This window comes from Exiguobacterium sp. s56 (assembly GCF_018618255.1).
GTDB lineage: Bacteria > Bacillota > Bacilli > Exiguobacteriales > Exiguobacteriaceae > Exiguobacterium > Exiguobacterium chiriqhucha.
Map to the genome: position 1 here is coordinate 115344 of NZ_JACSLR010000005.1, position 56110 is coordinate 171453.

Below are 56110 nucleotides of genomic sequence, written 5' to 3' on the forward strand. Positions count from 1 at the left end.
GCGATCGAAGTGAGCCCGCGCTTCCGTGGCCAACGGATTGGCAAGCAACTGCTCGAAGTGTCAATGATGGACTCGCATATGGATGACTTCTTGATTTTGACGACCGAATATTATTGGCACTGGGACTTGAAAGGGAGCGGGCTCTCTATCTGGGACTATCGGAAAGTGATGGAAAAGATGATGAACCACGGCGGACTCGTCTTCTTCCCGACCGATGACCCGGAGATTGCCTCGCATCCGGCCAACTGTCTCATGGCACGGATTGGCAAGAACGTCCGGCAAGAAACGATCGACCATTTCGATTCGCTCCGGCTGCGGCGCCGGTTCATGTATGACTAAGGAGGGACCTGGATGTTGATTGAACAAATGATGAACCGTCATGTCGTGACGATTCAACCGACCAACACGATCGCCCATGCGGCCAAGCTCATGCGTGATCATAAAGTGCGCCATCTCATCGTCACCAACCCGGCCCGACAAGTCGTCGGAATCGTCGGCCAGTTCGAGATGAGCGGAGCGACGAGCGTGTTCCATCCGGAGAGCGAGAGCGCCGACTTCAAAAACCCCGTTTCGAGCATCATGCGTCAAGATGTGACGACGGCACATCCGTACGACTTCTTCGAAGATGCGGCCGCTCTGTTTTATGAGTATCGCCTGACCTGCCTGCCGATTGTCGAACAAGGCAAACTCGTCGGCGTCTTGACCGAGACAGACTTATTGCGTTACTTCGTCCAATTGACGGGCGCGCTCGAGCCGAGCTCTCAGATTGAGCTCTTGGTCGAGAACACGACGGGGACGCTCGAGAAAGTGACCCGGCTCCTCGCCAAGACGAACGTCAACATCATCAACGTGTTCGTTCACCCGACGCCCGACCCGTATAAACGCATCATCTCGTTCCGCGTCCAGACGATGAATCCGCTCCGCATCATCGAACGGTTGAAACGCGAAGGTTATGACGTGCTCGGTCCGGAGATGTCCCAATGAGACCGGCCTACATATTCGGGGAGAACGAGAACTCGTACCGCTTCCATGCGGATCATCCGTTCAATCCGGTCCGCCTGGAGCTGACGACGTCCCTGCTCATCGCCTCAGGTAAACTTCAGGCCTCCGAGTGCATCGCCCCGTCCCTCGCCTCGGTCGAGTCGCTCGCGCTCGTCCATGACCTTGATTATATCGAAGCGGTTCAAGCGGCGGCGGCCGGTGAGCTGTCGACATTGAAAGCGAACAAGTTCGGCCTCGGCACTGAAGACACGCCGATTTTCCCAACCATCCATGAAGGGGCGGCCCGGCTCGTCGGGGGCACCGTTCACGCACTCGATTTGGTCGCGAGCGGTAAACTGGAGCGCGCCTTTCACGTCGGGGGCGGCCTCCATCACGGGATGAGGCGGAAAGCGTCCGGATTTTGCGTGTATAACGACGCAGCGGTTGCCATCGCCCACGTCCGTAAAGCGTACGGCAGCCGGGTCCTCTATGTCGATACTGACGCCCACCACGGAGACGGCGTACAATGGCTGTTTTATGACGATGACGATGTGATGACGTTATCCATCCACGAGACCGGCCGCTACCTGTTCCCGGGGACAGGAGCCGTCACAGAGCGCGGCAACGGGAATGGGTACGGCTATAGCTGGAACGTCCCGGTCGATGCGTTCACCCAAGACGAGTCGTTCTTGCGCTGTTACGAGACAGTGTTCCGGGAAGCGTGCGAATGGTTCAAGCCGGATATCATCGTGACGCAGAACGGGGCCGACGCTCATGCCTTTGATCCGTTGACGCACCTTGCCTCGACGATTCGGACGTTCGAACAGATTCCTCAAATCGCCTCTCGACTTGCCGACGAGTATACGGAAGGAAGACTCGTCGCCCTCGGCGGCGGCGGCTATGATTGGTATCGAACCGTACCCCGGGCTTGGGCGCAAGTGTGGGCCGGACTGACGCGCGAGGCGCCGTACAGCGGCGACATTCCGTCCGAATGGATCGAGCAGTGGCAGGACAAAGCGGATTTAGCCTTGCCGACACGCTGGGATGACCATCCGTACACGTTCCAACATATTCCCCGACGCCAACAAATTGAGGAGAAAAATTGGGAAGTGACGAAACGGGCGTTCTGGCCGTTCATTTCGAACGATCGCAAATCAATATATGTCTAAAAAAATCCCCTCGTCCGCGGAGTGACTCCGACAGGCGAGGGGATTTTTATTCAGTCTTGACGTACCGAATCGCGACGTTCGATGCGGTGCGGCAAGACAACGTTCTTCTCTTCGACTTCTTCCGCATTCAAGATTTTCGTCAAGAGACGCATGGCAACGGCACCGATGTCATACATCGGTTGGACGACCGTCGTCAATTTCGGACGAATCATCGTAGCGAGACGCGTGTTATCATGGCCGACGACTTCAAAATCGTTCGGGACCGAGAAACCGGCGTCTTGAATCGCGTGAATGACACCGAGTGCCATCTCATCCGTACCGGCGAAAATCGCTTTCGGGCAATCGTCACGTTCGAGCATCTTCTGCATCGCCTCAAGGCCTGATGCGTACGTGTAATTCCCAAGGACGACGTCACTCTCACGGAACGGGAGTCCGGCGTCGTCAAGGGCACGGCGGTAGCCAGAGAATTTCTTCTCGCCATTGATTTGTTGCTCGAGTGGACCTGTGATGAAGCCGACTTGTTTATGACCGTGGCCAATCAACATTTCGGTCGCGTCGTATGCCGCTTGCTCATAATCGATGTTGACCGCAGGGAGGTCATACCCTTGGTTGAGTGTCGCCGCGAGGACGATTGGGACCGGTGACTTCTTAAACTCGTTGACGAGGTCTTCATGCAGACGACCGCCCATGAAAATGATGCCGTCGACTTGTTTCCCGAGCAATGTGTTCAACAAATGGATCTCTTTGTCACGGTTCGAGTCCGAGTTCCCGAGGATGATGTTGTACTTGTACATCGTCGCGACGTCCTCGATTCCGCGGGCAAGGTCTGCGAAGAAGATGTTCGAGATATCTGGGACGATGACGCCGACCGTCGTCGTCTTCTTACTGGCCAGTCCACGTGCGACAGCGTTCGGACGATAGCCGAGACGGTCAATCGCATCCTGGACTTTCTTGCGGGTCGTCGGTTTGACGTTCGGGTTTCCGTTGACGACGCGTGAGACGGTTGCCATCGACACCCCGGCTTCTCGTGCGACATCATAGATGGTTACATTGTTACTATTCATTAAAACTCCTCCTACAAGCAATGATTTTCAAACGATTTTCAAAAAACGTGTCAAAAAAGGAAGACAGGTATCTGTCATCATTTTACCCTGTCTTCACGCTATATAAAACGTTTCCAATTGGAAAGCTTACTTTTTCACCAAATCAAGTTGAGGGAACTGGGCCGTTAGCCCGTCCACGAATTGATCGAACTGATCGAAATCGAGTTGTTGCTGGGCATCCGATAAGGCGATGGCCGGGTTCGGGTGTACTTCCACCATGACCCCGTCCGCTCCGACTGCAAGCGCCGCTTTGGCCGCTGGCAGTAACAAGTCGCGTCGTCCTGTCGAGTGCGTCACGTCGACCATGACCGGCAAATGCGTCTCTTGTTTCAAAATCGGGACCGCGGTGATGTCGAGCGTGTTGCGTGTCGCCCGTTCATATGTCCGGATACCGCGTTCGCACAAGATGACTTGGCTGTTGCCGCTCGCCATGATGTACTCGGCCGCATAGATGAACTCTTCAATCGTAGCCGATAAGCCACGCTTCAAGAGCACCGGTTTATCCGTCTTCCCGACTTCTTTCAGCAAGTCGAAGTTTTGCATATTGCGCGCACCGACTTGGATGATGTCCACGTATGGAAGTGCCGATTCGACCGCACCAGGCGTCATGATTTCAGAGATGACCCGTAAGTCATGACGATCTGCCGCTTGCTTCAGCAGTTTCAATCCCTCGAAGCCGAGACCTTGGAAGTCGTATGGTGAAGTACGTGGCTTGTACGCCCCGCCCCGCAAGATTTTCACTCCGGACAGCGCCAATTTCTCAGCGACGGCGTTCACTTGCTCAAACGATTCGACCGCACATGGTCCCGCAATCAGTTGCGGACGTCCATTGCCGATTTTGACATCATCGAGCGTGACGATCGTGTCTTCGGCTTGGCGTTTCCGTGAAACGAGTAGCGTCTTGTCACGGTCTTCGCCTTGCAGTTCGGCCGAAGCTTTAAACATCTCTTTGAACAGATGTTGCAAGCGAGCCGTCTCGAACGGACCCGGATTCTCTGCCGCGATGAAGTCGAGCATCTCACGTTCACGTACCGGATCGTATCGCTCCACACCTTGCAGACGTTTTACTTTTCCAATCTCAACAGCGAGTGTGCCACGGCGGCTGAACAAGTCGAGCATCTCACGATTCAACTCATCCATCTCGCGACGTAATCGATTCAACTGATCTTGTGGACTCATAATTACCCTCTCATTTCTAAGCCGTTCTTTCCAGATTCCTAATTATAACGAACTTTAATCGCTTTGTCATAGGGAAATGGGCTGACGACACAAAATCAACAAAAAAAAGCGCCCGGCTAGTCCCGGACGCGTCATCACTTATTTGTTGCCGTTTTTAAGGTCTTGCTTCAAGTTGTTCAATTCTTGTTTCGACTCATCGTCGAGCAAGTCTTTCACAGGTGCCTCGAAGTCTGACTCATAGTCTTCCGATTGGTCACGGCTGCTCGTTGTTTTTTGTTTGTTTGCAGCCGATTTCGTCGCGTTCGATTTGTTCGCGTTCGGCTTATTGTCTGATTGTTTCGGTTTGTCTGTCGACGCTTCTGACTTCGACGACTCGTTTGACTCATTTGAGGCTTTCGCTTCGTTCGAATCTTTTGCTTCGTTCGACTGCTCTTCTGAAGCCTTATCGAGTTGCTCTTTCACTTCGGCTTCCGCCTCCGCTACGAGTTGATCAGCTTTCTCCATCGCTTCTTCGATTGACAATTCGTCTTCATCGACTTGTTGTTTCAATTCAGCCGCTTCACGGGCCTTGTCTTTGACGAGGTTTAAGACCGGAGCCGCTTTATCGCTCGCTACTTTAATCCATTCGCCGACGACCGGTTCTGCTTTTTCACGAACTTCTTTCGACTTGACGGTCAATCGCTCACGCGACGTCGCCGTTTTCTCGTCGAGGTATGTCCGTACTTCACGTCCGCTCTTCGGTGATGTGAGGAGTGCTACTGCTGCACCAATCACGCCGCCGAGGACGACACCTGCTAAAAACCCACCGCTTGATTGCTGTTCATTCGTATATGTCTTGTTCTTGTCGTATGTCATCGTTACTTCCTCCTTGTGATAGTTATGATTTGATTGTATCGTCTGTCGCAATCAACCCTGGTGAAACCGTAGTCGGTTCTTGTTTACGGTCCCGACGGCCGCGACGACGTGATGGTCGTTCGTCTGAAGACGTTTCTGTTTTGTTTTTCTTAAATAATTCTACAGCGACCGATCCCCAACGTACCGCTTGGGCAATCTGCTCTTTATTCTCGTCTGCTGCTACGTGAACGGAAGAAGAAACCGTCCGTACCGACTCTGTCACTTCGTTGAGTGACGTGCCGAGCTCATCAAGGGCGTGTGCCACCGGTGCGAGCAATTCTGTTTTCTCTTCGACGTTATCCACGAGACGGTTCGTCTTATGTAAGAGCGCCGTCACTTCCATTGTGATTCCGTCTAATTGACGTTCTAAGTTTTCAGTTGTGTTGGCGACGCTGCCGAGTGTCCGATTGACGTTCGACAAGACACGTGCCAAGAAAAATACGAGTACGACAAATGCGAGTGCTGCGACGAGCCCTGCAATGCCTCCTAATGTGATTTCCATGCATCCATTCCTCCTATTCAATAATGTGGTGGTTTCATTATAGCACCATTATGACTCAAAAGATTTGTCACAACCGTTTTCGCCATCCGGTCTGATTATTCCTTTACCCGTTTTTATGTTTTCGATTACACTAAAATAGAAATAAATTTAAAAAAGTTAAAAGGGGTGTTCGTATGAGAGATCCAAGAATCACGCAACTCGCTGATGGATTAATCAATTATTCAGTCGAATTGAAACCGGGGGAACGCGTTCTTATTGAAAATTTCGGCGTCGAGGAATCGCTTGTCGAAGCGCTCGTCGAAAAGGCGTATGAGGCTGGGGGGCATCCGTTCGTCTTATTGAAAGAGAGCCGCATCTTGCGCAAACTTTATACGGGAGCGAGCCGGGAACAGCTCGAACTCATGGCCGATATCGAACGCAAACAGATGCAAGCGATGGACGCTTACATCGGCCTTCGTGCCGGTGACAACATCAACGAACTGTCAGACGTGCCGGCCGAGCAACAAAAACTCGTCGGGGCCACTCTCGGTAAAATGCATACCGAGGACCGCGTCAAAGGAACGAGATGGGTCGTGCTCCGTTATCCATCGCCGTCGATGGCACAACTCGCTGGTAAATCGACTGAGGCGTTTGAAGACTTCTACTTCAACGTCTGCACACTCGACTACGGTAAGATGGACCGGGCCATGGACGCGCTCGTCAGCCTCATGAATGAGACCGACCGTGTCACAATCAAAGGACCAGGGACGGACCTCACGTTCTCAATTAAAGACATTCCGGCCATCAAGTGTTCTGGCCAAATGAACATTCCGGACGGTGAAGTGTTCACAGCTCCGGTCAAAGATTCGATCAACGGTGTCATCACGTACAACACGCCGTCACCGTATCACGGCTTCACGTTCGAGAACGTGTCGTTGACGTTCAAAGATGGAAAGATTGTCGATGCGACAGCGAACGACACAGACCGAATCAATGAAGTGTTCAATACGGACGAAGGGGCACGTTTCGTCGGCGAGTTCGCCATCGGCGTCAACCCGTACATTCAACATCCGATGAAGGATATCTTGTTCGATGAGAAAATCGACGGCAGTTTCCACTTTACACCGGGTCAGGCGTATGATGACGCTTATAACGGCAACAACTCGTCAATCCATTGGGACCTCGTCAATATCCAACGCCCTGATTACGGCGGCGGCGAGATTTGGTTCGATGATGTCTTGATTCGTAAGGACGGGCGTTTCGTCGTCGACTCGCTCTTGCCACTCAACCCAGAGAACTTGAAATAACAAAAACAAGCGTGCCGATGACGGCACGCTTGTTTTTTCGTTACAGCTTCGTCTTTTTACCGAGCGCAGCCGACATCATCCAAATCTCTTTTTCGAGTCGTTCGATATGAGACACGAATGTGTCCTCGATGGCTTCGTCCCCGTCTTCGAAGTTCTCCATCGCGTCTTGCATCTCTTGGCGAATCTGTTTGAAGTCACTGATGACATCTTTAATCATCTGCTCGGTATCCGCGTGGCGGTCCCCTTCTTGCAACGTCGAATGTTCGAGATACTCCTTCATCGTCGCATACGGTTCGCCATCGTTCATCAATAGACGTTCCGCCACGTCATCGTACAGTTCGGCGACGAGATTATACAGTTCCTCTAATTTTTCATGATACGTGAAGAAGTGAGGCCCGCTAATGTACCAATGGTAGTTGTGCAGTTTGACGAATAAGAGGCCATAGTTGGCTACCTCTTTGTTCAATGTGTTTAATGCGCCTTGGCTTGCCATCCTTAACATCTCCTTTTCCAAATTCAGTCGCTAGTATTATTACCGTCTTAGCTCGATGTTAAACACAAAAAAAACGAACGGCATCAGCCGTTCGCTCTCGATTCACGCTTCAAGTTGGACGTGTTTCTCATATTCGCGTTGATAAGTCTGGATGTCCCCAGCCCCCATGAACAGGAGGACGGCATTGTCATGTGCCTGGAGCACTTGCGTTCCGCCGCGCTTCAACACGTTCGCGCCTTCGATGCGCGATTGCAGGTCTTCAATCGTAACTGTACCTTCTTGTTCGCGAGCCGAACCGAAGATGTCACACAAGTAAACGGCATCCGCTTCGGCTAATGCCGCAGCGAAATCATCCATGAATGATTTAAGACGCGTGTACGTGTGCGGTTGGAAGATAGCTACAACTTCACGGCCGACGTATTTTTTACGCGCCGCTTCCACTGTCGCACTGATTTCCCGTGGATGGTGGGCATAATCATCCACTAACACTTGGCTTCCGAGCGTCGATTCGCTGAAACGACGTTTCACGCCGTTGAACGTCTCGAGGCGGTCTTTGACCAACTCTTTCGGTAAGTTCTCGTAGTCACATGTCGCGATGACGGCAAGTGCGTTCAAGACGCTATGGTTCCCGTATCCTGGAATCCGGAACGTCCCATAGAAGTCGTCACGCAAATACACGTCAAACGTCGTCCCGTTATCCGTCGAGTTCACGTTCTCGGCGCGGAAGTCGTTATGAGCGCCAAAACCGTAATAGACGATTGGCACGTTCGCTTGAATGTGTTGAAGATTTTCATCATCCCCGCAAGCGATGATGCCTTTCTTCACTTGCTTGGCCATCTCTTGGAATGCGTCGATGACGTCATCGAGTCCTGAGAAGTAATCAGAATGATCAAAGTCGATGTTCGTCATGATGGCATAGTCCGGACGATAGTATAAGAAGTGACGCTTATACTCACAAGCCTCGAAGACGAAGTTTTTCGAGTCTTCGACACCTTCACCCGTACCATCGCCAATCAAGAATGATGTCGGCTCGATGCCACGCATGACGTGGGCCAACAGACCTGTCGTCGATGTTTTCCCGTGAGATCCAGTGATGGCGACACTCGTGTAGTGGTCAGCCAACTCGCCTAGAAACTCATAGTACTTGTATATCGTCAATCCGAGTTCGCGTGCCCGAACAACTTCAGGGTGATCGTCTGTGAAGGCGTTACCTTGGACGACGATTTGCCCTTCAGTAATGTTTTCAGGGTCAAACGGAAGGATTTCAATTCCTTTACGGTTCAATGCTTCTTCAGTAAAAAATGCTTTGTCAACGTCCGAACCTCGGACCTCATTATTCATGTCATTTAAAATTTGAGCTAAAGGACTCATGCCCGTTCCTTTAATTCCGACGAAGTGATAACGGTTCATCTGTAAATAGCCCCCCTAATTCATTGCGGTCTGTTTCAAAAATGCGACAAACCTTTGTCATTATAGCAAAACTACCGGAGTCATGCTATTACAGATTATTGTTTTTTTTAGCCAATCGGCGACTCTTGTACATCGCCATCCGGTCTTGCGGCGTCATCATGACGTTGAGCGGAGGGCCATCCGCTTTGTATGACACGCCCATGGCGGGCGTCAATGTTTCTTCATCAGGCACATCGACCGGTTCGTCCGACTGTAATGTTTTCGCAACATCCTCAACAATCGGTGCCACCGTCTCGACCGATGCTTCAGTCGGCAACGATGGTTCGGTCACATCTTGTTTTTCTTCACGAACGGCAATCTTTGACGATTTCAAATCGGTCGACCCCATGAAGACCGAGGCAAATCCGCTCTCTACAATCGAGACTTCCCCGAGGAGCGGTTTTGTATCTGATTCATCCGGCTCATCTTCCAAGACGGTCGGACTCTCGTCAATTGGTTGCGATGTTTCCGCGGAAATAATTGACGCTTCGATTGGTGAATCTGTTTGCTCGGCCACCATTTCCTCAAGCGTCTCCGCTACTGGCGCTTCGTCCGCTGTGACATCAAAGTCAGACTGTGGTGTCATCGCTTCGTCCGTGTCCGGCGCCGATTCATCAACCGACTCCATCACCGGTTCATCTACTGATTCGATCACCGATTCGTCTACTGATTCAACAACGGATTCGTCTACTGACTCCATCACCGATTCATCTACAGAATCAATTACCGGTTCGTTCTCAGGCTCAGGCGTTACGCTTGGTGGCACCGCCTCTGACATTTCCTCAACTGGGACGGCCACTCGCTTCGCTTGGCGCATCGCTGAATCGTCTCGCGTCTCCGGAGAATGTTCAGTCGGCAAGATGATTTTCGGTTTCGGTCGGGCGTATCCATAAATCGGAGACGGTACATCCGACGGCACAAATTCATCCTTCGGCTCGGGCTTCGGTGCAGGCGCACCTTTCTTCCCTTCTTGGGATAGTTCGCGTCGAATTCGGTCTGCTTGCTGTTTTAATGAACGTTCATATGCATCCATACTTGATTCCTCGCTTTTTCACTCAATCCTATTTAGCAAAAAATCGGTCGAGTTTAGCGACCGATTTCAAATGCTTTACCTACTTCATATTCGTCATCTAATACGAGAATTCCTTTTTCTTGCGGTGCATCAGGCAAGTTCAATTCACGCGCCGAACAAATCATCCCGTGTGAGCTCTCACCACGTAATTTAGACGGGCGAATGATCAAACCTGATGGCATGACTGCACCCGGTTTCGCGACGACGACTTTTTGGCCGGCCGCAACGTTCGGTGCGCCACAGACGATTTGGACCATACCTTGGTCAGTCTCGACCTGACAAATCGACAATTTATCGGCATCCGGGTGTTTCTCAGCTTCTTTGACATAGCCGACGACGAATTTCGGGGTAAAGTCCACGCCCGACAACTCGGCTTCGATATTTTGTTTGCGCAAGATGACACCGAGCGTCTCAATCAATTCGGCCGTCAATTCGACCGGTCCATGCCAATCGCTGACATCAAAATAGTTGCTCGCGTTGAACACGTTGTAGCCATTGACTTTCCCTGTCGTCGACTTAACGATGGCGACATCGTCTTTCCGTTCAACAACTTGATGATGGCGATCGCCTTCTCTTAACAGGACCATGAGGACATCGCCGATTCCTTCACGGTTATAAAAAGCATTGATTTGCATACGTAAAAACGCCCCTTCTTTCAAACTAGACACAAATAGTTTAGCAGATTATGCGTCGGTTGGTGGGTTCTTTTTTCCGACAATGAAAATTGGCTCGAGTACGCCAGCCTCATAATGGAAAGAAAGAGCCGTCACCGGAATCCGACCGTTCGTGAAAAAGTCGAACATGAGCTGCTGCATCGCATCATAACCCTGATCGTTGCGGATGTCCGCGATGATCATCACGTCCTGGTGCGGTACCCCGACGAGCATATCGCCTTCGATACGGCGCTCCATGACCCGCAAGAACTCATCATTTAAAATCCGTGACGCTTCATACCCGTCCCGAGCAGCCAGAAAATAGAACGTATTCCCGGCCACGGTATCTTCTTTTAAATCGGTCGGCAACTTCTTGACGTTGTCTCGTGCCAATTCGTCAAGACGCGTCAAAGGCATCCCGTCCAAATGCCGCTCTTCGATCAAGCGATAGCCGTTGCCCAAATCGAGTGCATAAAAGACAGCCGTCTCAGCTGTATGTGGCGTCATCGCGAGTGCTTCCCCACGCTTCGTCTCCGTCGAGAACGAGGCCGAACGGATGACGGGATAAATGTTCGCTTCATTGCCAGCGAGTGTGACCGCATCGTCGGCCGAGAGCGCTGTCTCGATGTAGTCGACGACCTCTTCAATGGCGACTTCTCCCCGGACTTTCGCTTTCGCTACGAGCGGGGCGAGACGGATGTTGACGCCGAACCGGTCCGTGGACCGCTCGATGCGCAACACCTCGTTCTCACGGTCATACGAGGTCCGGTACCCTTCCGTAAACCGGCGTTCGAGATGGCGACGTAATTCATTCCGTTCCATCTAGCTCACCCTAACCCATGAAGGAAGGCTTCGACTTGCTCAGGCGTCTTCCGTTCGCGTCCGACATAGCGGTCGACTTCTTGTCCGCCGTTGAAAGCGACGAAGCTTGGAATCCCGAAAATGTCGAGTTCTTGAGCAAGCTCCATCCATTCATCACGATCGACGTAATAAAATGACCAGTCTGAGAACTTCGCTTCAATGTCCGGCATGAATGGGTCGAGGAAACGGCAATCGCCGCACCACGTTGCTGAAAACATGAGGACGCTCTTCCCTTGTTTCGCTGCTGTATATTCGTTCATCGTTGTCAGTTGTTTCATCTTCACCACTCCTGTTCTTTTTTCCTCATTCATGATAGCATAAGTCCGTTGTCACATTCCGCTCTCGTGTTTTATGATAGTCGGGAGTGAAGACTACGTGAAAAAGGTGAAGTCATGACAAAATGGACACGCGAACAGTTGAATCCAGAAATGAAGCATCCACTTGAACAACTCGTCGGCGTCATCGGCATGTTGGCGATTCTGCGCTACGGTTATTTGTTTATCGATACGGACAAATCACGAGGCGAGATTTTCATTTGGCTCGTCGTCGGATTCGCCGTGATTTACATACTTGAACGCGTCGTCAAGCGTCTTGTGCGCAGGCTGCCCATCATTCGAAAACGTTTTTTACTCCCCGTTTATGCCGTCCTGCTCGTACTATTCCTCGCGAGCTTCCGCGTCCCGCGGGAAACGGTCGAAATCGTCCGGAATTTTTTCGGGTGGTGAACGAAAGAGAGCGTCCCGCTTATTTGCCGGGACGCTCTCTTTCGTATGTTCAATATTCGATTTTCATGTCGTTCGGTCGAATCCGGTTCATCCGGACCAACACTTGATAGACGGCGTAGCTGAGCACCGCTGGCCCGACGATTAAAAAGCCGAAGACGACGATGAACGTATACCAACTGAAGCCCATCGTTTCGAGCATGACGATCGGTCCGACGAGTCCACTTGTTCCCATGCCAGCGCCTGCCGCGACGCTATCGAGTTCAAACAACAGAATCGCAATCGGCGCGAGCACGGCGCCGGCCACGGTCGGCGGCAACAGAATCCATGGGTTTTTGACAATATTGCCGACTTGGAGCATAGATGTACCGATGCCTTGGGCGATGGCGCCTCCGATGCCATTGTCCCGATAGCTCGTGATGGCAAACCCGACCATTTGGGCAGCACACCCGACCGTCGCCGCGCCGGCGGCAATCCCGCTCAAACCGAGCATGAGGGCGATGGCCGCGCTCGAGATCGGAGCCGTGAGGGCGAGCCCCATCAACGTCGCGACGACGACTCCCATGAACAGTGGTTGTTGTTCCGTTCCCCATTCGATCCATGTGCCGAGCTGTGTCATGAACAACCCGACGTATTTACCGATATAGGTCGCACTCAAATAACCGATGCCGATCGTCGTGAACGGCGTGACCAAAATATCGAGTTTCGTCGACTTCGAGACGAGCTTGGCGACTTCGACGGCGAGCAACGTCGCCACATAACTGCCGGCTGGTCCGAACTCATAGCCGAACGCCCCGACGACGAGTGCCGAGAACAAGATGAGTGGTGGTGCCTGGAGCGCATAGGCGATGGCGATTCCGATGGCAGGCCCGGTCAAGCCGATGGCCACGTCACCAATTTCGATGAGCGTCGAACCAAATCCAGACAGGTTCGTCTCGAGCAACTGTCCTCCGGCCGTCTTCATAATCAAGCCGATAATGAGCGTACTGAATAATCCGAGTGCCATATAACTGAGAGCCGTCACGAAATAGAGCGACGGACTGAGCGTAATCCCTTTTTTCTTAAGCATGGAAATTCCTCATTTCTGTCTTGTCAGTCGTAAAGTTCCTGTCTTCACACTTTTATCAGTATAAACGTTTCTCGTGAAATTTCAATATGAAAAAAACGCCACTCCACGAGTGACGTTCTTCGTTCAATTAGCGTGAAGCCCGGAGCGTCTCCATCGTCGAGCGATCGAGTCGTTTGACGAGTGCCTTCAGGAGCGCTTTCGCCGCGTCGTAGTCGTCCGTATGCAAAATCGAGGCATGCGTGTGGATATAACGCGCCGCGACACCGATGACGGCCGTCGGCACCCCTTCCCCGCTCATGTGGATGCGACCCGCATCCGTGCCACCTGGCGAGACGAAATACTGGGTCTTAATGTTTTCATCAGATGCCGTATCGAGCAGGAAGTCACGCATCTCAGGAGACATGACCATGACTCGATCGAGGATACGAATGAGTGCCCCTTCCCCGAGCTGTCCGAACTCTGTCTTATTGCCTGATGCATCGTTGGCTGGTGATGCGTCGAGGACGAGCGCGACATCCGGACGAATCATTTCGGCTGCTGTTTGGGCACCACGGAGACCGACTTCTTCTTGTACGGTCGCCCCGGCGAACAAGATGTTCGGGTGATCGGCTTTTGTCGTCTCTTCGAGCAACTCGACGGCGAGCCCGACGCCGTAGCGGTTGTCCCATGCCTTGGCCATAATTTTTTTCGGATGTTTGAGCGGCGTGAACTCGCTCGTCGGCACAGCCGGTAGACCCGGACGTACGCCCCACGATTCGGCCTCTTCTTTCGTATCGGCCCCGATATCGATAAACATTTGCTTCATGTCCATCGGCTTGTTCATCGCCTCCGGTCCAAGCAAGTGCGGCGGCGTCGATGCGACGACCCCTGGAATCAATCCATCGGCCGTAACGATGTCAAATCGTTGTGCCATGAGCACTTGGCTCCACCATCCGCCGAGCGGTTGTATGTACAGCATCCCGTTTTCTGTGATCCGGGTGACCATGAACGCGACTTCGTCCATATGTCCAGCGACCATGATGCGTGGGCCCGCCTCGTCCCCGACCCGTTTCCCAAAGATTGAGCCGATGCCATCCGTCATGACTTCATCGACGTGCGGTGTGATTCGGTCACGAACAAACCGGCGGACCTCTGATTCAAACCCGGGCGCGCCCGGAAGCTCTGTCAACGTCTTGAATAAGTCTCTCGTTTTTTGTTCCATTTCCATCCATCCCTTCAACCGTTCTTGTATCATTATATACAGAACTTTTCGACAGATGCGAATGGTTTTCGTTCCAATGGGGTACAGGTTTTGGTACGATGTACATGATAGCCATAGTTCAAGGGGAGGTAGTCATATGAAGAAAAGATATTGGTTAGTTGGAATCGGGGTTGCCATCGCAGCCGCACTTATGACGAAAAAAGTGTTAGATGAACGAAGCTTATCGGCCGAGGATGCGCTTGAGTACACGAAGCGTGCATTTTCAGCCAAAGGTCACGTCCAAGGGGCATGGATCTCGGCATCACCTGAGATTTATACGTATGACGGACGCGAGTACGACGTCTTCAAAGGCGGCATCTCGGTTCTCGAGAACGACGAAGAGAAGACGTACCAATTCACAGTCGATTCAGAGACTGGCGCTCTACTTGAATATGCATGAGATGAGGTCGGCGAATATTTTCGCCGACTTTTTTTGTTTAATTCACCCAAAAGAGTGGAAAATTGAATATGGTACTTTTCAAACTCAAAAAGGAGTGATCCCACGTGAAGAAACTGATCGGTGAAGCAAACGAGCTCGTGTCACAAATGGTCGAAGGTATGGTCCACGCCCACCCTGAACTGTACGGTCGTGTGGAAGGATTCAATGTCATCTGTCGTGCCGACGGGGCCAAGTCCGGGAAAGTCGGACTCGTCTCAGGTGGAGGGAGCGGTCACGAACCAGCGCACGCCGGTTATGTAGGCGATGGGATGCTCGATGCCGCCGTATGCGGTGAAGTGTTCACGTCCCCGACGCCGGACATGGTGCTCGAAGGCATCAAAGCGGCCGATGGCGGCAATGGCGTATTGCTCGTCGTCAAAAATTACGCAGGTGACGTCATGAACTTCGAACTCGCCGCCGAGCTCGCGGACGCCGAAGGGATTAAAGTCGATCACGTCGTCGTCGCCGACGATGTCGCTATCACGAACAAAGAAGACCGTCGCGGTGTCGCCGGTACCGTGTTCGTCCACAAGATTGCCGGTGCAGCCGCAGCGAGCGGGAAATCACTCGACGAAGTGAAAGCGCTTGCAGAGAAAGTCGCGGCCAATGTCCGCTCAATGGGGATGGCCGTCGAACCTTGCTATATGCCGGTGAGCGGTAAACCTGGATTCGATTTGAACGAAGAAGAAATGGAAATTGGAATCGGGATTCACGGCGAACGCGGCGTCGAACGGAAACCGACGACGAACGTCGATGCGATCGTCGACGATTTACTCGATCATTTGAAAAAAGAAGTCAGCCCCGGCGAAGTCGCCGTCATGGTCAACGGTATGGGCGGAACGCCTCTATCTGAACTGTACGTGACGTATCACTTCGTCGCGAAAAAATTGGAAGATGCCGGCTATTCATTGAAACGAAAATACGTCGGCAACTATATGACGTCACTCGAGATGCACGGCTTCTCGATCACTCTCTTGCCGCTCGATGAAGAGTTGACGGGCTATCTCGATGCACCATCGGCGGCACTCGGTTTCAAACTCTAATCTACGAATGAGGTGTTCATGCAATGTTGACGATTGAAGGATTCAAGCAAGCATTACGGCACGCCCAATCAGAGATTGAGGCGAACAAGGATACATTGACCGATCTCGACCGCGCCATCGGCGACGGAGATCACGGCATCAATATGTCGCGTGGCTTTGAAGCGGTCGTCGCTGTCCTCGATGATGACTACGCAACTCTCGGCGACTTGAGTAAAAAAGTCGGGATGACGCTCATGTCGAAAGTCGGTGGCGCAGCCGGTCCACTTTACGGTTCCGCCTTCGTCAAGGCAGCGCCTAAGTTTGGTGACGCGACCGAAGCCGATTTCAATCTCGTCAAAGAAGCGCTCGTCGAAGCAGCGACAGCGATCAAGGCGCGCGGGAAATCGGAAGTTGGCCAAAAGACGATGGTCGATGTGTGGGACCCGTTCTTGAGTGACTTGAACGAGTCCGACGACTTTGACGCGAAACTTGATCAACTCGTCGGTGCGACCGAGGATATGGTCGCCACGAAAGGACGGGCGTCTTATTTCGGTGAGAACTCTCGCGGCACCGTCGACCCGGGGGCACTCTCGAGTTCAATCGTCTTAAAAGCGATTATGAAGGAGGTTGAGTGATATCGTAGAGCTCATCATCGTATCCCATAGCGCCAAAATCGCTGAAGGGATTCAAGACTTGATGAAAGAGATGGCCCCATCCGTTCCGATTCATTTAGCGAGCGGGCTTGAAGACGGTAGCATCGGGACTGATGTGACCCGAATCCTTGAGGCCATCGAAGCCGTCGACAAAGAGGCACTCATCTTATCGGATATCGGTTCGGCCACGATGAACGCCGAACTGGCCGTCGATATGTATGAAGGCGAGAAGACCATCCAGTTTTATGACGGTCCAATCGTCGAGAGCGCCTTCGTCGCTTCCGTTTCAGCCGGTAACGGCATGGACGTTGCTCAAATCGTCGAACAGTTAAAAATGGCATAAAAAAAGAGCCTCGCGGCTCTTTTTTTTAACGTGGGTTATCGTTTTTCTCGTAAATCGGGTTCATGTATTCAGTCGTCGAGTAGAAACGTGGCACGACAACGAACAAGATGACAGCCGGGATTGCGATCAAGAGTAACAAGATCAACACAGGCAACCAATAGACGATTTGTTGTCCGAGCATGTCGATGTTTGCGTCTGCAAATTCAGTCGCGCCTTCGACTTCTGCAAGGTCAGCTGTTGCGAGGATTTTGTTGTCCGTCGCATCATAGTAATGGAACTCCGTCTTACGTGTGATGAAGATGCCGTCACGGACCGTATCAATTTCAACGACCGCCGCGATGACTTCGTTGCCATTCGAGTGACGGAGCGTCTCTTCTTTTACGATTTCAGCCGTTCCTTCTTTGTAATCATAGTGCGTGGCCTTCAAATCCTCTTCAAGGGCGTCCAAAAACGCCTCATTTGCCGAGGTATTAAGTGGTGCGATTGTTAGAATGAAGATTAGTGCAAGCAGGCTTGCCCATGCTTTTTTCAACATCCCCATGTTCCCCCTTCTCTAATTCCAGTTTAGCGTCATTCCTATTGTACCAAGAAGAAAGAAAAAAGTGTGAAGAAAATGCTATTAAAATAAGAAAAAAGCGTGTCAAATTTTCGGGCGGAACGCGGCCTCCATCCGATAAATCGGTTGTCCCATGGCGCTGAAGCGCTCTTCGTACTCGGTACGGACGTTATCTGCCGGTTCGTTCGCGTGAAGATCAAGTGAAATATCTGTGAAGTACATGCCGTATTGACTCATGCTTTCGAGTGAATATTCGAACAGTGCGCGGTTATCCGTCTTGAAGTGAATCTCGCCTCCGCGTGGCAACACAGCCTCGTACGTGGCGAGGAATGTCTTATACGTCAAACGACGTTTCGCATGTCGGGTCTTCGGCCATGGATCTGAGAAGTTCAAATAGACGCGGTCGACTTCGCCGGCTTCGAAATAGTCGACGAGTTGCTTGGCATCCACAGTCAAGACGCGGACGTTCGGCATCGGCGTTTCGACGAGCTTTTGCACGATCGACACGGCGACGCTCTCGAACAACTCGATAGCGATGAAGTTGACGTCCGGGAACTGCTGGGCCATCCCTAAAATGAATTGCCCTTTCCCCGACCCGACTTCGATGAAGAGCGGATTGTCGTTCTTAAATTCTGATTTCCAGTTCCCTTTTAACGTTTCGGGATGAGTGATAAAGACGTGTTCTTGAGCTTCCATGTATTCTTTAGCCCAAGGCTTGTGACGTAAACGCATGTTTTTCCAACCTTTCGTTCAAGAAATGTTCAAGTTTCAGCTGACTAGCCGCTTCGCGCGAGCAGTCCCCTTGCGATTATACACGAAATCATTGTTTAATGAACATGAATCATCCTTCACAAGGAGGTTATATCGATGAGCACGTTAGATCAATTTCTTATTTTTTACGCGGCTCCGTTGACGTTCTTCGGCGCCGTCATCGCGACGTTCGTATGGGCGTATTTTATGAAACCTGATGATGTCTGATGCATATGGAAAGGGATGGCTCACACTCGTGATCCATCCCTTTTTTCATTGTGTCCGTTCCTCTGCTTCATCGAGCAATTCCCGGAGCACGGTCAATCCTTCTGCGCGGGCGATGCCGTTCTGTTCACCATATAAGGTCAGAACCGTCTGGGCAATCGCATACCAGTGCATTCGATAGTGTAACTCGGAGGTGAAACGGATGCCGTAATGACTGAACCACGTCTCCCAGTCCACCTCGTCGACGTAGCTGTAGACGACCATGGCCAAATCAAAAGCACGGTCGGCGATGATAGCGTCATCCCAGTCGGTCAAATATAACAGACCGGTCTCATCCTCAATCCAATTGTTATGGTTCAAGTCTGAATGGCAGACGACGAGTTCACGTTCGTCATCAATCGGCTGATGGACCGACAACCAACGAATTGCCTCATCAATCGTCACGTCTGCCTCGTCTTGCTCGTAAGCGGCACATTGCCGGAGCAACAGTGAGGACGTGACCGGTGTATGATTCAACTGCTGCAACATGAATAATAGTTCTTTCGAATGATGAATCTTCCCAAGCTGTGCCGCCACATCAGCCCGTTTCATATCGGCTGGCGAGAGCTCACGACCTTCGATGAACTGTTGGGCACTGAGGACGTCACCGTTAAACATCCGTTTCGTCCACAGCAATTTGGGGACGATGCCTTCGGCGGAAAGAATGGCTAAAAACGGGGACGAATTTCGTTTGACAAAGATTTTTTGTTGGCGCGTCGTCGCTACGTACGCTTCGCCTGTAATCCCGCCTGCGGAAGCCACCGTCCACTCTTCACCGAGCGCACCGATTATATCTGAATACATATTCATCACGCTCAAATCTCATTAAGAATTACAAAGATACAATCACCATATTAACACGCGATAATCGTCATTGACAACGACTCGACTTGAATCTGACTCGGATTTCGTTCAATCGGGACGAGGCTAGCCGTTTCCCCTTGAACATACACGTTCCAGTCCCCTTCCGCTTGGAACGTCACATCGTGGAATGTCCCGTTCAAATAGACGCGAACGCGTTGCCAGGCGTCATAAGAATGGCTCGCCGTCAGCTCGTAGGCAATCACGCCCGGGGGCGACGGAAGGAACTTGAACTGCTCGATGACTTTCTGCCGGGTGTCGTAGCGGAAACATGTGTGACGGCGCCGCAGTTTAAGGAGCGTCTTCACGAACTCGACCTCGCTTTGGCGTTCGTCACGCAAGTCCCAATCGAAATGATTGATGCGGTCCGGCGCATTATAGCTGTTCTCGACCCCTTGTTTCGTCCGGCCGAACTCTTGACCGGCGTGGAGGAATGGGACGCCTTGCGATGTGATGACGATGGCCGTGGCGAACCGTTGCATCCGCAACCGCATCGTCTCGTCCATATCCTCACACGATAACAGCAATTTATCGTACGTCGTATAATTGTCATGCGCTTCTACGTAGTTAATCGTGTATTGCGGGCTCGGGAAGCGCCCGACGGTGACATTCGGGATTTGAACTGCCCCAGTGATACATTCGCGCAGCTCCCACTCCCGCCATTCGTTCCCGGAGACGAATCCACGCTCCCGGTCGTTGAACGTCGACCCTTTCAAAGCGTCTCGCATCATGTCATTGAAATGACCGATTCGGGGCATGAAGGCCGCGTTATGTGACGAGGCTTTCAATGACGGGCTGAGAGGCGTTGCTAAGTCCCACCCTTCCCCGTAAATCAAAATCGAGCGGTCGATTTTATCGAGTGAGGCCCGAATTTGATTCATCGTCTCGACGTCATGAATGCCCATTAAGTCGAATCGGAAGCCGTCAACGTGATACGTCTCGGCAAAATACGTCACACAATCGACGATCATCCGCCGCATCATATATCGCTCCGACGCCGTGTCGTTTCCGACCCCAGTCCCGTTCGCGACCGTCCCGTCATGTTCGTAACGGAAATAGTAGTACGGCACGAGTGCTTCGAGCGATGATTGTTCTCGAATGAAGATATGGTTCATGACGACGTCTACGACGACGCGCATGTCATGGCGGTGCAAGGTATCGACCATCTCGGCATACTCGAGGATACGCGATAGCGGCTCGTCCGGTTGCGAGGCATAGCTACCCTCCAAACCGAACCAGTGAATCGGGTCGTAGCCCCAGTTGTATGGCATCCGGGTCGCCTCGTCGACGCTGCCAAAATCATGGACCGGCAATAACTGCAGGTGGGTGATCCCGAACTCTTTCAAATAATCGAAGCCGGCACTGTTCCCTGCGCGCGTTTTCAGCCCGGTCTCGATGATACTGGCATATAGCCCTTGCCATCGACTCGTCGAGGCTGGGTGGCTCGTGAAATCACGAATATGCAGTTCATAGATGACGGCATCTGTCGCTTTGCGGAGAGGCGGGCGTTCTGCCGGCTCCACGTGCTCAGCGACGGCTGTCTCAACATCGATCAATACGCCAAATTCGCCATTTAGGCTGACGGCTTTGGCGTAAGGATCGACGACCTCGTTCGTTTCGACAGGTGTCTTGACGTACAGTCGATAAAAATAGCCTTCGTACAGTCTAGGAACATCGGCATGCCAGACGCCTCGACCGCTCCGAGACATGCGAAACCGTTCAATCTCACGATGCGTTTCGGGATCATGGATGACGAACCAAATCGAAAACGCGACGGGCGACCAGACATATGCCTCAATCGATTGCCCGGAAAATGAAAGGCCGAGCGGTCCGTCATAGGCATAGCGACGTTCAAACTCGTCCGTATGCACAATTTCGCGGGGCACGACGACAATCGTCTTATGTCCAGGGTGAAACACGGTATAGACCGCTTCGAGCGTAACCGGGCGCGTCAATTGGATATCTCGTTCAATCGTACCCGCCTCTGTCGTCCATTCATTGAGCACCACATAATCGACCGGTCGACCGTTTTGTTCGATTTGTACCGGTACGGATTCATATTTGGCAATGACCTCGAGTCGAATCGTCTCGAATGAGAGCAAGGAAGCCCGTTCAATCGTCACATGAGACGTCGTTTGCTGATTTGGTGTGTGATGCATACACGTTCCATCCTCTCCTACCTACTGGTCCAAAAATTGTCGAAACGGCATCTGGGCTGTCGCATCTAGTAGTTTCGCCACATCTCGAATTTGTTGGGCTTTGACGATCGGCGCCCTCGTGTTCACTTGTTTCATCCACGGTTCATAATCCGCGCGTGAGATGAACTGAGTCGACCGAATTTCAGGCACATGATCGAAATAGCCTTGTGGGGCCACCGTCACTTTTTGGATGACCCCGTCATAGGACGGAAGAAACTGTCGAACGATTTCTTCGGTGCGCGTCAACGCGATGAGCGGGTTGACTACACGTTTATTTTCCCCTTTGAGCGGTTGATGAATCCACGTCTTCTGCTTCGATATGTGATAGATGCTGCGGTCGCCGTCGAGCCATTCGACCAGGTAAATATGCGATGGTCCGATGATGAGGTGGCTCAGTTCGACCGTCGCCCCGTTCCATTCGACGACCGGACGATACATGAAGAAATGTTGATCGTTCCATTCGGATACCATCTTGCGATATCCGTATTCTCGCAAAAACGGCAATAACGGGACGTCCGCCTCGGTCGCCCCTTCACAGGCGTACTGCAATTTTTGGATATGACGGCGGTTTGTGAGCAGTGTCTGGAACTGTGACTCCGAGAGCGGCGTCGGTTCGAGCTCGATGCGTTCCGTACGGCGCCAAAATTTCCACCACGGGTTCACAAACTCCATGATTTCGGGCGGATTCAACCGATTGGAATCGTGGAGACGACGCATGCGCGCGACGTCGGATTCGACATACTCTTGAAAGCGATTGAATTGGTCGAGCATGTTTCGTTCATATTTAGATGTTACGTCAAAAATTTTAATCGGGATCGCCATGTGTCCTCCTCTGACCGCTTTAACGGAAATGCTTCGACTGCCTCATAGGCAGGGGTGTGACTCGGGTTGATTTGATAAAGGACGACCGCTTCAACCGATTCCTCGATGGTGAACGTCGGGGCGATGTACGGGATGCGTGTGCCCGTGTCCCACTTTTTTGCGAGTGTGACATGTGGGACGAACGGTTTACGGTCGAGTGCCGGAATCTCTTCGGCTAACTTGCGTCGAAGCGTCCCGGTGAGTGTCGTCAACTCCACGGACGGTTCCGGGACGATCGTCAAGACACGCGGACGATCCGGTCTCCCGAAGTGGTCGATTTGCTGGAACGTCAGCGCGAACGGGGCCGTCGGCGTTGTCACTTCACGTGTGAGTTCTTTCACTGCCTCGACTTCATCATCGTCCAATGAACCGAGAAACTGAAGTGTCAAATGAAATTCCTCCGGACGATACGTCCGACGATACGAATAAAACGGCAAGATGTCCTGCTGTACGTGTTCGAACGTGTCGTCCTCGATCGGTAGCGCCAAAAAGTAATGTGTCGACATGACCATCATCCTTTCACTCGAAAACGTCTCAGTCCAAAGAAAAGGACCGCGCCAATGATGCTGACCACCGTGTACATCCAAAATACACCGATGATGCTGTTATATTCAATGATAAATCCACTGAGGAGGTTGAATCCGGCCGTCGCTAGTCCTGACGTGATGGCCATATAGACGCCAATCGCCGTCGAGACGACGTTGCGGCTGACAAGGCTGCGGACAAATTGAAGTGCGACCGGAATCAATAATCCGACGACCAGTCCTTGAACGATGGCAAGAATCCAAACGACCCAAATCGGGGGCTCAAGTGCTAACCAGCCGTTGCGAAGCGCAGAAATCAAGGCGGCTCCCGCCAGCACGTTGACCGTACCTAGACGTGAGACGATTTGGTACGCCACTTTCATGAATGGAATTTCGCATAATACCGCGACAAGGAACAGTGTCCCGACGAGCGTCGTCGAGCCTCCGATGCTCGTCACATAAATTCCGAAGTAATAGTTATTCGCGTAAATCGGGCCGAAGACGAGCATGCCCCCAATCAAAAAGGCGATGAACGGCCCATTCCAGACGGCCGACCATTGGAACGGTGCCGTCGTGTGCACTTGCTTCGGTTCCTGTTCAGATACGCTCCGCACGAACAGCGTACCGATTGCCAGCATGACCGCGCTGAGTAAAAACGTACTCGCGAGGCCCCATGTCGTGTCCGAGATGCGACCCATGACGAACACCGCAATCGCAAATCCGGCCGATCCGAACAGCCGGATGGCCCCGTAGTCGATTTTGGCGCGTGACGTATACTCGAGTGTCATCATATCGACGAGCGGGATGTGTGCACATTGGAAGATGGACCAGGCGATCATCAATATAATAATCCATACGTAAGACGTCGCGAACAAGAACGTGAGCGATAAGGCAGCCGCCCCGAGCATCGCAATAATCAACCAAGCCCGAACCCGCCCCGTTCGGTCGGCGAGCATGCCCCATAGCGGTTGGACACCGATTGAGAGGATCGGCATGATGGCGACGATTGTTCCGACCTGACCTGGAGACAAATCAAAACGTGACTGCGAGAAGAAAAGCGTCATGTAAGGAATGAGGGCTCCTTGGGCAAAGAAAATGGCGACGTAAATCGATTGAAACGATATTTTTTGTTGGTTCACAGTAAACTTCCTTCCTAACAGACAGAGAGCCGACCGAATCAGTCAGCTCTCACGGGTCATTATTTAGCGAGCTCATAAATCGCTTCCGCATAGATGGCGGCGGCGCGAAGTAAATCTTCAATTTCCATGTATTCATCGACTTGGTGGGCGACGTCTTTCGCTCCAGGGAACAGCGCCCCAAAAGCGACACCAGCCTCGAGCGAGCGCGCATACGTCCCTCCGCCAATGGCCATCAAGTGCGCTGACTCGCCGGTCTGACGCTCATAGACGCCTGCCAACGTTTTCACGAGCGGATGGTCTTCGGCCACATGGTGCGGCGGCATATGATGACGCGTCGACAGTTCGAACCCGAACGACAAGGCGATTTCTTTCAAGTTTTGCAACCGTTCCTCGAATTTCGCGGTGTATGGATAACGGATATTCACCGTCGCCGTCCGTTCGTCCCCTTGATAGCGGAACACACCACCGTTAATCGTCAAATCGCCCGTCTCATCACTCGCTTCGATACCGAGTGAAATCCCGCGTGAATCGGCGAACACGTGACGAATGAACTCGATGTAGCGCTCTCCTTGAATGTCGAGCGGGAGCGTCAACAAGAAGCCGGCGAGGACGTAGGCCGCGTTGACTCCGTTATCTGGTTCCATGGCGTGGGCGGCCACACCTTTCATCGTGAACGTATACGTCCCTTGGTCCCATGTGCACGTGCCGTCCGCTTCATATTTTTCGAGATACGCTTCAAACTTTTCTTCGAGAACGTCTTCTGTCTCGAGTACCGCTGTCGCAAAGTCCGGGACCATGTTCGGCCGTTCTCCGCTCACGAACGAGACCAAGTGATGTTTCGAGCCTGGCACCCGTTGAATTGGGAGCTGCTTCAAGACGCCATCGTATAGCCCCTTTTCAGCATTGATAATTGGAAAGTCAGCGTCCGGTGCGAAGCCATATGTCGGCATCGCCTCTTGTTTGAAGTATTCGCGGACACAACGCCATTCGCTCTCCTCGTCGCAACCTGCAATCAGGCGGACGCGTTTCGATAGCGGCAATCCAAGTTCCTTCACGATGCGCAGTCCGTAATAAGCAGCCATCGTCGGTCCTTTATCGTCATTGCTGCCACGGGCGAATATTTTCCCGTCGGCGATGGTAGGATTGAACGCCCCATACGTCCATCCCTCCCCAGCCGGCACCACGTCTAAGTGACAGAGGATGCCAACGATTTCTTCCCCTGACCCGTATTCTAAATGCCCCGCGTATCCGGCGACGTCTTTCGTAGCGAACCCGTCTCGCTCTCCGAGTGCAAACATGTAATCGAGAGCTCGGCGGACTTCAGGTCCAAACGGTTCGTTCGGGCCGGTCTTCGTCTCATCAAGCACGCTTGGGATTTGCAATAACCCTGTTAAATCTTCTAAAAATGCGTCTTTTCGTGCGTCGACTTCTTGTCTCCAATTCATATGGATCTCCCCTTTGCGAATGTTCTCTCCCTTATTAGTATATCCAAATGTTAGAAAGACGAACATTCATTTCGAAAATATTTTTTCGTTCGTCTTTTAGCCTTTTGTCTACGTCTTTACATATCCTTCATTCGATATTTACGTTCATAATCGTTTCTTTACATTTCGATTGTTCGTTCTTTTCTCTTGCAATTCTATGCAGGAGCGGTATACTAAAGGTGTAATTTTAGAAAATAACAATTTCATATTTCATTTGTCGTCCGTAGGTTTTGTCTTTCATCATTCTACGCATTGGGAGGTTATCCAATGAAAGGTTCAACAGATCGTATGCTAACCCGCATCAAGTCCATTTATTTGTTCATTAACGAAAGGGAATGCGTCACCACTTCTGAACTAGTAGAGGAGTTCGGGATCACATCACGCACCGTACAGCGTGATTTGAACGTGCTTGAATACAACAATCTGGTTGAAAGTCCGAGTCGCGGAACGTGGACATCATCAAAACGTTCGCTCAAGACGGCAAATTAAATAACAAGTTACGAGGGATTCCGGCAACGGGTCCCTTTTTTTGCGCCCAAAAAGGCACGTGTCGGCTGACACGTGCCTTCATTTCATGTGAAGAACAAGTCGACTTCCTCTTCGCTCAACTCCCGATACGCCCCGGGTTCGAGCGTCGGGTCGAGCTCGAGTGCGCCGATTTGGACCCGTTCGAGCTGCTCGACGTGTTTCCCGACCGCGGCAATCATCCGTTTTACTTGATGATACTTCCCTTCCGAGAGCGTCAGACGGACCGTCGAACGACGTCCGGATTTGCTGATGAGCTCAAGTCGGGCCGGTTTCGTCGTATAGCCGTCCTCAAGCTCGACACCCTCGGCGAAGTGACGGACATCGTCTGTCGTCATCTCCCCGTCAACTTCGGCGACATACACTTTGTCGACATGCTTACGCGGTGACATGAGCGCATGATTGAACGCCCCATCGTTTGTGAGAAGCAACAGACCGGTCGTGTCCTTGTCGAGACGTCCGACCGGGAACAACTCGTAATGGGCGTAGGACGGGTCGATCAAATCGACGACCGTCGATTCGACCTTGTCCTCGGTCGCACTGATGACACCTGCCGGCTTGTTCATCATCAAGTAGACGAACGGTTTGTACTCGACGACCTCGCCTTGCACGGTCACCCGTTCCGTTTCAAGGTTGACTTGACGTTTCGCGTCTTTGACAGGTTGGTCATCGACACGGACGACCCCTTGTTTCAGTAAAATCTTGACGTCTTTGCGCGAACCGTATCCCATGTTCGCCAATAATTTATCAATTCGCATTAAGCTTTCCTCCGATACTGGAATCGTTTCCCTAATAGTTTTCCGGCCAAGTGGCTTCTCCAACCGAGATAGCCGTATACGACGAGACCGATTCCGAAACCGACGATCGTGGCAACGATATCATTGCCCCAACTCGGTTCATTCCGGAGCGTGACGAACAGCGAGCCATACACGGCGATAAACATCGCGCCACCCATGGCAAACATGAGCATCGTCCGACGCAACAGTTGCTTATACGGAAACTGGAGCGCCCGTTGGATTTTCCAAACCATGAGGATAATCGCGACGATATAACCGGCGATCGTCGCATAACCAGCGCCGATCCCGCCGATTGCATACACGAACGGTACGTTGAGCACAGCTTTCGTGATGAGACCCATCGCCGTCGCGAAAATCGTGAAATATTGACGGTTGATCCCTTGCAGGATGGCCGCCGCCACCGAGTAATAAGCGAGGAAGAACGCACTCGGTGCGTAGTGGAGCAGGTAGACCCACCCTTCGCGGTCACCTGGGAACAACGTCCCGAACAACGGCTCCGCGAGCGCGACCAATCCGATGACGGCCGGGATGGTGACAAAGAACGATACTTGGAAAATATGGTTCACTTGATTGCGAACTTTGTTCATATCGCCGTGCGTGAACGATTTTGTCACGAGCGGGATGGTCGCCATCGACACACTCGCCGCAATCGATACCGGAATCAACACGATTTTATGGGCGTTCCCCGTCAAGAATCCGAACGCGGACGTCGCTTCGGCGACCGACTTCCCAGAGTTGAGCAACGTATTGACCATCGTCAACTGGTCGACGAACTGATAGAGCGGCGTCGACAGACCGACCATGACGATTGGAATCGAATAGCTGAGCAACTCGAGCAATAGTGATTTCATCGAACGGACCGGTGTGCCGGCCGGATTATCGGTTTGACGATGGATGTCTTTCCGTTTGCGCCAGTACATGGCGAGCACGACGATACTCCCAATCGCACCGATAAAGGCGCTGAACGTCGCAATCGTGACGGCGAGCACTTTCAAACCGTTCAACTCGGTCGTCGCCACAGCAGCGGTGCCACCGAGCGAGTCAGCGAGCGGACGAATGAGTGCCGAGTCCGAGAAGACGAACAAGACGAGCATCGTCCCACTGAGGAGGAACATGATGCGGACGATCTGTTCGATGACTTGGGAGATGGCCGTCGGGGCCATGTCCTGATGTCCTTGGAAATAGCCGCGCACCATACTCATCGCTGGGATGAGCAGGAGGGCGAAACTGACGCTACGCGTGACGAGCGTCAACGAGTCGATATATTGCTGATTGTTCTCCGAGTTGCGGACCATGAGTTCCGATAACCACGGTGCTGAGAAGAACAGTAATAAAAAAGCGACGACTCCGGTCACGAGCATCAGCTTCATCCCTTGACGGAACAAGCGCTGACTCGTGCCATATTCGCCGAGCGCATTATACTTGGCGATGAATTTCGATACGGCCACGGGAATCCCCGCCGTCGAAATGGCGATCATGAGCGCATAATAGGTGTACGCCGCCTGATAGAGCGTGACACCGGCAATCCCGACCATCGCTTGGAACGGGAACGTATAGAGCAGTCCGAGTGCACGTGAAATCAAATTTCCGGCTGACAGCAGCAGCGTGCCTTTGACGAAGGACTCTCGTCCTGAATCTTGTTTGACGCTTGATGACATGAGATACCTCCATCTATTGTTTCACAACTAATGTACCTAATTTTACAAAACGACCGTTTCTCATTATACTCTTACTGTTGCAGATAATAAAGTTACGAATTTGATTTGAAAGAGAAACGAGGGATACCATGATGAAAGATGTAATCGTCATCGGAGGAGGCCCAAGCGGTCTGATGGCGACCTATGCCGCCGCCAAAGCCGGAGCGAACACGCTCCTAATTGATAAAGGTTCGAAGCTCGGACGCAAGCTCGCCATTTCTGGCGGAGGACGCTGTAACGTGACGAACCGCAAGCCCGTCGACGAGTTGATTCAATTCATCCCGGGGAACGGACGCTTCTTATATAGCGCCCTCGCCCAGTTCGACAACCAGTCGATTATCGACTTGTTCACCGGGTTCGGCATCCCGTTAAAAGAGGAAGATAACGGCCGGATGTTCCCGGTGACGGATAAAGCGCAAGACGTCGTCAACACGCTCCTCGGGGCCATCGACCAACTCGGTGTCGAGATTCGCAAAAATGCGAAAGTGAAGACGCTCCATTTTAATGAAGCAAATGAGTTCGAAGCGGTCGAACTCGAGGACGGAGAGCGGATCGAGGCCGGCGCTTGCGTCATCGCCGTCGGTGGACAATCCGTCCCTCACACCGGCTCGACCGGGGACGGCTATCCATGGGCCGAGAAAGCCGGCCATACGATCACCGAGCTGTTCCCGACTGAAGTACCGATTTTGTTGAACGATGCGTTCATCGGCACGAAACAGCTGCAAGGGCTGTCGCTCCGTGACGTCGCCCTCACCGTTCACGGCAAGAAAGGCAAGCCGATTAAGACACACCGCGGCGACATGATTTTCACGCATTTCGGCATCTCGGGTCCGATTGCCCTCCGGTGCAGTCAATATACGATTAAAGAACGCAAACGTAGCAAAGAGCGCGTCGTCGCCCTCTCGCTCGACTTGTTCCCGGACATGGCACGTGACGAGCTGTATCAAGAGCTTTGGAACCAAGTGCAAGACCAACCGAAGCGGGCCGTCAAGAACGTCTGGAAAGGATTCATCCCGGAACGGATGCTCGACTTGTTGTTGGCCGACCTCGCGTTCGGCGAAGAGGACGCGAGCCAGCTGAAGAAACAATCGGTTATCGATTTCGCGACCCGATTGAAGACGTTCGAGTTGCACGCCACCGGAACGCTCGATTTCGATAAAGCGTTCGTCACGGGCGGCGGCGTTTCCGTCAAAGAAATCGCCCCACAAACGATGATGTCGAAGAAAGCAGACGGCTTGTTCTTCGCCGGCGAAGTGCTCGATATTCACGGCTATACGGGTGGTTATAACATCACGGCCGCCTTCACGACCGGACACTGTGCCGGTTCACACGCGGCACAGTTCGCGGAACAGACGACCGTATAAACAAAGAGAGTCGATCGCACGTGCGATCGGCTCTCTTTTTAGTGTCACTGTTTTGCTTCAAGTTGACGTCTTACTTCCGCCTCGAGCTCTGGCTCGGGTGGCAACCAGCCTTCCGGCTTCATGACTTTATTGTCTGACGCACGGAGGATCGGCTTGCCGTCTGGTCCGAGCTTCGCCATATTGGCACGCTGCACGATTTCAAACAACGGAACCGGGTCGAGCCCGAGTTCGACGAAACTGCCCATCACGAAATAGAGGGCGTCCGTGAGCGCATCACCTTGTCCGACGAGGCGAGCGACGTCGTCCGTCGGCGGTGCGTCTTGGAGCGATTTTTGAACCGCCTGTTCGAATCCTTGTTGGAACGTGGCGACGGCAGCAAGGAACTCGTCTTCATTCCGTGCCGATTGATGTAAAAATTCGACGACAGCTTCTTCTGCCGTCCAGACCGAACGTTTGACAGCACGGTCTAAGCTAAGCGGTTGCGGTGCACTCGCCTCCGGGTGTCCGAACGTCTCGTGGAACTGGCGAACCTCTTCATAAAAGTAACGTTTGCTCATCTCATTCTCTCCTATCAGTCGACCGAGACGAAATCGTCAAGGTCGAACACATCTGGTCGCACGATGGCGAATATCTCATTGTCTTGCAGGAACATGCCGGTCGAGCCGTAGACGCGAGGTGTCACCATCTGCCCGTTCATCGTCCCTTCGTCCGGGTTGACCGTATAGAGGACGAGTTCTTCCGAATCGAGGACGTAAATGCGCCCTTGGCGTTCGACGAGGCCGACACCGCGGAAGTTCTCGAACTTCTGTTGAATCGAGGCGCTCATCCCTTCGGTCGTGAGCGGTTTTCTCGACTCGACAGCCCATTCCGTCTTCGGTTCCGCTACTGCTTCAGAGTCCGCTTCATCTGTCGTCGATGTCGAATCGTCGTCTGAATCGGTTTCCGTCGCTGTACCCGTTTCCGCCTCACTGTCGTTGGCCGTCTCTTCCTCGAGCGTCCGCTCTTGGACGTACAACAGTTCTACATCCGGCGTGTCCTCCAAACGGCTCATGATAATCAATCGTTTCGTCTCTTCATCGTAACCGAGGCCGAACAACCGGTCTGTCGAGGCGATTCCTTTAATCAATTTACGTCGTTGTTCCGTCCAACGGCCTTCTACCCGCTCGATTGTCACGAGAACCCCGTTCGCCGTGACGGCATATATTTTGTCTTCGGAAATCATGCGCATGCCGATGAACTCGCCGAACCGATAGGGTTGCCCTTCGTTCTCCAATATGAGCGACGAATTCACGCGATTGGCGTTCCCGCTCACTTCGAAGAACTCTTTATTTTTCGTCAAGACGAGATACGATCCGATCGTGTCACTATAGTACACTTCATCAATCTCTTGAATCTGTTCGAGGGCATCGGTCGTATCGATGTCCTCCTCGTCCGGCGAGGCTTCGACGGGAGGTACCGAAGTCGATTGATGGCTCGTTTGAATATCGATTTTCTCAAACGTCGAGGCGATTTGGCTTTGGATGTCCTTGTCCGAAAAGACGAACACATAGCATAAAATCACACCGACGACGACGGCAAATAGCGTCGTATATAGTACGTATGAACGTTTCATGGACGTTTCGTCCCCTTTATATGCAGTATCGCCCTTTAGTGTAACAAACCCGACCCGAAAAGAAAACGACATGACGAAAAAGAAAGGAACGTGTGACAATGTCACACATTCCTTTGCTTATCCTACGACGATATTGACGAGTTTCCCTGGAACGACAATCACTTTGCGGACCGTCTTTCCTTCCGTGAACTCTTGAACGCGTTCGTTCGCAAGCGCATCGGCCTCGAGCGCTTCTTTCGAAGCGTCGCGGGCCACGTGCATCTTCGCACGAAGCTTCCCGTTCACTTGGATGACGACTTCAATCGTGTCGCTGACGAGTTTCGACTCATCGAACGTCGGCCATGCCGCGTACGTCAAGTCTTCTGTCATGCCGAGACGTTCCCATAACTCTTCGGCCAAGTGTGGCGCGACTGGGGAGAGCATCTTGATGAAGTTGACCATCTCTTGTTTTGGAAGCGTGTCTTGTTTGTACGCCTCGTTGATGAAGACCATGAGTTGCGAGATCGCCGTGTTGAAACGGAGCGCCTCGTAGTCTTCTGTCACTTTCTTCACCGTCTGATGGTACGTCCGTTCGAAGTCGGCCGTCGGAGCGCCGTCCGTGAGCTCCGTCTGGTCGAACAAGCGCCAGACGCGGTCAAGGAAGCGACGAGCGCCGTCAAGGCCGTTCGTCGACCAAGCGATGGCTGCGTCGAGCGGTCCCATGAACATCTCGTAAAGGCGAAGCGTGTCAGCACCGTGCGATTTGATGATATCGTCCGGGTTGACGACGTTCCCTTTTGACTTCGACATCTTCTCGTTGTTCTCACCGAGAATCATCCCTTGGTTATAGAGCTTTTGGAATGGCTCGTTCGTTGGAACGATGCCGATATCATAGAGCACTTTATGCCAGAAGCGAGCGTAGAGCAAGTGTAGGACCGCGTGCTCCGTACCACCAATATATAAGTCGACCGGAAGCCAACGCTTCAACTTCTCTGGATCCGCGATCATGTCTTCATTGTGCGGATCGATGAAGCGAATGTAGTACCAGCAGCTACCGGCCCATTGTGGCATCGTGTTCGTCTCGCGCCGCCCCTTCTCACCTGTCACAGGATCCGTGTACGTCAACCACTCGTCGGCGTTCGCAAGCGGTGATTCTCCCGTACCCGACGGCTTGATTTCATCGATAATCGGGAGTTCGAGCGGAAGCTCTTCAATCGCAACGGTCTTGAGCGTACCGTCTTCCATATGAATGATTGGAATCGGCTCGCCCCAATAGCGTTGACGGCTGAACAACCAATCGCGGAGACGATACGTCGTCTTCGCACGGCCAGTGCCGGCGAGTTCGAGTTCTTCGATGATTTTGGCGATCGCGTCGGCTTTATTGAGGCCGTCCAAGCTGCCTGAGTTGACGTGGACGCCGTCCTCGACGTAAGCCGCCTCATCCAAGTTGCCGCCTGTGACGACTTCACGGATCGGAAGGTCGAACGTCTTCGCGAACTCATAGTCGCGCTCATCATGTCCAGGTACGGCCATGACCGCGCCCGTGCCGTATGTCGACAACACGTAGTCAGCGATCCAAATCGGAAGCTTCTCCCCGTTGACCGGGTTGATGGCGTAAGCGCCGGTAAATACACCCGTCTTCTCTTTGGCGAGATCGGTCCGTTCGAGGTCTGTCTTTTTCGAGACTTCTTCGACGTACGCTTCGATGGCGACGACTTGTTCCGGTGTCGCGATTGCTTTCACAAACGGGTGCTCCGGTGCGAGCGTGACGTATGTCGCGCCGTAAAGTGTGTCCGGACGTGTTGTGAACACCGTCACGACTTTATCGTGACCGTCGACTTTGAAATCGACTTCAGCCCCGACCGACTTGCCGATCCAGTTGCGTTGCATCTCTTTGACGCTGTCTGGCCAGTCAAGCCCTTCTAAATCATCGAGCAAGCGCTCGGCGTATTCCGTGATACGAAGCACCCACTGTTTCATCGGCACACGGTAAACCGGATGGCTTCCCCGCTCCGACAACCCGTCGATGACTTCTTCGTTGGCGAGTACCGTCCCGAGGGCCGGGCACCAGTTGACGGCGACTTCGTCGACGTAGGCGAGTCCGCGGTCATGAAGTTGTGTGAAGATCCATTGCGTCCACTTGTAGTATTTCGGGTCGGTCGTGCTGATTTCACGATCCCAATCGTACGAGAAACCGAGCTCTTTCAATTGGCGGCGGAATGTGCCGATGTTGCGCTCTGTGAACTCGCGCGGGTCGTTCCCTGTGTCGAGGGCATATTGCTCGGCCGGAAGACCGAACGCGTCCCAACCCATTGGATGGAGGACGTTGAAGCCTTGCATCCGTTTCATGCGGGCGATGATGTCCGTCGCCGTGTAACCTTCCGGGTGACCGACGTGAAGTCCGGCTCCTGACGGATAAGGGAACATGTCAAGGACGTAGAAACACTCCTTGTCCGGGTCCTCTGTCGTCCGGAATGCATCTTTCTCGTCCCAACGCTTTTGCCATTTCGGCTCGATGTCTTGATGTTTAAAATAGTCCAACATTCATCCTCCTCTGCATAATAAAAAGCCTTCCGCCCCGGTAATGGGACGAAAGGCTTGAAAGCTTTCCGCGGTACCACCCATGTTGCATTTCTGCCACTTGAGACGCCGGTAACGAGGCGTAACTCCGGTTCACCCTACTGTTCGTTCAGGCGAACTGCTCCAAGGCGAGTTCTCGCGGTCCATATACCGGTTCACACCACCCACCGGCTCTCTACAAATACAGACGTCACGATACTATTCCTCTTCTACGCATGTGTATGATCTCACTCGTTCATTTTAGCCCAATCTGTTTTAGAGCGTCAACTTGATTTTTCAGGTACTCGGATGTCCTTCATGAAAATGAAGAACGCGAGCGCGATGGCCGTGAGCAAGAATAGCATTGTAAAGACGGCACCGATGCCGAATACGTCATAGACGAGACCCGACACGGTCGGACCGATCATCCGACCGACCGAGGCTGCGATATTGACGAGTCCTTGGAACTGACCTGCTTTCCCCGGCGGTGCGAGTTTCGCGGCAATCGTCGGAACGGCCGGCCAAATGAACATCTCCCCGATCGTCATGACGATCATCGCGACCATGAACATCGTGAAGCCCCCCGCGAACGGGACGACCGCGAAGGCAGCGAGGAAAATGACGGCGCCGACGATGAGTTGCTTCTTCAAATCATCTTCAAAGTAACGAAGCGCCCGGTTGAGGAGCGGTTGAGCGAACACGATCAAAGCTCCGTTCACCGTCCAAAGGAGTGAATATTGGCTGATTGTCACGCCAAGGTCTTTCGAATGGACGGCGATTGTCCCTTGCCACTGCACGTAAACGAACCAAAGGGCCGCGTAACCGATGGCAACGAACCACATCGATTTCATCGTCGCACTCGATAACGTCGTCGCCGCAGCCTCAAGCTGCGACTGGACGACCGGACGTGCCGGGTCTTTCAAATAACGGAGCCCGAATAAGAGGACGACGACGAATAAGACCGATAAGAAGAAGTTGGCGTAGAAAATCAACTCGATATCGATGCGCGCAATCTGTCCGCTCATCGCTGTCCCGAGGGCGACCCCGACGTTTTGAGCGACGTAAATCGCGTTGAACGAACGGCGTCCGCCTTCCGGCCAAATCAAGCCGGCAAAGGCGTATACCGTCGGGAAGACGAGACCGCCGGAGAACCCGATTAAGCCGAGCCAGCCCAAGTAGCCGAGGAACGTGGCATGGAACAACAAGAACCCGAGCGAGCTCACGAGCAATAGGCCGACCGAGAGGATGAGCGTCCGCTTCCCGCCGATCCGGTCAAACAGCGTCCCCCCGATATAGTTCCCGGCAATGGCGAGGGCCGAGTTAACGAGCAACGCCATCCCTGCGAGCGTCATTGACTCGCCTAAATATCCATTTATATAGAGTGTGTTAAATGGCCATAAAAAAGACGCCGCCGTCGTATTGAGCGCCATCGCGATGACCAAAATCCATACCGAAATCGGCATTTTGTTGTTCATACCAGTTACTCCTTTCCTACCCGTTAAACGATAAAAATTCGGCACGACGGCCGAATCAAAAATAAGTCCTCCTCCAAGCTAACGGAACGCCTCATAACTGTCAAGAAAAATTACTTATTATGAAATAACGGTGACTTATCTTTGTGATAGCATGAGCAAAGAAGGAGAGGATATTCATGCAAAACCCGTTTGGCGAAGCCAAATATCACAAATTAAATGAAGCATATCGCCGCGAGTTCGGCGGAAAAGTGTTCAAAGTACCGCTCGACGGGGGCTTCACTTGTCCGAACCGGGACGGGCTCGTCTCGAAGGGCGGGTGTACGTTCTGCTCGGATGACGGAAGTGGCGACTTCGCAGGCAATGCCTGTGATCCGATTTCGGTCCAATTCGCCGAAGTGAAGGCGCGGCTGCACCGAAAATGGAAACACGCCAGTTACATCGCCTACTTCCAAGCGTTCAGCAACACGTATGCCCCCGTCTCCCGGCTCCGGGAATTATTCGAGCCCGCCCTTGAGGAGGACGGTGTCGTCGGTCTATCGATTGCGACCCGACCGGACTGTCTGCCAGACGACGTCGTCGACTATCTCGCCGAGTTGAATGAACGGACGTCACTCACGGTCGAACTCGGCCTGCAGACGATTCACGATGCGACGGCGAGGAAAATCAATCGTGGTCACGACTACAAGACGTTCTTGGAAGGACTCGACAAACTCCGGCGACGCCAAATCAGCGTCGTTGTCCATATCATCAACGGCCTGCCGGGCGAGACGACGGAGATGATGCTCGACACGGCGCGAGAAGTTGCTAAAATGGACGTACAAGGAATCAAGATCCATTTGCTCCACGTCTTGAAGCAGACCCCGCTCGCCAGACAATACGAAAAAGGACTGCTCGAGCTCATGGACGAGACGACTTACGTCTCGCTCGTCTGTGATCAATTGGAAGTATTACCGCCCGAGATGGTCATCCATCGTCTGACCGGTGACGGTCCACCCGATCTGTTGATCGGTCCGACGTGGAGTCGGCACAAGATGGCCGTCCTAAACGCCATCGATGCCGAATTAATGCGTCGTGATTCTTTCCAAGGAAAAAAGAAGGATGAGAGCCATGGGATTAATGAGAGTTTTACCGTTCGCGAAATACCTACTTCGTGAACATGTGACGCCAGGTGCCGTCGCCATCGATATGACGGCCGGCAACGGGCACGACACATTGTTTTTAGCCGAACTCGTCGAAGCGACGGGACATGTCTATGCGTTCGACGTTCAAGCCGCGGCGGTCGAGGCAACACGGACTCGTATCGAGGAGGCAACATTGACGGACCGTGTCACCGTCATTCATGATAGCCACGACACGGTCCGGGACATCGTGGCAGACGAGACACGCCCAATCACAGCGGCCGTGTTCAATCTCGGCTATTTACCGGGAAGCGACAAGTCGGTCACGACGACCGGCAATACGACCATCGACGCCCTCGAGCAACTGCTCGATGTCATGGCCGTCGGCGGCGTCATCGTCGTCGTCATCTATCACGGCCATGAGAGCGGCAAAGTCGAGCGCGATGAGGTGCTCGCATATGTCGAATCACTCGATCAAAAACGGGCCGGCGTCCTCCGTTACGGCTTTATCAATCAAATCAATCATCCCCCGTTCATCGTGGCGATTGAAAAACGAGAATAAAAACAGGCGACTCATGCGAGTCGCCTGTCTTCATTCTCGAATCAATTCATAAAACGTGATGAGCGTCTCCGCGAACTTCGTATTCAGTCGTTCATAGCCGAAGTGCGGGAACCCTTCAAGCCGGCGGATATACACTTGGTCGCCGCCGATTTTCCGGCAGACGTTGAGTGTCAATTTCACATCGGCGAAGCGATCGTCCGGTGCGTAGAAACAAGCGAGCGGCAGACGCGGCAGATGTTTCTTCTCTTCTTGATGCTCGACGATTTCCTCTTCGATTTCACGGTATTGACCGTACGTGATCTCCCCGAAGCGCGACGACTCTTCCCCGCCACCCATGAACGTCATCATGCCGAGCGGAAGGTCAGGACGGAAACGGTCGACCGCACTGGCCACGACTTGTTTCAGTCCGCCGATTTGGCGGGACGGATGCCAGTCGAACAGCGGTGAGATGTACGTCAGACTGCCGAGCGGCACGTCATATTCCTGGAGCAAGCGGTTCGTCAACAACGCCCCGAGACTGAACGCGATGACGTGAATCGGCAGCTTGTACTGACTCGCCTCACGTAACGTGTTCTTGATTAACAATTTATGGTCTTCCGCCGTCAAACCGACCGTCTGGCCGGTCACGACGAGGACTTCATACTCGTCCCGCAACCGTCCTAAAAACGCCTCACTCAAACGCGACGTGAACTGGAGCGGATACACGATCACGATGACCCCTTTTCGTGATTCTTCTTCATAAGCCATGCTGTCACCTCATTTTGTTATCACATATCTTTATACTAACAAAAAACATCAGCCGAGACTGATGTTTGGTTGAAAATCCGTCTAGGGTCTTAGCGCGGGTCGTACCGTAAATGAATCAGTTCCATCGGTTGATCGTATACTTCTTCTTGGATTCTATTCAGTTCGATGAACGCCTCATGACTCAAAAAAGCGATGGCTTGCTCGTTCGAGCTTTCGACGTACAGCTCGATCGGTTGGACTTTCCGTTCCCGTAGATGCGACAACAGTGCCGTCCCTAGGCCTTGGCGGTGATGAGCCGGATGAAGATAGAGACGGAGTACTTCCCATGTGTCCCCGCGGTCGATGGCGTGATAGAAGCCGATGACGTCGCCTTCGGCCTCACCGACAATGAACAACTGCTCTTTCGCTTCCTCGCTTGAACTGATGGCGCGGACGATCTCTTCTTGTTGATAGGCGCGTTCCATTACTTTCGAACGAACCTCGTCTCGTTCACTGACCGTCGCGAGCGCAATGTCGCGGATGGTGGCGGCATCTTCTGGCACGGCTTCTCGAATCTTCATAACGGCATCCCCCTTTTGGCCAATCTAGTAGTAACATTCCCCATCGGCAAAAAAATATCCTGCCCGTTCATTACTTTTTGATGTCGAAATGAAGGAAAACGTTATTTTCCATTTTGTGTCGGGTATAAGAGTATCAATGCCAACTTACAAAAAGGAGTGTTACCATGGAACCGAAACTACAACACGATCCACAAGTCGAGCAAGCCAATCATCCGAACCGTCAGTTTGAACAAACGAACACAGGAGGTCCAAAAATCACAGTCGTGACTGGGATGCTCCTCGGCGCCCTCGTCGGCGGCCTACTCGCCTTACTTAGTACGTCAAACCGTGAGAACACGAAACAATCGTTCTCGAGCGCGAAGTCATCGGTCGGCGGTCTCGTCGATACGGTCAAGCAAGACCCGGCCGGAACGGCGTCACAAGTCATCGGTCAAGTGAAAGCAGCGAGCGAGGTCATTCAAGACGTCGCGACCGACGTGCAAAACGTCTATGAAAAAGTCGCCGGTGAAGTCGACACGGTCAAACAAGACGTGAACAAAGTCGTCGGGACGGCGCAAGAAGCGAAATCGGATTTACAATCGATCGGCGAGAAAGTCGTCGAAGCGAAAGATACAGCACTTGGCAAAGAGAACTCAACAACTGAAGACAAGCCGCAAGCCTAAAAAAAACGACCTTTCGAGTGAAAGGTCGTTTTTCTATGCTTATGCGAAACGTTTCGCGCCTTCTTCGAGCACTGCCGCTTTGTCCGTTTGCTCCCATGGGAGTTCAACGTCTGTACGACCGAAGTGGCCGTAAGCTGCTGTCTGCTTGTAGATTGGGCGACGAAGGTCGAGCATCTTGATGATGCCGGCCGGACGGAGGTCGAAGTTCTCACGAATGAGTTCGACGAGCTCAGTCTCGCTCAATTTGCCTGTGCCGAACGTATCAACCGCGATCGATACCGGGTGAGCAACACCGATTGCGTAAGCAAGTTGAACTTCTGCTTTGTCAGCAAGTCCCGCTGCAACGAGGTTTTTCGCCACGTAACGAGCTGCATACGCTGCTGAACGGTCAACTTTGGTAGGATCTTTACCTGAGAACGCGCCGCCGCCGTGACGAGCGTATCCACCGTACGTATCGACGATGATTTTACGTCCTGTGAGGCCTGCATCCCCTTGTGGTCCACCGATTACGAAGCGGCCAGTCGGGTTGATGAAGTATTTCGTGTCCGCGTCGATGAGTTCAGCCGGGATGACTGCATCGATGACGTGCTCTTTCAAATCAGCTTGGATTTGCTCGAGCGTGATGTCTTCCGCGTGTTGTGTCGAGATGACGATTGTGTCGATGCGAACTGGGTTGTTCGCTTCGTCGTATTCGACTGTCACTTGTGTCTTACCGTCTGGGCGAAGGTAAGCGAGCGTGCCGTTCTTACGAACTTCTGCCAAACGACGTGACAATTTGTGAGCGAGTGAAATCGGGAGCGGCATGAGTTCCGGCGTCTCTTTTGTTGCGTAACCGAACATGAGACCTTGGTCACCAGCACCGATCGCATCGATTTCTTCTTCAGTCATTTGTCCTTCACGAGCTTCGAGCGCTTGGTCAACACCTTGCGCGATGTCTACCGATTGCTCATCGATCGATGTGAGGACAGCACAAGTCTCTGCATCGAAACCATATTTCGCACGTGTGTAGCCGATCTCACGAACAGTTTCACGAACAACTTTCGGGATATCCACGTAAGTTGATGTTGTGATTTCACCTGCTACGAGCACGAGACCTGTTGTGACAGACGTCTCAGCCGCAACGCGGGCGTTTGGATCTTCAGCTAAAATTGCATCCAAAATCGCATCTGAGATTTGGTCACAAATTTTATCCGGATGTCCTTCCGTGACGGACTCCGAAGTGAAAAGTCGACGGTTCAAGTTTGCCATTTCGAAAAACCTCCTATAATAAAGGGTGATGTGTGGACGGTACTCGTTCCCCTTACGCGTTGCTTTGGGACGGTAATGAAAAAAACCTCTCGCCATGTTCAAATGGGAAAGGTTGAATCGTTCTTCCTTACCCTCTTATCGTTCGAAGCTTACGCTTCGCTTCAGGATAGCACCTTTTCCGAATAACAATGAAAAATCGGACGGTTGCTGGGCTTCGTAGGGCCTTGTTCCCTCCACCGCTCAGAATAAGAGTATCCGTTACGAAGACCATCATATAAATGACACCCCGTTCTGTCAAGCGTATCGACCGAATTCGTCAAACTTTTCACAAACGGTCAAATAGTTATGTTTGTGAAATATCAAACATTTTTTTGTCCGTTTTGGTTTTTGTACTATGACCTGGTACAGAATATGTTAGAATGACAATGTAAGAAAGCGCTTACTTTAAAGGGTAAAAAATGCTTGTTTTTGATTAGTATGTCACATATAATAAAAACGTCATACTGATTAAACGCGGAAGTATGCGGATTTCATCCACATCTATTTAGGGGAAAGGTGGGATTCAGGATGGCGACAACGCTCCTGAAAATCGAAGAATTAATTAAAGGTGCCGACATGATGCGGAACTTGACGGTTCCAGAACTGGTGGAAGAAGCCATTCGCAACGGTGAAGGCGTACTGACGAAAGACGGGGCTTTATCGGTCAGTACCGGGAAATTCACAGGACGGTCACCGAAAGACAAATTCGTCGTGCAAGATGAAGTCAGCAATCATTTAGTAGACTGGGGTCCAGTCAACCAACCGATCGCGGAAGAGAAGTTCACCGCGCTACTCGACAAAGTGTTGACGCACCTCGAAACGAAAGACAAGCTCTATTATCTCGAGGCGTCTGCGGGGGCAGACGAGCACTATACGCTCCCGGTCCGTGCCATCACGGAATACGCGTGGCACAATTTGTTCGCCAAACAGTTGTTCTTGCGTGAATGGCCGACGAAAGGTGCCTTCGAGCCCTTCACGGTCATCTATGCACCTAGTTATAAGGCCGATCCAGTCATCGACGGGACGAACTCCGAAACGTTCATTCTCGTCTCATTCGCCAAGCGGACCATTCTGATCGGGGGAACAGAATACGGCGGCGAGATTAAAAAATCGATTTTCTCGGTCATGAACTTCCTGTTGCCGGAACAACATGTGTTATCGATGCACTGCTCGGCGAACGTATCGGACGCCGGCGAGACGGCCCTTTTCTTCGGTCTATCGGGAACTGGGAAGACGACACTGTCGGCCGACCCGGAACGCCATTTGATTGGGGATGACGAGCACGGTTGGTCACCCGACGGCGTCTTCAATATCGAGGGCGGTTGCTACGCGAAGACGATCAATTTGTCGCGCGAGAACGAGCCGGAAATCTACGATGCCATCCGTTTCGGCTCATTGATTGAGAACGTCGTCTTAGACGAGAACCGGGCACCGGATTATAAGAATATCTCGCTCACCGAGAACACACGGGCCGCCTATCCGATTCAATTCATCGATAACGCGATGCTTCCGTCACGGGCCGGTCATCCGAACACGATCGTCTTCTTGACGGCCGATGCATACGGGGTATTGCCTCCAATCAGCAAATTGACGAAAGAGCAGGCGATGTACCACTTCTTGTCAGGGTATACGTCAAAACTCGCCGGCACGGAGCGCGGCGTCACTGAACCACAGGCGACGTTCTCGACCTGCTTCGGGTCACCGTTCCTGCCGCTCGCACCGGAACGCTATGCGGACATGCTCGGTACGCTGATTGAGAAGCACGACGTCGACGTCTATCTCGTCAACACGGGTTGGACCGGCGGCGCGTACGGAGAAGGATCACGGATGAAGCTCGCCTATACACGGGCGATGGTGAACGCGGCGGTCAACGGCAAATTGCGTGACGTCGAGACGACGCGCCACGACATTTTCAATGTCGAGATTCCACGCCACATTGACGGCGTGCCAGGCGACGTGCTCAATCCGCGGGACACATGGAAAGACGGAGCGCGCTACGATGCCGAGGCAACGGCGCTCGCCCGGAAGTTCCAGGACAATTTCAAACGATTCACGAAAGCGAGTGAGGCGGTCGTTGCGGCCGGACCAATCATCGTATAACGAAAAATGAGACGATTGCCGATTCGGCAGTCGTCTCATTTTTTTGAGTTGGCGAGCATCCAGTCCATCGCCGCATCGGTCGTCTTCCATTTTTCCCAGAACGGGAGTTGATGGGCGAACGGTACGACCCAAAGTTCGGCCCGCTCTCCCATCCGTTCCGCGACCGCCGTCGCATGGCGGAGGCGGACTTGTTCATCATCGGTGCCGTGAATCAACAACGTCGGTGCATCCCATTCCTTGTAGAGCGGCGAGCGCTCGACATAAGCGGCACGGGCCGCTTCCGGGTCGCCCCCGGTCATACGGCGCAACATCTTCCGCATCGAACGCTGTTCTTCATACGTCCACTCGAGATTGGTCACACCCGCCCATGACGTGACGGACGTGAGCGGTCGTTCCGCGGCGAGCGACAACGCCATCATGCCCCCGCGCGAGAAACCAAGGGCATGAATGAACGTATCCGTTCGACGGACGCGATCGTAGAGAGACAGGACGTCCTCTAGATCGGCGCCGCCAAAGTCCTCTTTCCCGCTCCCGCCATGGTTACCCCGGTAAACGGGCGCCACGACGTGAAAACCTTTGGCAGCGAACTGCATCAACCGGGGCAAACGCACATCCCCGATGCGTCCTGTTCCGCCGCGCAGATAGAACAGGACGTGCCCGTTCGGCCGTTTCGGTGTGATCGTATAGGCGACGACGTCCTCACCGTCACGCGTCGCATACCAGCCACGATGGACCGGATAACCGGCGTACGGCGGCAGGACCTCGATCTTGTCAAACCAATTGTTTTTCATAGAGCACCTTCATCGTTTCCGGGAGCACCCGGTCTTTCATCATAAAGCTGTACCGATTGTTCCGGAGCAGATTCGTCGGCAATTCCTTCATAAGGACGGCCCCATCGGTCTCGTCGACCGCCGGATGATCGTCGAAACGTTCGATTTCGGCGAAATAAATATTTTTAATGACCGTGTCGCCGCGCCCGAGCACGCGATATTGGCCGAGATAATGGAGCGTCTTCACGACACCACCCGTCTCTTCATACACTTCCCGAATCGCGGCGTCATCCTCGTGTTCGCCGGGTTCGACTTTCCCACCCGGAAACTCGAGTCCGCGCTGCTTGTGCTTCGTCAGCACCCATTGATTTTCAAAGCGAGCGACGACCCAGACGTGGAGCGGTGTATCCGAAAATGGATAGTGCGCAAAGCTCAACTCGACTTTATTGTGATAGTAGTCCATGAATGTCAACATAGTCCATCCCTTTCTTTCCCCTGTCTACTCTCACTTTACCTTGTCTTCCACTAGTTTCAAACAAAAAAATAGGCCCGCCGGAGCGGACCTACTCAAAATTATTGGTTCAAGCGCTTTTCAAGCTCAGCTTTTTGCTCTTCGTAACCTGGTTTTCCAAGCAAAGCGAACATGTTCGCTTTATACGCTTCAACGCCTGGTTGGTTGAACGGATTCACTCCGAGGATGTATCCGCTCATCGCGCATGCCTTCTCGAAGAAGTAGAACAAGTAACCGAGGTGGTACGGCGTCATCTCTGGCAATTCGACGACGAGGTTCGGGACTTCTCCGTCCGTGTGGGCGAGGAGTGTTCCTTCAGCTGCCTTGTCGTTGACGAATTGAATCGTCTCACCAGCGAGGAAGTTCAAGCCATCGAGGTCTTGTGAATCTTCCGGCACGTTCATCGCGTGACGGACGTTCGTGACACGGATAACCGTCTCGAACAAGTCACGACGACCTTCCTGAATGTATTGTCCCATCGAGTGGAGATCCGTCGAGAAGTCGACTGCCGCCGGGAAAATCCCTTTGTTGTCTTTCCCTTCTGACTCGCCATAAAGCTGTTTCCACCACTCCGATACGTAATGCAAGGCTGGTTCGTAGTTGACGAGCAACTCAATCGACTTGCCTTTCGCATATAAAGCGTTACGGACGACCGCGTACTGGTACGCTTCGTTGTCCGCCAAGTTCGGAGACGAGTAAGCCGTTTGGGCATCACGTGCACCTTCCATGAGGGCGTCGATGTCGATGCCTGCTGCCGCGATCGGAAGGAGTCCGACCGGTGTGAGCACCGAGAAGCGACCTCCAACGTCATCTGGAATCACGAACGTCTCGTAGCCTTCTGCATCCGCGAGCGTCTTCAAGGCGCCACGGGCACGGTCTGTCGTCGCATAAATGCGTTCACGTGCGCCATCTTGACCATACTTGTCTTCCATGAACTGTTTGAGGACACGGAACGCGATGGCCGGTTCAGTCGTCGTTCCCGATTTCGAGATGACGTTGACTGAGACGTCCTTGCCTTCGAGCACTTGGAGCAACTCCGTCAAGTATGTCGACGAGATGTTGTGGCCGGCGAAGAAGACTTGTGGTGCGTTGCGTTCTTCCTTAGATAACACGTTGAAGAATGAATGTTGGAGCATCTCGATTGCCGCGCGTGCGCCGAGGTATGATCCACCGATTCCGACGACGACGAGGACGTCCGAATTTTCACGGATTCGTTCCGCAGCCGCTTTGATGCGAGCAAACTCATCCGTATCGTAGTTTGTTGGAAGGTCGACCCACCCAAGGAAATCGCTACCTGCCCCACTGCGGTCATGAATGACCGAATGCATTGCTTTCACGGTTTCTTGCAATTGATCGACTTCATGTTCCCCGACGAAAGACAGGGCGTTTGAATAATCGAAACGTACTGTTGACATGTCATTTCCTCCTTTAAATCGCTCATTGAAGAGCCATACATGACCCATCATAAACGGAAACGTCGGATTCGTTCAATCATTATTGCAAAATAGGCATGAAATCGCCTTATTTGCTCAGTTCAAGAATCGCTGCGACGTCTTCACGTTCGAGCGTACGGAAGCGACCGAATGCGCCTCGTTTCATCGCCGAGTCGAGGATGGCGTCAAATGTCGATTCATCGATGTCATAGTCACGGAGTGAGCTTGGTGCACCGAGCTCGTCGAAGAAGGCGCGGACAGCTGCAATCGTCCGTTTCGCCGTCTCAAGATCGTTACCGGCCGGTTCAACGTTGAACACTTCCGTCCCGAGGCGTGCAAATCGAGCGGCGTTGTCTTCTTCAAGCACATGCTCCATCCAGCGCGGGAACAAGATTGCGAGTCCGCCTGCGTGTGGGATGTCATGGACAGCCGAGACCGCATGCTCGATGTTGTGTGACGCCCAGTCGCCCGAGGCGCCCATTTGGAGCACTCCGTTCAAGGCGATCGTTCCGGCGAACAAGATGATGGCGCGCAAGTCGACGTTCTCCAAGTCATTGACGAGTTTCGGTGCCGATTCGACGACCGCTTTCAACACGCCTTCCGTCATACGCTCTTGGACCGGCGCATGGTTCGGGTGGAAGTATTGCTCGAAACAATGACTCATCATATCGACGATGCCGTAAATCGTTTGATCTTTCGGTACCGATACCGTATAACGCGGATCGAGAATCGAGAACGTCGGATAGACAAGCGGGTGGCCCCAACCGTACTTCTCTTGCGTCTCCCAGTTCGTGATGACCGAGCCCGAGTTCATTTCAGAGCCAGTCGCTGCGAGCGTGAGCACCGTACCGAACGGGACCGCTTCTGTCGGGATGTGGTCGCGAAGCACGATATCCCAAGCGTCGCCTTCATACGGGATGGCCGCCGAGATGAGTTTCGTACAATCGATGACCGAACCACCGCCGACCGCGAGCAACGCGTCGATGTTCTCTTCGCGTGCTTGTTTGACCGCGCGACGTACCGTCTCGATGCGCGGGTTCGGCTCGACGCCTGAGAAGTCGACGTAGTCGATCCCAGCATTGTTTAACTCGGCCACGACTTCTTCGTACGTGCCGTTCTTTTTGATGCTCCCGCCTCCATAGACGAGCATCACTTTCTTGGCGTCAAGCGCCTGTAACTCGCTCGCGAGTTTTTCGATTTGATGAGTCCCGAAAATAAGTTTCGTCGGGTTTTTGTATTCAAAGTTGTGCATAATTCATCCTCCTTCGAAAATATGTAACACCTACACTATATACCCTGTTTTTTGTGATTGAAAAGCAATCAGGCCTGAGCGTAGATGCGGTCGATGATTGTATGGAGCGTCACCGCCTGTTCCGCTTGCTGGTACGACGGCTCCTGACGACACGCCTCGAGAAACGTGTGAATCTGTCTCGCATACGGGTCTTCGAGCGCGAGGTGAGCCGGTGTCTTATCGAACAACGCCCCGTGCTCTTCCGTATGGATGACGAGTGGGAACAGCGACGCGCCACCGTTCGTTCCACGCAGTTCGACCCGCATCGTGTCCGCCGCGTCGACGTTGGCCATGAAACTCGCGTCTAAGAACAAGGATGCCCCATTATCGAACGTGACCATCGCCCGCGCCGTGTCTTCGACCGAAAACGCGTCCGCGTCCCAATCGCCCATCAGCCCGACACCAGGTCGTGTTCCGAGATATTGACCGACGTGACCGACCACATCGACCGGCTTCGGATAATCCATCAAATAGAGGGCAAGGTCGAGCATATGCACCCCGATATCGAGCAGTGCGCCGCCGCCCTGCAACTCTTTATTCGTGAACACGCCCCATCCCGGGATGCCACGGCGCCGAAGGGCGAGCGCGGTCGCGGCATAGATGTGTCCGAGTTCACCCGCCTCGATCATCCGCTTCAATAGTTGGGTATCCGACCGATGCCGGTAATGGAAGCCATAATGAAGGGTTCGCTCAGCTCGTCTGGCCGCTTCTAGCATCTCGTTCGCCTCGTAAGCCGAGATGGCCGGCGGTTTCTCGCAGAGGACGTGACAGCCGGCCTCGAGTGCGGCAATGACTTGTTGTTTATGTAAGGCGTTCGGTGTACAGATGCTGACCGCATCGAGTGTCTCTTCGGCGAGCATCTCCTCGACCGTCTCGTACACCCGTTCGATTCCGAACTGCTTCGCCACCGCCTCCCCGCGTTCGCGTGTCCGATTCATAACGGCGACGACGTCTGCGCCTGCTGCGATGTATTGCGGGATATGGGCGGTCTTGGCAATCCCGCCCGTACCGATGATTCCGATTTTCATGGTCCTCACTCCTTTTCTGTACTGTTCGTGAACGTGTGGGACATTTCCTGTACAAAAAAAAGACGACCTGCACAAGGCAGGTCGTCTCAATCACTTACTTTTTGAAGTTCGTGTTTTTGATCCAGTCTTCGAGCTTGTCCTTGAGGACAGTGAAGCCTGGTGCTTCTTCTTGCTTGAAGTTTGAAGCTTCGTTGCGGCGTGGTGCGCCACGACGAGCTGGCTTAGCCGACTTCTCGCGTTTTGGAGCTTCTTGTGTTGCTTTCATTGAAAGCTTGATTTTCTTAGATGCTTCATCAACATCAAGAATTTTCACTTCAACTTCTTGACCGACTTGAACGTACTCGTTCACGTCTTTCACGTAGTCGTGTGAGATTTCAGAGATGTGGACAAGACCTTGAGTCTCGTCGTCGAGTGCGACGAACGCACCGAAAGGTTGGATTCCTGTTACTTTACCTTTTAAAACTTGATCTTTTTCGTATTTTGCCATTACAAACACTCCTATGCTAAATTCATCAACTTACTATAACATACTTTTTTCGATAAAGTGTACAAATTAGTAAAAAAGATTATTTGGGATTGTTTTTGTGTTTCAAAGTCGACGGGTCGGGTAAATACAAATCAAGCAAGACTTCAAGTATTCCCCCCTGATTCCGCTAGGCTAACGCCTAGCCCTTTTTTTGTTCAAAAACTTGTAAACGGTTGCTGCGCGGCCACATCAAACACCGTTTCCCCCATCATTTCATTCAACATGATTGCGTTTCGATACACTGCCATCCCCAAATTCGTCGCTGCCGGACCGTGCGAATGTTCTAAATTCGTATGGGTAAATAAACTTCCCGCCAACGTCGTCTTCGTCGCAATCTGATAGCGATTGTTGACACGCCACTGCTGCTCCGCCTCCCATTCGATGTCGAACCGTTCGACCCATGTCGGGATGCGCGGTCGATATCCGGTCGCCGCTACGACCGCATCATATTCACCCGTAAACGATTGCCCCGTATATTGTTGCGTCCCTTCGACAGTATAAACGATTTCGTGTGCGATGTGCTCGATTTCAATCTGAGTGTACAGGTTCGTCGCTTGATCACTTCCGTCCGCCGTCCGATGATACAAAAATCCATAAATCGCCCGAAGCGTCTCAGGATTGACCCCGTTCCGGAACCGCTCGAACGCTTTCCCGAGCTGCTCCCGCTCCGCATAGGGCAATTGATTGAAATAGTCGACATACGGCAAGCTGAAAATTTCCTCGCCGAGCTTACCGCTCTCTAGTGATTCGAACACATCCGAGCGCGTCACCCAATCGATGCGTTGGCGCATTTTATCGGACCGGGTCAATAAGTCGAGATACACTTCAGCCGCGCTTTGACCGCTACCGATGATGACGATGCGATCGGTTTCAAGCAAGCGCTCCCGCTCCATCCGATACGAACTCGTATGGACGACATCTTGGAAGGCGTCCGGGACAAGCGGTTCTGCTCCCGTACCAATGACGACGTGACGTGACGACAGCACCGTTTCCCCATCCGGTGTCTCGACCGTGACGAGAAACCCATCCGCCGCCGGACGGACATCGGTGACCCGGTGTGAGAACTTGATCGTGTCGAGCAAGGCGGCGACCGATTGTAAATACCGGTTGAACTCCGTCCGGGGAATTGTCGGGCTCTCCTGGACGATGAATGTCTGCAAGCGGCCGTTCTGTTTCAAATAGTTCAAATAACTGTGACGGTTCGTCGGATCGGCAAGCGTCACGAGATCATATAAGTAATGCGTCTGCATCGTCGCCGACTCGAGCAGCATGCCTTCGTGCCACTTGAAGTCGTCCCGTTCCTCAAAACAGACACCCTTCAATGAAGTCGCTTCACTGAGCGCCATCAATCCGAGATTGTACGGCCCACAGCCGATTGCTACAAAATCCACTTGTTCCATTGGCTTCACCTCGCTCGTCTTTTCCCACCTATTATACCGCTAAAACGTAAACAGACCCTCATCGCTGAGAGTCTGTTGTTGTTGTCGTCACCTCGAACTGTTTCATAAACCGATCGATGCGACGAATCGCTTCTTGTAACTGTTCGACCGACGTCGCGTAACTGGCACGGACGAAACCTTCGCCACTCGCACCGAACGCGTTGCCCGGTACGACCGCGACCCGTTCCTCGAGCAAGAGACGCTCGGCGAACTCTTCGCTCGTCAAGCCCGTGTGACGGATTGACGGGAAGGCATAGAACGCGCCTCCCGGCACGTGCGTCGGTAATCCGGCGTCATTGAGGGCCTGGATGAAGTAGTTACGGCGCTGTCGATAGCTCTTCACCATCTTCGGTACATGTTGGTCGCGACTACGGAGCGCCTCGAGACCGCCGAATTGGACGAGTGTCGGGGCACACATCATGCCGTATTGATGGACTTTGAGCATTTCTCGCGTCACGACTTCCGGCGCGCATGTGAACCCGAGCCGCCAGCCCGTCATCGCGAACGCCTTCGAGAACCCGTTGACGACAACCGTCCGCTCGCGCATATCGTGGAGCGTCGCGAAACTCGTGAACGGCTCATCGTAAGACAGCTCGGCATAAATCTCATCGCTGACGACCCAGAGATCGTGTTTCGTCGCGAGTTCCGCAATTTCGGTGAGCTCTTCGCCCGTCATCGTGGCCCCGGTCGGATTCGATGGGAAACAGAGGAGCATCGCCTTCGTCCGTTCGGTGATGGCCGCCTCGACATCGTCCCGGTTCAAACGGAACCCGTTCTCCGGACGACAGGCGACAGGAACGACCGTCCCGCCAGCGAGTTCGATGAGCGGTCCGTATGAAACGAAGGCCGGCTCGACGACGATGACCTCGTCACCCGGGTTGAGGAGTGCCCGGAACGCGATATCGAGCGCTTGCGATGCGCCCGTTGTGACAATCAATTCCGTCGCCGGATCATACGTCGCCCCGAAGCGGTCCGTCATATAACTCGCGATTTCTTGTCGCAATTCGAGGAGTCCTGCGTTGGCGCTATAAGCCGTATAACCTTGCTCGAGCGCTGCATAGCTCGCCTCGCGCACATTCCATGGCGTGATGAAATCTGGCTCCCCCACCCCGAGAGAGACGACGTTTTCCATCGTTTGCGCCAAATCGAAGAAGCGGCGGATGCCGGACGGCTTCATCGAGACGACTTGTTGAGATAGTGACTTCATGGCGTGATGTTCAACCGTTTGTCTTCGACTTGTGGGGTGAACAAGATACCATCGTGTTTATACGTCTTCAGTTTGAAGTGCGTCGTCGTCGAGACGACCGAATCGAGCGGTGACAGTTTATCCGACACGAACGACGCGACGTCTTGGAGTGAGTTTGCCCGAATGACGACTTGCAAATCGTAAGCCCCTGACATTAAATAGAGCGCCGTCACTTCCGGGAAGCGATAAATCCGCTCGGCGACCTCGTCGAAGCCGCGGCCACGTTTCGGTGTGACTTTGACGTCGATGAACGCCGTGACGTCGTGCCGATTGATTTTTTGCCAGTTGACCATCGCCCGGAAACCGAGCAAAATTCCGTCCGCCTTGAACTTCTCGAGCATCGCCTCAACGGTCGCCTCGTCTGTCGCTAGCAAGTTCGCCAACAATTTCGTCTCGAGGTAGCCTTTCTCTTCGAGCAACTCGAGCAGTTCTAATTCTTTCGATGTGTACATAATTTATTCTCCTTCCGTTCTACCGGGGAACGCCCCTGTGAACGTTCTCTCTGTCTGTCTCACGTAGTCCCGTCGCTCGGCTTGAACGATATGGAAGTTTTTCATCTCCATATTGACGAGGCCGTGCTTGTGACAGAACCGATCAAAGTAACGACGACGCGTCTCATCTTGTTTGGCCGACAGATTGTCCGTGCCGTTGAACGCGTATAGCACGGTCGCGCGCGCGGGATGCCGAATCGTCCCGACTTCGCTGACACGTAGAATGAAATCCCAGTCCCAGTAGTTATAGACATCCTCGTCGAACGGTCCAATCGTCTCGTGGAGCTGTTTTCGATACAGCGTGCCGGACGGGATGAACGTCGAGTCTTGACGGAGTCGTTCCAAATCGAGGTCGTAGGCGAACGCCTCCCAGTCGGTGACGCGTCGGCGTCCGTCTTCCCATATGAAGCGGAACAGTTCCGCATCCGTGAAGACGAGGTCGGCCGCGCGGATGTCCTCGAGCGCCTGCTCGAGATGTGTCGGCATGAGCAGATCGTCATCGTCGAGCAACAAGACATACTCGCCGTTCGCCTCTTGCACGCCGAGATTGCGGGCTTTGACGTGATGGTTCTCGCCAAGTTCGATATAACGAATCGACAATCGATTCAAAAAAGGCGCCAAAAGATGCTGTTTTGGCGGCCCGTCATTATTGATTACAAGTACTTCGAACTGTTGAAACGTCTGGACGACCAGGCTTTCCAGCAGTTCGGTCAGTTCTGTCTCCCGTGAATAGACCGGGATGACGATGGAAACGAGCGGGTTCATCCGCGGTAAGCAGTTTCGACGTGTGGCAAGATTGTTTCCCAGCTCACGCCATTCTCTTTTGATACCGTGACGAAATCGCCATAAGCGAATACGCTCTCCACGCCTTCGATGGCGACGAGTTTCGCGAGAAGCGGTTGGTCCGTCTCTTCGCCAGCTTTTACGCTTTGGCTTTTCGCGCCGAAGACGTTCTCAGGAAGTGTGATTTTCATTGCATTTGGATTCGGTGTTGGATCGATACGTAACATCGTGGTTCCCCCTTATAAGTGACAAGATTCTGAAGACGCGAGTAAGTGTGCCGCCATGGCCCGTGTTTCCGATTCGGTCGGACAGTCGCCGAACGCGTCTGTCAAAATCCGGCGAATCGTTTCATCCAACTCATCGATCGTGTCGATGTGGATGAGCGCCAAGGCGATATTATCAAACTCTGGTCCATACGACCCAAGCCCGTAACCGAGTGGGTCCCATGCTAATAATAAGTCTTCTGCTCTCATTTGTTAAACCCTTCTTTTTACCTTGATTTCAAATCGTACTCCCTCAATCTACCTCACTTTTCAATCCGATGCTAGTGAGCGTTCGAATTTCCCTCGTTTTCAAAAACAAGCGACCACTATATATAGTAATGAATCAACAGTGAAAAGAAGCAGGGTTTTCTCGAAAAATAACGAAGGCGACTGCCGAATGAGGTCGTTCGCTTCTCGATTGACCGCTTACATAAAAATGAATGTGCTGTCGTTTAACCGTCGCTCAAACTTTTTTCTATCTCAAATCTCATCTCAAATCGGATGACAGCGCCGTTTTTGAGTAAAAGTAATTCAAGCGTCTGCAGTTTGCCGAATGTCAAGATTGCAAAACTAAATATAGGTGATTTATGATTAAAAAGACAAGAAAACGTCAATATATAGTTAACGGATATTTATCACGTTCAGCTTACATTGACGTCGTATCGGACAAGTTCCGCTATACCTTTATAATATCTACATCCGAAGAAGGAGTGATCGTTTTGACATCCCCTATCCACCACGAGACGCTGTTGGCTGCGACGCCAACGCTCGCTGACGTCTCGACATTGATCCAATCCCTTAAACAACGCTACCCACAGCTCAGTGTTGAACGATATGAAGAACGGGCCGTTCGGGCGCTCGAAGGAAAGACACTGACACAAGATGTAGTATATGAACTCTTGACGATGCACGCCCTCGACATGTTGCAGGCAGAAGAGCCGGACTGGACGTTCGTCGCCACTGAGATGTACTTAAACCGCCTCTATTTAGAAGCGGCACGAAACCGTGGCTATGACGCCTCGATGCGTTACGGCGCGCTCTATCCGATGATTGAGACGCTCACGACAAAAGGCATCTTCACGTCGGCCCTACTCGATACGTACTCAAAAGAAGACATTGCCTACTTGGAGACGTTGATTGACCCGTCACGCGACCGCATGTTCACTTACATCGGTCTCCGGACGTTGTCGGACCGTTATCTCGGCCGTGACCATGTCAAGAACCTATACGAGTTACCGCAAGAGCGGTTCATGGTCATCGCCATGACGCTCATGCAAAAGGAGAACGCCGACCAGCGCGTCAAACTCGTCGAAGAAGCGTACTGGGCACTCTCGAACCTCTATATGACGGTTGCCACACCGACGCTCTCGAACGCCGGGAAATCGTACGGGCAGCTCAGCTCATGCTTCATCGATACGGTCGATGACTCACTCCGCGGCATCTACGATTCGAACACGGACGTGGCCACGCTCTCGAAAGGCGGCGGCGGGATCGGCGTCTATCTCGGCAAGATCCGCTCACGCGGCAGTGACATCAAAGGCTTCAAAGGTGTCTCGAGCGGCGCGCTCCCTTGGATGAAACAGTTGAACAACACGGCCGTCTCGGTCGACCAGCTCGGCATGCGCCAAGGCTCGATTGCCGTCTACCTCGACATTTGGCATAAGGACATCTTCGAGTTCCTCGATGCGAAATTAAATAACGGGGACGAGCGTCTCCGGACCCACGATTTGTTCACGGGCGTCTGTTTGCCAGACTTGTTCATGCGTACGGTCGAAGCCCGCGGTGACTGGCACTTGTTCGACCCGCACGAGATCCGGACGGTCATGGGCTTCAGCCTCGAAGACTTCTACGATGAGACAGAGAACGGCGGTTCATTCACGGAGAAATACATGGCGTGCGTCAATACGCCTGAACTGACTCGCGTCACGGTGCCGGCCATCGACCTCGTCAAACGGTACATGCGCTCACAGCTCGAGACAGGAACGCCTTACATGTTCTTCCGCGACGCCGTGAACCGTGCCAACCCGAACAAACACGCCGGCATGATTTACAGCTCGAACCTCTGCTCAGAGATCGCGCAAAACATGTCGCCGACGACAATCGATGAAGAGTACACGGAAGACGGAAAAATCGTCATTACGAAGACCCCTGGTGACTTCGTCGTCTGTAACTTGAGCTCAATCGCCCTCGCCCGGGCCGTCAAATCGGACGTCCTCGAGCGACTCATCCCGATTCAAATGCGGATGCTCGATAACGTCATCGACTTGAACACGATCGAAGTGCCACAAGCGATGATCACGAACCAGAAATACCGCGCCGTCGGACTCGGCACGTTCGGCTGGCATCACTTGCTCGCACTTGAAGGCATCCGTTGGGAATCGGTCGATGCCGTCCAATACGCGGAGAAGCTGTACGAGAAAATCGCCTACTTGACGATTCAAGCCTCGATGGAACTCGCCAAAGAAAAAGGCGCGTTCGGGGTCTTCGAAGGATCGGAATGGCACACGGGTGAGTACTTCAAGCGCCGCAACTACCGCTCACACGACGAACTCGATTGGGACGGTCTCGCCGCAGCGGTCCATCAAAACGGTGTCCGCAACGCCTATATGATGGCGGTCGCTCCGAACTCGTCGACGGCCATCATCGCTGGCAGCACCGCGTCAATCGACCCGGTCTATAAGAAGGTCTACTCGGAAGAGAAGAAAAACTATAAGATTCCGGTGACGGTCCCTGACCTCAACTCGGAGACGAACTGGTTCTATAAATCAGCGTTCGAAGTCGATCAACTCTGGAGCATCCGTCAAAACGCGGCGCGCCAGCGTCACATCGACCAAGCAATCAGCTTCAACCTGTACGTCAAAAACGACGTCAAAGCGACCGAACTCCTCTCGATGCACCTCGAGGCGTGGTCGCTCGGAATGAAATCAATCTACTACACGCGTTCGACGACTGTTGAAGTCGACGAATGTGAATCGTGTGCTTCATAACGTCACGTAACAGAAAGGTGGGAACGACCATGCACATCGCCATCGTCTATAGTTCCATGAGTGGAAATACAGAAGAAGTCGCCGAGCTGATTCAGGAAAGCCACGTTAATCGGGGTGACCGCGTCGTCTTGTTCGAGGCGGACCGCATCGGCCATCGCGAAGCCCGATCGCTCGCCACGTACGACCTCGTCTATTTCGGGTCGTACACGTGGGCCGACGGCGTCTTGCCGGACGAGATGAAAGACACGTTCCGGCTCGTCTTGAAAGAGCTCGACGTGCCGCTTCGCCAAGCCGCCGTATTCGGGACCGGGGACAAGATGTTCGTCCACTTCTGTCGAGCGGTCGATGAGATGGCGTACCACCTTTCGAAATACGGGATCCCCCTCGCCGGTGAAACGTTGAAAATCGAGCAATCACCGCGCAATCAACCGTACAACGTCCGTCATTGGGCCGAACGGTTGGCTAGAAACGCCGAAGAAGGAGTATATGTCCATGAACATTCAAAAGATCAAACTACTGTCGCCCAAACAT

60 protein-coding genes, 1 riboswitch and 1 other annotated feature (3 of these 62 cut by a window edge) are annotated in these 56110 nt (G+C 52.8%); of the genes, 19 read left to right on the plus strand and 41 right to left on the minus strand.

Annotation, left to right across the window (positions count from 1 at the left end):
• The 3 genes in view from KNP71_RS07045 to KNP71_RS07055 are tightly spaced (at most 12 nt apart) and all read left to right on the plus strand, a layout consistent with a single transcriptional unit that may run on beyond the window.
• Positions 1 to 339: the 3' portion of a GNAT family N-acetyltransferase gene (locus KNP71_RS07045; RefSeq protein WP_058764004.1), read on the plus strand. Its footprint begins 291 nt before the window's first position; 339 of the gene's 630 nt are visible here — the last part of the coding sequence; its start codon lies beyond the left edge, outside the window; the stop codon is at positions 337 to 339.
• A 12-nt stretch (positions 340 to 351) separates the two neighbouring features.
• Complete coding sequence (locus KNP71_RS07050; RefSeq protein WP_021065592.1) at positions 352 to 984, plus strand: acetoin utilization AcuB family protein; 633 nt, start codon at positions 352 to 354, stop codon at positions 982 to 984.
• Entirely contained in the window at positions 981 to 2150 is a 1170-nt protein-coding gene (locus KNP71_RS07055; RefSeq protein WP_131471300.1) for an acetoin utilization protein AcuC, read from the plus strand. Before KNP71_RS07050 ends, KNP71_RS07055 begins: the two co-directional genes overlap by 4 nt.
• Positions 2151 to 2200: 50 nt before the next feature.
• On the opposite strand, the gene ccpA is transcribed toward KNP71_RS07055, so the two are convergent.
• From ccpA to KNP71_RS07075, 4 genes are all read right to left on the minus strand, one after another.
• Positions 2201 to 3214 carry a catabolite control protein A gene (ccpA, locus tag KNP71_RS07060; RefSeq protein WP_021065590.1) on the minus strand — a complete coding sequence of 338 codons (1014 nt, stop codon included), beginning with the start codon at positions 3212 to 3214 and terminating at the stop codon, positions 2201 to 2203.
• Positions 3215 to 3340: 126 nt separating this feature from the next.
• Positions 3341 to 4432, minus strand: a complete 1092-nt coding sequence (locus KNP71_RS07065; RefSeq protein ID WP_131471301.1) for a bifunctional 3-deoxy-7-phosphoheptulonate synthase/chorismate mutase — start codon at positions 4430 to 4432, stop codon at positions 3341 to 3343.
• 138 nt (positions 4433 to 4570) lie between these two features.
• Complete coding sequence (locus KNP71_RS07070; RefSeq protein WP_029595164.1) at positions 4571 to 5287, minus strand: YtxH domain-containing protein; 717 nt, start codon at positions 5285 to 5287, stop codon at positions 4571 to 4573.
• A 22-nt stretch (positions 5288 to 5309) separates the two neighbouring features.
• A complete protein-coding gene (locus tag KNP71_RS07075) occupies positions 5310 to 5828 on the minus strand; it encodes a DUF948 domain-containing protein (RefSeq protein WP_021065587.1) in 519 nt (172 codons plus the stop codon).
• A gap of 173 nt (positions 5829 to 6001) precedes the next feature.
• Here KNP71_RS07075 and KNP71_RS07080 point away from each other — a divergent pair, with 173 nt between their 5' ends.
• Positions 6002 to 7114, plus strand: a complete 1113-nt coding sequence (locus KNP71_RS07080; protein WP_131471302.1) for an aminopeptidase — start codon at positions 6002 to 6004, stop codon at positions 7112 to 7114.
• Between the two features lie 40 nt (positions 7115 to 7154).
• Here the strand turns inward: KNP71_RS07080 and KNP71_RS07085 are convergent, their stop codons facing one another.
• The 6 genes from KNP71_RS07085 to KNP71_RS07110 form a co-directional block, all read right to left on the minus strand.
• Positions 7155 to 7607 (minus strand): Dps family protein, encoded by a 453-nt coding sequence (locus KNP71_RS07085; RefSeq protein WP_021065585.1) that lies wholly within the window; start codon positions 7605 to 7607, stop codon positions 7155 to 7157.
• Positions 7608 to 7709: 102 nt separating this feature from the next.
• The gene (murC, locus tag KNP71_RS07090) at positions 7710 to 9017 is read right to left on the minus strand and encodes a UDP-N-acetylmuramate--L-alanine ligase (RefSeq protein WP_021065584.1); all 1308 of its coding nucleotides are present in this window, start codon (positions 9015 to 9017) and stop codon (positions 7710 to 7712) included.
• 88 nt (positions 9018 to 9105) lie between these two features.
• A complete protein-coding gene (locus tag KNP71_RS07095; protein WP_131471303.1) occupies positions 9106 to 10089 on the minus strand; it encodes a hypothetical protein in 984 nt (327 codons plus the stop codon).
• Positions 10090 to 10142: 53 nt separating this feature from the next.
• A complete protein-coding gene (gene ytpR / locus KNP71_RS07100; protein ID WP_058764015.1) occupies positions 10143 to 10763 on the minus strand; it encodes a YtpR family tRNA-binding protein in 621 nt (206 codons plus the stop codon).
• 48 nt (positions 10764 to 10811) lie between these two features.
• Positions 10812 to 11603 (minus strand): DUF1444 family protein, encoded by a 792-nt coding sequence (locus KNP71_RS07105; protein ID WP_131471304.1) that lies wholly within the window; start codon positions 11601 to 11603, stop codon positions 10812 to 10814.
• A gap of 5 nt (positions 11604 to 11608) precedes the next feature.
• Positions 11609 to 11920, minus strand: coding sequence for a thioredoxin family protein (locus tag KNP71_RS07110; protein ID WP_021065580.1), 312 nt, complete (start codon positions 11918 to 11920; stop codon positions 11609 to 11611).
• 114 nt (positions 11921 to 12034) lie between these two features.
• Between KNP71_RS07110 and KNP71_RS07115 the strand changes: the two genes are divergently transcribed.
• Positions 12035 to 12367, plus strand: coding sequence for a hypothetical protein (locus KNP71_RS07115; RefSeq protein ID WP_131471305.1), 333 nt, complete (start codon positions 12035 to 12037; stop codon positions 12365 to 12367).
• 49 nt (positions 12368 to 12416) lie between these two features.
• Here KNP71_RS07115 and KNP71_RS07120 read toward each other — a convergent pair whose 3' ends face one another.
• Positions 12417 to 13433, minus strand: a complete 1017-nt coding sequence (locus tag KNP71_RS07120; protein ID WP_131471306.1) for a PTS sugar transporter subunit IIC — start codon at positions 13431 to 13433, stop codon at positions 12417 to 12419.
• 127 nt (positions 13434 to 13560) lie between these two features.
• Positions 13561 to 14634, minus strand: coding sequence for a M42 family metallopeptidase (locus tag KNP71_RS07125; protein ID WP_029595159.1), 1074 nt, complete (start codon positions 14632 to 14634; stop codon positions 13561 to 13563).
• A 136-nt stretch (positions 14635 to 14770) separates the two neighbouring features.
• On the opposite strand from KNP71_RS07125, the gene KNP71_RS07130 reads away from it, so the two are divergent.
• The 4 genes from KNP71_RS07130 (at position 14771) to dhaM (ending at position 17130) form a co-directional block, all read left to right on the plus strand.
• On the plus strand, positions 14771 to 15073 hold the full coding sequence (locus KNP71_RS07130; protein WP_021065576.1) for a PepSY domain-containing protein: 303 nt from the start codon (positions 14771 to 14773) through the stop codon (positions 15071 to 15073).
• Positions 15074 to 15177: 104 nt separating this feature from the next.
• Positions 15178 to 16155 (plus strand): dihydroxyacetone kinase subunit DhaK, encoded by a 978-nt coding sequence (dhaK, locus tag KNP71_RS07135; RefSeq protein WP_131471307.1) that lies wholly within the window; start codon positions 15178 to 15180, stop codon positions 16153 to 16155.
• A 23-nt stretch (positions 16156 to 16178) separates the two neighbouring features.
• The gene (gene dhaL, locus KNP71_RS07140; protein ID WP_021065574.1) at positions 16179 to 16769 is read left to right on the plus strand and encodes a dihydroxyacetone kinase subunit DhaL; all 591 of its coding nucleotides are present in this window, start codon (positions 16179 to 16181) and stop codon (positions 16767 to 16769) included.
• Positions 16762 to 17130, plus strand: coding sequence for a dihydroxyacetone kinase phosphoryl donor subunit DhaM (gene dhaM, locus KNP71_RS07145; protein ID WP_256442302.1), 369 nt, complete (start codon positions 16762 to 16764; stop codon positions 17128 to 17130). Before dhaL ends, dhaM begins: the two co-directional genes overlap by 8 nt.
• Positions 17131 to 17155: 25 nt before the next feature.
• Here dhaM and KNP71_RS07150 read toward each other — a convergent pair whose 3' ends face one another.
• Together KNP71_RS07150 and trmB are read right to left on the minus strand one after the other, a co-directional pair.
• A complete protein-coding gene (locus tag KNP71_RS07150; RefSeq protein ID WP_021065572.1) occupies positions 17156 to 17665 on the minus strand; it encodes a hypothetical protein in 510 nt (169 codons plus the stop codon).
• A 105-nt stretch (positions 17666 to 17770) separates the two neighbouring features.
• Entirely contained in the window at positions 17771 to 18418 is a 648-nt protein-coding gene (gene trmB, locus KNP71_RS07155) for a tRNA (guanosine(46)-N7)-methyltransferase TrmB (RefSeq protein WP_131471308.1), read from the minus strand.
• A 135-nt stretch (positions 18419 to 18553) separates the two neighbouring features.
• On the opposite strand from trmB, the gene cydS reads away from it, so the two are divergent.
• Positions 18554 to 18664, plus strand: coding sequence for a cytochrome bd oxidase small subunit CydS family protein (cydS, locus tag KNP71_RS16105; RefSeq protein WP_021065570.1), 111 nt, complete (start codon positions 18554 to 18556; stop codon positions 18662 to 18664).
• A 45-nt stretch (positions 18665 to 18709) separates the two neighbouring features.
• On the opposite strand, the gene KNP71_RS07160 is transcribed toward cydS, so the two are convergent.
• The 6 genes from KNP71_RS07160 to pepV are packed head-to-tail and all read right to left on the minus strand — an operon-like array spanning position 18710 to position 25728.
• A complete protein-coding gene (locus KNP71_RS07160) occupies positions 18710 to 19504 on the minus strand; it encodes a phosphotransferase family protein (RefSeq protein WP_029595153.1) in 795 nt (264 codons plus the stop codon).
• Between the two features lie 50 nt (positions 19505 to 19554).
• Complete coding sequence (pulA, locus tag KNP71_RS07165; RefSeq protein ID WP_165569416.1) at positions 19555 to 21720, minus strand: type I pullulanase; 2166 nt, start codon at positions 21718 to 21720, stop codon at positions 19555 to 19557.
• A 21-nt stretch (positions 21721 to 21741) separates the two neighbouring features.
• Positions 21742 to 22581: an NERD domain-containing protein gene (locus tag KNP71_RS07170; protein WP_131471309.1), complete on the minus strand. Its 840-nt coding sequence runs from the start codon at positions 22579 to 22581 to the stop codon at positions 21742 to 21744.
• Positions 22551 to 23126 carry an RNA 2',3'-cyclic phosphodiesterase gene (gene thpR / locus KNP71_RS07175; RefSeq protein WP_214830385.1) on the minus strand — a complete coding sequence of 192 codons (576 nt, stop codon included), beginning with the start codon at positions 23124 to 23126 and terminating at the stop codon, positions 22551 to 22553. Before thpR ends, KNP71_RS07170 begins: the two co-directional genes overlap by 31 nt.
• 5 nt (positions 23127 to 23131) lie before the next feature.
• On the minus strand, positions 23132 to 24283 hold the full coding sequence (locus tag KNP71_RS07180; RefSeq protein WP_131471311.1) for an MFS transporter: 1152 nt from the start codon (positions 24281 to 24283) through the stop codon (positions 23132 to 23134).
• A 59-nt stretch (positions 24284 to 24342) separates the two neighbouring features.
• Positions 24343 to 25728: a dipeptidase PepV gene (gene pepV, locus KNP71_RS07185; RefSeq protein WP_021065564.1), complete on the minus strand. Its 1386-nt coding sequence runs from the start codon at positions 25726 to 25728 to the stop codon at positions 24343 to 24345.
• Between the two features lie 306 nt (positions 25729 to 26034).
• Between pepV and KNP71_RS07190 the strand changes: the two genes are divergently transcribed.
• The gene (locus KNP71_RS07190; RefSeq protein ID WP_081637897.1) at positions 26035 to 26256 is read left to right on the plus strand and encodes a DeoR family transcriptional regulator; all 222 of its coding nucleotides are present in this window, start codon (positions 26035 to 26037) and stop codon (positions 26254 to 26256) included.
• Between the two features lie 83 nt (positions 26257 to 26339).
• Here the strand turns inward: KNP71_RS07190 and KNP71_RS07195 are convergent, their stop codons facing one another.
• Together KNP71_RS07195 and KNP71_RS07200 are read right to left on the minus strand one after the other, a co-directional pair.
• Positions 26340 to 27050 carry a pseudouridine synthase gene (locus KNP71_RS07195; RefSeq protein ID WP_131471312.1) on the minus strand — a complete coding sequence of 237 codons (711 nt, stop codon included), beginning with the start codon at positions 27048 to 27050 and terminating at the stop codon, positions 26340 to 26342.
• Entirely contained in the window at positions 27050 to 28747 is a 1698-nt protein-coding gene (locus KNP71_RS07200) for a putative polysaccharide biosynthesis protein (protein WP_058764030.1), read from the minus strand. The genes KNP71_RS07195 and KNP71_RS07200 overlap by 1 nt, the downstream gene beginning before the upstream one ends.
• 128 nt (positions 28748 to 28875) lie before the next feature.
• Here KNP71_RS07200 and KNP71_RS07205 point away from each other — a divergent pair, with 128 nt between their 5' ends.
• The gene (locus tag KNP71_RS07205; RefSeq protein WP_021065561.1) at positions 28876 to 30150 is read left to right on the plus strand and encodes a BaiN/RdsA family NAD(P)/FAD-dependent oxidoreductase; all 1275 of its coding nucleotides are present in this window, start codon (positions 28876 to 28878) and stop codon (positions 30148 to 30150) included.
• Between the two features lie 44 nt (positions 30151 to 30194).
• Here KNP71_RS07205 and KNP71_RS07210 read toward each other — a convergent pair whose 3' ends face one another.
• The 4 genes from KNP71_RS07210 to KNP71_RS07225 all read right to left on the minus strand — a co-directional run bounded on the left by KNP71_RS07210 (position 30195) and on the right by KNP71_RS07225 (position 35775).
• A complete protein-coding gene (locus KNP71_RS07210) occupies positions 30195 to 30707 on the minus strand; it encodes a pyrophosphohydrolase domain-containing protein (protein WP_131471313.1) in 513 nt (170 codons plus the stop codon).
• 14 nt (positions 30708 to 30721) lie between these two features.
• Complete coding sequence (locus KNP71_RS07215) at positions 30722 to 31762, minus strand: hypothetical protein (protein ID WP_214826878.1); 1041 nt, start codon at positions 31760 to 31762, stop codon at positions 30722 to 30724.
• A gap of 117 nt (positions 31763 to 31879) precedes the next feature.
• Positions 31880 to 34285, minus strand: a complete 2406-nt coding sequence (gene leuS, locus KNP71_RS07220; protein WP_029595145.1) for a leucine--tRNA ligase — start codon at positions 34283 to 34285, stop codon at positions 31880 to 31882.
• A 38-nt stretch (positions 34286 to 34323) separates the two neighbouring features.
• Positions 34324 to 34542, minus strand: a binding site (T-box leader).
• A gap of 42 nt (positions 34543 to 34584) precedes the next feature.
• Positions 34585 to 35775 (minus strand): MDR family MFS transporter, encoded by a 1191-nt coding sequence (locus KNP71_RS07225; RefSeq protein ID WP_051627705.1) that lies wholly within the window; start codon positions 35773 to 35775, stop codon positions 34585 to 34587.
• Between the two features lie 176 nt (positions 35776 to 35951).
• Between KNP71_RS07225 and mnmL the strand changes: the two genes are divergently transcribed.
• Both mnmL and mnmM read left to right on the plus strand, forming a co-directional pair.
• Positions 35952 to 36929, plus strand: a complete 978-nt coding sequence (mnmL, locus tag KNP71_RS07230) for a tRNA modification radical SAM protein MnmL/YtqA (protein WP_131471315.1) — start codon at positions 35952 to 35954, stop codon at positions 36927 to 36929.
• Positions 36883 to 37455 carry a tRNA 5-(aminomethyl)-2-thiouridylate-methyltransferase MnmM gene (gene mnmM, locus KNP71_RS07235; RefSeq protein ID WP_029595142.1) on the plus strand — a complete coding sequence of 191 codons (573 nt, stop codon included), beginning with the start codon at positions 36883 to 36885 and terminating at the stop codon, positions 37453 to 37455. The genes mnmL and mnmM overlap by 47 nt, the downstream gene beginning before the upstream one ends.
• Positions 37456 to 37485: 30 nt before the next feature.
• Here the strand turns inward: mnmM and KNP71_RS07240 are convergent, their stop codons facing one another.
• Both KNP71_RS07240 and KNP71_RS07245 read right to left on the minus strand, forming a co-directional pair.
• Complete coding sequence (locus KNP71_RS07240) at positions 37486 to 38202, minus strand: alpha/beta fold hydrolase (RefSeq protein WP_021065554.1); 717 nt, start codon at positions 38200 to 38202, stop codon at positions 37486 to 37488.
• Between the two features lie 89 nt (positions 38203 to 38291).
• Positions 38292 to 38762, minus strand: coding sequence for a GNAT family N-acetyltransferase (locus tag KNP71_RS07245; protein ID WP_029595141.1), 471 nt, complete (start codon positions 38760 to 38762; stop codon positions 38292 to 38294).
• Positions 38763 to 38926: 164 nt separating this feature from the next.
• On the opposite strand from KNP71_RS07245, the gene KNP71_RS07250 reads away from it, so the two are divergent.
• The gene (locus tag KNP71_RS07250; RefSeq protein WP_029595140.1) at positions 38927 to 39424 is read left to right on the plus strand and encodes a hypothetical protein; all 498 of its coding nucleotides are present in this window, start codon (positions 38927 to 38929) and stop codon (positions 39422 to 39424) included.
• Between the two features lie 39 nt (positions 39425 to 39463).
• Here the strand turns inward: KNP71_RS07250 and metK are convergent, their stop codons facing one another.
• Positions 39464 to 40672: a methionine adenosyltransferase gene (gene metK / locus KNP71_RS07255; RefSeq protein ID WP_021065551.1), complete on the minus strand. Its 1209-nt coding sequence runs from the start codon at positions 40670 to 40672 to the stop codon at positions 39464 to 39466.
• 132 nt (positions 40673 to 40804) lie between these two features.
• Positions 40805 to 40924: riboswitch (SAM riboswitch) on the minus strand.
• A 315-nt stretch (positions 40925 to 41239) separates the two neighbouring features.
• Here metK and pckA point away from each other — a divergent pair.
• The gene (gene pckA / locus KNP71_RS07260; protein WP_029595139.1) at positions 41240 to 42811 is read left to right on the plus strand and encodes a phosphoenolpyruvate carboxykinase (ATP); all 1572 of its coding nucleotides are present in this window, start codon (positions 41240 to 41242) and stop codon (positions 42809 to 42811) included.
• Between the two features lie 35 nt (positions 42812 to 42846).
• On the opposite strand, the gene KNP71_RS07265 is transcribed toward pckA, so the two are convergent.
• The 12 genes from KNP71_RS07265 to KNP71_RS07320 form a co-directional block, all read right to left on the minus strand.
• On the minus strand, positions 42847 to 43602 hold the full coding sequence (locus tag KNP71_RS07265) for an alpha/beta hydrolase family protein (protein ID WP_214830386.1): 756 nt from the start codon (positions 43600 to 43602) through the stop codon (positions 42847 to 42849).
• Positions 43583 to 44056: an RNA deprotection pyrophosphohydrolase gene (gene ytkD, locus KNP71_RS07270; protein ID WP_214830387.1), complete on the minus strand. Its 474-nt coding sequence runs from the start codon at positions 44054 to 44056 to the stop codon at positions 43583 to 43585. The genes KNP71_RS07265 and ytkD overlap by 20 nt, the downstream gene beginning before the upstream one ends.
• Before the next feature lie 98 nt (positions 44057 to 44154).
• Positions 44155 to 45507 carry a glucose-6-phosphate isomerase gene (locus KNP71_RS07275; protein ID WP_029595138.1) on the minus strand — a complete coding sequence of 451 codons (1353 nt, stop codon included), beginning with the start codon at positions 45505 to 45507 and terminating at the stop codon, positions 44155 to 44157.
• Positions 45508 to 45613: 106 nt separating this feature from the next.
• On the minus strand, positions 45614 to 46777 hold the full coding sequence (locus tag KNP71_RS07280) for an iron-containing alcohol dehydrogenase (protein ID WP_029595137.1): 1164 nt from the start codon (positions 46775 to 46777) through the stop codon (positions 45614 to 45616).
• A 68-nt stretch (positions 46778 to 46845) separates the two neighbouring features.
• Entirely contained in the window at positions 46846 to 47844 is a 999-nt protein-coding gene (locus KNP71_RS07285; RefSeq protein WP_021065545.1) for a Gfo/Idh/MocA family protein, read from the minus strand.
• A gap of 94 nt (positions 47845 to 47938) precedes the next feature.
• Positions 47939 to 48331 (minus strand): S1 domain-containing post-transcriptional regulator GSP13, encoded by a 393-nt coding sequence (gene yugI / locus KNP71_RS07290; RefSeq protein WP_016509788.1) that lies wholly within the window; start codon positions 48329 to 48331, stop codon positions 47939 to 47941.
• Positions 48332 to 48525: 194 nt separating this feature from the next.
• A complete protein-coding gene (locus KNP71_RS07295; RefSeq protein WP_214830388.1) occupies positions 48526 to 49770 on the minus strand; it encodes a lysine N(6)-hydroxylase/L-ornithine N(5)-oxygenase family protein in 1245 nt (414 codons plus the stop codon).
• 58 nt (positions 49771 to 49828) lie between these two features.
• On the minus strand, positions 49829 to 51016 hold the full coding sequence (locus KNP71_RS07300) for an aminotransferase (RefSeq protein ID WP_214826872.1): 1188 nt from the start codon (positions 51014 to 51016) through the stop codon (positions 49829 to 49831).
• Positions 51013 to 51507 carry an Lrp/AsnC family transcriptional regulator gene (locus KNP71_RS07305; RefSeq protein WP_021065542.1) on the minus strand — a complete coding sequence of 165 codons (495 nt, stop codon included), beginning with the start codon at positions 51505 to 51507 and terminating at the stop codon, positions 51013 to 51015. The genes KNP71_RS07300 and KNP71_RS07305 overlap by 4 nt, the downstream gene beginning before the upstream one ends.
• Before the next feature lie 3 nt (positions 51508 to 51510).
• Positions 51511 to 52311 (minus strand): glycosyltransferase family 2 protein, encoded by an 801-nt coding sequence (locus KNP71_RS07310; RefSeq protein ID WP_021065541.1) that lies wholly within the window; start codon positions 52309 to 52311, stop codon positions 51511 to 51513.
• Positions 52308 to 52556 carry a NifU N-terminal domain-containing protein gene (locus KNP71_RS07315; protein ID WP_021065540.1) on the minus strand — a complete coding sequence of 83 codons (249 nt, stop codon included), beginning with the start codon at positions 52554 to 52556 and terminating at the stop codon, positions 52308 to 52310. The genes KNP71_RS07310 and KNP71_RS07315 overlap by 4 nt, the downstream gene beginning before the upstream one ends.
• Positions 52557 to 52568: 12 nt before the next feature.
• The gene (locus KNP71_RS07320; protein WP_131471319.1) at positions 52569 to 52802 is read right to left on the minus strand and encodes a DUF1871 family protein; all 234 of its coding nucleotides are present in this window, start codon (positions 52800 to 52802) and stop codon (positions 52569 to 52571) included.
• Positions 52803 to 53311: 509 nt separating this feature from the next.
• Between KNP71_RS07320 and KNP71_RS07325 the strand changes: the two genes are divergently transcribed.
• Positions 53312 to 55579: a ribonucleoside-diphosphate reductase subunit alpha gene (locus KNP71_RS07325; RefSeq protein ID WP_035385654.1), complete on the plus strand. Its 2268-nt coding sequence runs from the start codon at positions 53312 to 53314 to the stop codon at positions 55577 to 55579.
• A gap of 29 nt (positions 55580 to 55608) precedes the next feature.
• Positions 55609 to 56110 carry the 5' portion of a flavodoxin domain-containing protein gene (locus tag KNP71_RS07330; protein ID WP_021065537.1) on the plus strand. 5 nt of this gene lie beyond the right edge of the window, so only the first 502 of its 507 coding nucleotides appear in the window; the start codon lies at positions 55609 to 55611; the stop codon falls past the right edge of the window.
• Positions 56072 to 56110 carry the start of a ribonucleotide-diphosphate reductase subunit beta gene (locus KNP71_RS07335; RefSeq protein ID WP_021065536.1) on the plus strand. Its footprint extends 1002 nt past the window's final position, so the window shows 39 of its 1041 coding nt (coding positions 1-39); the start codon lies at positions 56072 to 56074; the stop codon falls past the right edge of the window. Before KNP71_RS07330 ends, KNP71_RS07335 begins: the two co-directional genes overlap by 44 nt.

What these genes read in the sequence shown, in the direction of transcription:
- KNP71_RS07050 (WP_021065592.1), top strand. Translation starts at nt 352, where the DNA reads ATGTTGATTGAACAAATGATGAACCGTCATGTCGTGACGATTCAACCG.
- KNP71_RS07055 (WP_131471300.1), top strand. Translation starts at nt 981, where the DNA reads ATGAGACCGGCCTACATATTCGGGGAGAACGAGAACTCGTACCGCTTC.
- ccpA (WP_021065590.1), bottom strand. Translation starts at nt 3,214, where the DNA reads ATGAATAGTAACAATGTAACCATCTATGATGTCGCACGAGAAGCCGGG.
- KNP71_RS07065 (WP_131471301.1), bottom strand. Translation starts at nt 4,432, where the DNA reads ATGAGTCCACAAGATCAGTTGAATCGATTACGTCGCGAGATGGATGAG.
- KNP71_RS07070 (WP_029595164.1), bottom strand. Translation starts at nt 5,287, where the DNA reads ATGACATACGACAAGAACAAGACATATACGAATGAACAGCAATCAAGC.
- KNP71_RS07075 (WP_021065587.1), bottom strand. Translation starts at nt 5,828, where the DNA reads ATGGAAATCACATTAGGAGGCATTGCAGGGCTCGTCGCAGCACTCGCA.
- KNP71_RS07080 (WP_131471302.1), top strand. Translation starts at nt 6,002, where the DNA reads ATGAGAGATCCAAGAATCACGCAACTCGCTGATGGATTAATCAATTAT.
- KNP71_RS07085 (WP_021065585.1), bottom strand. Translation starts at nt 7,607, where the DNA reads ATGGCAAGCCAAGGCGCATTAAACACATTGAACAAAGAGGTAGCCAAC.
- murC (WP_021065584.1), bottom strand. Translation starts at nt 9,017, where the DNA reads ATGAACCGTTATCACTTCGTCGGAATTAAAGGAACGGGCATGAGTCCT.
- KNP71_RS07095 (WP_131471303.1), bottom strand. Translation starts at nt 10,089, where the DNA reads ATGGATGCATATGAACGTTCATTAAAACAGCAAGCAGACCGAATTCGA.
- ytpR (WP_058764015.1), bottom strand. Translation starts at nt 10,763, where the DNA reads ATGCAAATCAATGCTTTTTATAACCGTGAAGGAATCGGCGATGTCCTC.
- KNP71_RS07105 (WP_131471304.1), bottom strand. Translation starts at nt 11,603, where the DNA reads ATGGAACGGAATGAATTACGTCGCCATCTCGAACGCCGGTTTACGGAA.
- KNP71_RS07110 (WP_021065580.1), bottom strand. Translation starts at nt 11,920, where the DNA reads ATGAAACAACTGACAACGATGAACGAATATACAGCAGCGAAACAAGGG.
- KNP71_RS07115 (WP_131471305.1), top strand. Translation starts at nt 12,035, where the DNA reads ATGACAAAATGGACACGCGAACAGTTGAATCCAGAAATGAAGCATCCA.
- KNP71_RS07120 (WP_131471306.1), bottom strand. Translation starts at nt 13,433, where the DNA reads ATGCTTAAGAAAAAAGGGATTACGCTCAGTCCGTCGCTCTATTTCGTG.
- KNP71_RS07125 (WP_029595159.1), bottom strand. Translation starts at nt 14,634, where the DNA reads ATGGAACAAAAAACGAGAGACTTATTCAAGACGTTGACAGAGCTTCCG.
- KNP71_RS07130 (WP_021065576.1), top strand. Translation starts at nt 14,771, where the DNA reads ATGAAGAAAAGATATTGGTTAGTTGGAATCGGGGTTGCCATCGCAGCC.
- dhaL (WP_021065574.1), top strand. Translation starts at nt 16,179, where the DNA reads ATGTTGACGATTGAAGGATTCAAGCAAGCATTACGGCACGCCCAATCA.
- KNP71_RS07150 (WP_021065572.1), bottom strand. Translation starts at nt 17,665, where the DNA reads ATGTTGAAAAAAGCATGGGCAAGCCTGCTTGCACTAATCTTCATTCTA.
- trmB (WP_131471308.1), bottom strand. Translation starts at nt 18,418, where the DNA reads ATGCGTTTACGTCACAAGCCTTGGGCTAAAGAATACATGGAAGCTCAA.
- cydS (WP_021065570.1), top strand. Translation starts at nt 18,554, where the DNA reads ATGAGCACGTTAGATCAATTTCTTATTTTTTACGCGGCTCCGTTGACG.
- KNP71_RS07160 (WP_029595153.1), bottom strand. Translation starts at nt 19,504, where the DNA reads ATGTATTCAGATATAATCGGTGCGCTCGGTGAAGAGTGGACGGTGGCT.
- pulA (WP_165569416.1), bottom strand. Translation starts at nt 21,720, where the DNA reads ATGCATCACACACCAAATCAGCAAACGACGTCTCATGTGACGATTGAA.
- KNP71_RS07170 (WP_131471309.1), bottom strand. Translation starts at nt 22,581, where the DNA reads ATGGCGATCCCGATTAAAATTTTTGACGTAACATCTAAATATGAACGA.
- thpR (WP_214830385.1), bottom strand. Translation starts at nt 23,126, where the DNA reads ATGTCGACACATTACTTTTTGGCGCTACCGATCGAGGACGACACGTTC.
- pepV (WP_021065564.1), bottom strand. Translation starts at nt 25,728, where the DNA reads ATGAATTGGAGACAAGAAGTCGACGCACGAAAAGACGCATTTTTAGAA.
- KNP71_RS07190 (WP_081637897.1), top strand. Translation starts at nt 26,035, where the DNA reads ATGAAAGGTTCAACAGATCGTATGCTAACCCGCATCAAGTCCATTTAT.
- KNP71_RS07195 (WP_131471312.1), bottom strand. Translation starts at nt 27,050, where the DNA reads ATGCGAATTGATAAATTATTGGCGAACATGGGATACGGTTCGCGCAAA.
- KNP71_RS07200 (WP_058764030.1), bottom strand. Translation starts at nt 28,747, where the DNA reads ATGTCATCAAGCGTCAAACAAGATTCAGGACGAGAGTCCTTCGTCAAA.
- KNP71_RS07205 (WP_021065561.1), top strand. Translation starts at nt 28,876, where the DNA reads ATGATGAAAGATGTAATCGTCATCGGAGGAGGCCCAAGCGGTCTGATG.
- KNP71_RS07210 (WP_131471313.1), bottom strand. Translation starts at nt 30,707, where the DNA reads ATGAGCAAACGTTACTTTTATGAAGAGGTTCGCCAGTTCCACGAGACG.
- KNP71_RS07215 (WP_214826878.1), bottom strand. Translation starts at nt 31,762, where the DNA reads ATGAAACGTTCATACGTACTATATACGACGCTATTTGCCGTCGTCGTC.
- leuS (WP_029595145.1), bottom strand. Translation starts at nt 34,285, where the DNA reads ATGTTGGACTATTTTAAACATCAAGACATCGAGCCGAAATGGCAAAAG.
- KNP71_RS07225 (WP_051627705.1), bottom strand. Translation starts at nt 35,775, where the DNA reads ATGAACAACAAAATGCCGATTTCGGTATGGATTTTGGTCATCGCGATG.
- mnmL (WP_131471315.1), top strand. Translation starts at nt 35,952, where the DNA reads ATGCAAAACCCGTTTGGCGAAGCCAAATATCACAAATTAAATGAAGCA.
- mnmM (WP_029595142.1), top strand. Translation starts at nt 36,883, where the DNA reads ATGGGATTAATGAGAGTTTTACCGTTCGCGAAATACCTACTTCGTGAA.
- KNP71_RS07240 (WP_021065554.1), bottom strand. Translation starts at nt 38,202, where the DNA reads ATGGCTTATGAAGAAGAATCACGAAAAGGGGTCATCGTGATCGTGTAT.
- KNP71_RS07245 (WP_029595141.1), bottom strand. Translation starts at nt 38,762, where the DNA reads ATGAAGATTCGAGAAGCCGTGCCAGAAGATGCCGCCACCATCCGCGAC.
- KNP71_RS07250 (WP_029595140.1), top strand. Translation starts at nt 38,927, where the DNA reads ATGGAACCGAAACTACAACACGATCCACAAGTCGAGCAAGCCAATCAT.
- metK (WP_021065551.1), bottom strand. Translation starts at nt 40,672, where the DNA reads ATGGCAAACTTGAACCGTCGACTTTTCACTTCGGAGTCCGTCACGGAA.
- pckA (WP_029595139.1), top strand. Translation starts at nt 41,240, where the DNA reads ATGGCGACAACGCTCCTGAAAATCGAAGAATTAATTAAAGGTGCCGAC.
- KNP71_RS07265 (WP_214830386.1), bottom strand. Translation starts at nt 43,602, where the DNA reads ATGAAAAACAATTGGTTTGACAAGATCGAGGTCCTGCCGCCGTACGCC.
- ytkD (WP_214830387.1), bottom strand. Translation starts at nt 44,056, where the DNA reads ATGTTGACATTCATGGACTACTATCACAATAAAGTCGAGTTGAGCTTT.
- KNP71_RS07275 (WP_029595138.1), bottom strand. Translation starts at nt 45,507, where the DNA reads ATGTCAACAGTACGTTTCGATTATTCAAACGCCCTGTCTTTCGTCGGG.
- KNP71_RS07280 (WP_029595137.1), bottom strand. Translation starts at nt 46,777, where the DNA reads ATGCACAACTTTGAATACAAAAACCCGACGAAACTTATTTTCGGGACT.
- KNP71_RS07285 (WP_021065545.1), bottom strand. Translation starts at nt 47,844, where the DNA reads ATGAAAATCGGAATCATCGGTACGGGCGGGATTGCCAAGACCGCCCAT.
- yugI (WP_016509788.1), bottom strand. Translation starts at nt 48,331, where the DNA reads ATGGCAAAATACGAAAAAGATCAAGTTTTAAAAGGTAAAGTAACAGGA.
- KNP71_RS07295 (WP_214830388.1), bottom strand. Translation starts at nt 49,770, where the DNA reads ATGGAACAAGTGGATTTTGTAGCAATCGGCTGTGGGCCGTACAATCTC.
- KNP71_RS07300 (WP_214826872.1), bottom strand. Translation starts at nt 51,016, where the DNA reads ATGAAGTCACTATCTCAACAAGTCGTCTCGATGAAGCCGTCCGGCATC.
- KNP71_RS07305 (WP_021065542.1), bottom strand. Translation starts at nt 51,507, where the DNA reads ATGTACACATCGAAAGAATTAGAACTGCTCGAGTTGCTCGAAGAGAAA.
- KNP71_RS07310 (WP_021065541.1), bottom strand. Translation starts at nt 52,311, where the DNA reads ATGAACCCGCTCGTTTCCATCGTCATCCCGGTCTATTCACGGGAGACA.
- KNP71_RS07315 (WP_021065540.1), bottom strand. Translation starts at nt 52,556, where the DNA reads ATGTTACGTATCGATCCAACACCGAATCCAAATGCAATGAAAATCACA.
- KNP71_RS07320 (WP_131471319.1), bottom strand. Translation starts at nt 52,802, where the DNA reads ATGAGAGCAGAAGACTTATTATTAGCATGGGACCCACTCGGTTACGGG.